Origin of the sequence: Virgibacillus sp. CM-4 (genome assembly GCF_000445495.1) — a bacterium.
Taxonomy (GTDB): Bacteria; Bacillota; Bacilli; order Bacillales; family Amphibacillaceae; genus Virgibacillus; species Virgibacillus salexigens.
In genome coordinates, this window is sequence record NZ_AUQA01000006.1 from 980,181 (window position 1) to 1,037,851 (window position 57,671).

The 57,671-nt window shown below is 36.3% G+C and carries 51 protein-coding genes, 3 pseudogenes and 2 riboswitches (1 of these 56 only partly in view); of the genes and pseudogenes, 19 read left to right on the forward strand and 35 right to left on the reverse strand.

Features of this window, described 5'->3' with window-relative positions:
* Window positions 1-103, forward strand: the final stretch of a protein-coding gene (locus tag M948_RS38225; RefSeq protein ID WP_021291831.1) for an MDR family MFS transporter. Its footprint begins 1,157 nt before the window's first position; 103 of the gene's 1,260 nt are visible here — the last part of the coding sequence; the start codon falls outside the window, past its left edge; it ends in the stop codon at window positions 101-103.
* A 90-nt stretch (window positions 104-193) separates the two neighbouring features.
* Here the strand turns inward: M948_RS38225 and M948_RS44045 are convergent, their stop codons facing one another.
* The 6 genes and pseudogenes from M948_RS44045 to M948_RS38250 all read right to left on the reverse strand — a co-directional run bounded on the left by M948_RS44045 (window position 194) and on the right by M948_RS38250 (window position 6,173).
* A complete protein-coding gene (locus M948_RS44045) occupies window positions 194-457 on the reverse strand; it encodes a hypothetical protein (RefSeq protein ID WP_021291832.1) in 264 nt (87 codons plus the stop codon).
* Between the two features lie 331 nt (window positions 458-788).
* Window positions 789-1,616: pseudogene (locus M948_RS38235) on the reverse strand (recombinase family protein).
* A 462-nt stretch (window positions 1,617-2,078) separates the two neighbouring features.
* Complete coding sequence (locus M948_RS38240) at window positions 2,079-2,687, reverse strand: immunity protein Imm33 domain-containing protein (RefSeq protein WP_021291835.1); 609 nt, start codon at window positions 2,685-2,687, stop codon at window positions 2,079-2,081.
* On the reverse strand, window positions 2,684-3,277 hold the full coding sequence (locus M948_RS0122130) for a hypothetical protein (protein WP_021291836.1): 594 nt from the start codon (window positions 3,275-3,277) through the stop codon (window positions 2,684-2,686). Before M948_RS0122130 ends, M948_RS38240 begins: the two co-directional genes overlap by 4 nt.
* A 763-nt stretch (window positions 3,278-4,040) precedes the next feature.
* Window positions 4,041-5,269, reverse strand: a pseudogene (locus tag M948_RS38245) (IS110 family transposase).
* Window positions 5,270-5,397: 128 nt separating this feature from the next.
* Window positions 5,398-6,173, reverse strand: a pseudogene (locus tag M948_RS38250) (recombinase family protein).
* A 161-nt stretch (window positions 6,174-6,334) separates the two neighbouring features.
* Between M948_RS38250 and M948_RS38255 the strand changes: the two are divergent.
* Window positions 6,335-6,535 carry a helix-turn-helix domain-containing protein gene (locus tag M948_RS38255; RefSeq protein WP_021291839.1) on the forward strand — a complete coding sequence of 67 codons (201 nt, stop codon included), beginning with the start codon at window positions 6,335-6,337 and terminating at the stop codon, window positions 6,533-6,535.
* A gap of 313 nt (window positions 6,536-6,848) precedes the next feature.
* Here M948_RS38255 and M948_RS38260 read toward each other — a convergent pair whose 3' ends face one another.
* The 16 genes from M948_RS38260 to M948_RS38325 form a co-directional block, all read right to left on the reverse strand.
* On the reverse strand, window positions 6,849-7,316 hold the full coding sequence (locus M948_RS38260) for a hypothetical protein (protein WP_021291840.1): 468 nt from the start codon (window positions 7,314-7,316) through the stop codon (window positions 6,849-6,851).
* 9 nt (window positions 7,317-7,325) lie between these two features.
* Window positions 7,326-8,063 carry a DNA/RNA non-specific endonuclease gene (locus M948_RS43750; RefSeq protein ID WP_021291841.1) on the reverse strand — a complete coding sequence of 246 codons (738 nt, stop codon included), beginning with the start codon at window positions 8,061-8,063 and terminating at the stop codon, window positions 7,326-7,328.
* Window positions 8,064-8,120: 57 nt separating this feature from the next.
* Window positions 8,121-8,666 (reverse strand): T6SS immunity protein Tdi1 domain-containing protein, encoded by a 546-nt coding sequence (locus M948_RS38265; RefSeq protein ID WP_021291842.1) that lies wholly within the window; start codon window positions 8,664-8,666, stop codon window positions 8,121-8,123.
* 793 nt (window positions 8,667-9,459) lie between these two features.
* Entirely contained in the window at window positions 9,460-9,945 is a 486-nt protein-coding gene (locus M948_RS38270; RefSeq protein WP_021291843.1) for a DUF6985 domain-containing protein, read from the reverse strand.
* Between the two features lie 5 nt (window positions 9,946-9,950).
* On the reverse strand, window positions 9,951-11,699 hold the full coding sequence (locus M948_RS42600) for an HNH endonuclease (protein WP_021291844.1): 1,749 nt from the start codon (window positions 11,697-11,699) through the stop codon (window positions 9,951-9,953).
* A 3-nt stretch (window positions 11,700-11,702) separates the two neighbouring features.
* Window positions 11,703-12,035, reverse strand: a complete 333-nt coding sequence (locus M948_RS38275) for a hypothetical protein (RefSeq protein WP_021291845.1) — start codon at window positions 12,033-12,035, stop codon at window positions 11,703-11,705.
* Window positions 12,036-12,743, reverse strand: coding sequence for a DUF5081 family protein (locus tag M948_RS38280; protein ID WP_021291846.1), 708 nt, complete (start codon window positions 12,741-12,743; stop codon window positions 12,036-12,038).
* Entirely contained in the window at window positions 12,740-13,039 is a 300-nt protein-coding gene (locus tag M948_RS38285) for a WXG100 family type VII secretion target (protein WP_021291847.1), read from the reverse strand. Before M948_RS38285 ends, M948_RS38280 begins: the two co-directional genes overlap by 4 nt.
* 32 nt (window positions 13,040-13,071) lie before the next feature.
* Complete coding sequence (locus tag M948_RS38290; RefSeq protein WP_155974818.1) at window positions 13,072-13,407, reverse strand: hypothetical protein; 336 nt, start codon at window positions 13,405-13,407, stop codon at window positions 13,072-13,074.
* 16 nt (window positions 13,408-13,423) lie between these two features.
* Window positions 13,424-17,923, reverse strand: coding sequence for a type VII secretion protein EssC (gene essC / locus M948_RS38295; RefSeq protein ID WP_021291849.1), 4,500 nt, complete (start codon window positions 17,921-17,923; stop codon window positions 13,424-13,426).
* A gap of 47 nt (window positions 17,924-17,970) precedes the next feature.
* Window positions 17,971-19,245: a type VII secretion protein EssB gene (gene essB / locus M948_RS38300; protein WP_021291850.1), complete on the reverse strand. Its 1,275-nt coding sequence runs from the start codon at window positions 19,243-19,245 to the stop codon at window positions 17,971-17,973.
* 37 nt (window positions 19,246-19,282) lie between these two features.
* A complete protein-coding gene (locus M948_RS38305; protein WP_021291851.1) occupies window positions 19,283-19,540 on the reverse strand; it encodes an EsaB/YukD family protein in 258 nt (85 codons plus the stop codon).
* Between the two features lie 10 nt (window positions 19,541-19,550).
* Entirely contained in the window at window positions 19,551-20,045 is a 495-nt protein-coding gene (essA, locus tag M948_RS38310) for a type VII secretion protein EssA (RefSeq protein WP_081674787.1), read from the reverse strand.
* The gene (gene esaA, locus M948_RS38315) at window positions 20,017-23,577 is read right to left on the reverse strand and encodes a type VII secretion protein EsaA (protein ID WP_021291853.1); all 3,561 of its coding nucleotides are present in this window, start codon (window positions 23,575-23,577) and stop codon (window positions 20,017-20,019) included. The genes essA and esaA overlap by 29 nt, the downstream gene beginning before the upstream one ends.
* 275 nt (window positions 23,578-23,852) lie before the next feature.
* Window positions 23,853-24,149: a WXG100 family type VII secretion target gene (locus M948_RS38320; protein WP_021291854.1), complete on the reverse strand. Its 297-nt coding sequence runs from the start codon at window positions 24,147-24,149 to the stop codon at window positions 23,853-23,855.
* A gap of 288 nt (window positions 24,150-24,437) precedes the next feature.
* Complete coding sequence (locus M948_RS38325; RefSeq protein WP_021291855.1) at window positions 24,438-24,695, reverse strand: hypothetical protein; 258 nt, start codon at window positions 24,693-24,695, stop codon at window positions 24,438-24,440.
* A 189-nt stretch (window positions 24,696-24,884) separates the two neighbouring features.
* On the opposite strand from M948_RS38325, the gene M948_RS42955 reads away from it, so the two are divergent.
* Window positions 24,885-24,977, forward strand: a complete 93-nt coding sequence (locus M948_RS42955) for a YjcZ family sporulation protein (RefSeq protein ID WP_074436684.1) — start codon at window positions 24,885-24,887, stop codon at window positions 24,975-24,977.
* A gap of 35 nt (window positions 24,978-25,012) precedes the next feature.
* A complete protein-coding gene (locus M948_RS38330) occupies window positions 25,013-25,153 on the forward strand; it encodes a YjcZ family sporulation protein (protein WP_021291856.1) in 141 nt (46 codons plus the stop codon).
* 142 nt (window positions 25,154-25,295) lie between these two features.
* Here M948_RS38330 and M948_RS38335 read toward each other — a convergent pair whose 3' ends face one another.
* Window positions 25,296-28,028 carry a UPF0182 family membrane protein gene (locus M948_RS38335; protein ID WP_021291857.1) on the reverse strand — a complete coding sequence of 911 codons (2,733 nt, stop codon included), beginning with the start codon at window positions 28,026-28,028 and terminating at the stop codon, window positions 25,296-25,298.
* A gap of 333 nt (window positions 28,029-28,361) precedes the next feature.
* Between M948_RS38335 and spoIIP the strand changes: the two genes are divergently transcribed.
* Window positions 28,362-29,492 (forward strand): stage II sporulation protein P, encoded by a 1,131-nt coding sequence (gene spoIIP, locus M948_RS38340; protein ID WP_021291858.1) that lies wholly within the window; start codon window positions 28,362-28,364, stop codon window positions 29,490-29,492.
* A 684-nt stretch (window positions 29,493-30,176) separates the two neighbouring features.
* Here the strand turns inward: spoIIP and M948_RS38345 are convergent.
* Both M948_RS38345 and M948_RS38350 read right to left on the reverse strand, forming a co-directional pair.
* Window positions 30,177-30,944 carry a FixH family protein gene (locus tag M948_RS38345; RefSeq protein WP_021291859.1) on the reverse strand — a complete coding sequence of 256 codons (768 nt, stop codon included), beginning with the start codon at window positions 30,942-30,944 and terminating at the stop codon, window positions 30,177-30,179.
* A gap of 10 nt (window positions 30,945-30,954) precedes the next feature.
* Entirely contained in the window at window positions 30,955-31,536 is a 582-nt protein-coding gene (locus tag M948_RS38350) for a DeoR family transcriptional regulator (RefSeq protein ID WP_369759892.1), read from the reverse strand.
* Window positions 31,537-31,741: 205 nt separating this feature from the next.
* Between M948_RS38350 and M948_RS38355 the strand changes: the two genes are divergently transcribed.
* A complete protein-coding gene (locus M948_RS38355) occupies window positions 31,742-32,548 on the forward strand; it encodes a cytochrome c oxidase assembly protein (protein WP_021291861.1) in 807 nt (268 codons plus the stop codon).
* Between the two features lie 32 nt (window positions 32,549-32,580).
* On the opposite strand, the gene M948_RS38360 is transcribed toward M948_RS38355, so the two are convergent.
* Complete coding sequence (locus M948_RS38360; protein ID WP_021291862.1) at window positions 32,581-34,008, reverse strand: polysaccharide deacetylase family protein; 1,428 nt, start codon at window positions 34,006-34,008, stop codon at window positions 32,581-32,583.
* Between the two features lie 181 nt (window positions 34,009-34,189).
* Here M948_RS38360 and M948_RS38365 point away from each other — a divergent pair, with 181 nt between their 5' ends.
* The 4 genes from M948_RS38365 to M948_RS38380 all read left to right on the forward strand — a co-directional run bounded on the left by M948_RS38365 (window position 34,190) and on the right by M948_RS38380 (window position 38,885).
* Window positions 34,190-35,056, forward strand: coding sequence for an SDR family oxidoreductase (locus M948_RS38365; protein WP_031335648.1), 867 nt, complete (start codon window positions 34,190-34,192; stop codon window positions 35,054-35,056).
* Window positions 35,057-35,209: 153 nt separating this feature from the next.
* Window positions 35,210-36,307: an endospore germination permease gene (locus M948_RS38370; protein WP_021291864.1), complete on the forward strand. Its 1,098-nt coding sequence runs from the start codon at window positions 35,210-35,212 to the stop codon at window positions 36,305-36,307.
* A complete protein-coding gene (locus tag M948_RS38375) occupies window positions 36,294-37,751 on the forward strand; it encodes a spore germination protein (RefSeq protein WP_021291865.1) in 1,458 nt (485 codons plus the stop codon). Before M948_RS38370 ends, M948_RS38375 begins: the two co-directional genes overlap by 14 nt.
* Window positions 37,752-38,885 (forward strand): Ger(x)C family spore germination protein, encoded by a 1,134-nt coding sequence (locus M948_RS38380; RefSeq protein ID WP_021291866.1) that lies wholly within the window; start codon window positions 37,752-37,754, stop codon window positions 38,883-38,885. It abuts the gene before it with no gap.
* Between the two features lie 25 nt (window positions 38,886-38,910).
* On the opposite strand, the gene M948_RS38385 is transcribed toward M948_RS38380, so the two are convergent.
* Window positions 38,911-39,690 carry an aminoglycoside adenylyltransferase domain-containing protein gene (locus tag M948_RS38385; RefSeq protein WP_021291867.1) on the reverse strand — a complete coding sequence of 260 codons (780 nt, stop codon included), beginning with the start codon at window positions 39,688-39,690 and terminating at the stop codon, window positions 38,911-38,913.
* A gap of 102 nt (window positions 39,691-39,792) precedes the next feature.
* On the opposite strand from M948_RS38385, the gene M948_RS38390 reads away from it, so the two are divergent.
* Complete coding sequence (locus tag M948_RS38390; RefSeq protein WP_021291868.1) at window positions 39,793-40,341, forward strand: GNAT family N-acetyltransferase; 549 nt, start codon at window positions 39,793-39,795, stop codon at window positions 40,339-40,341.
* A 159-nt stretch (window positions 40,342-40,500) separates the two neighbouring features.
* Here M948_RS38390 and M948_RS38395 read toward each other — a convergent pair whose 3' ends face one another.
* On the reverse strand, window positions 40,501-41,565 hold the full coding sequence (locus tag M948_RS38395) for a Gfo/Idh/MocA family protein (RefSeq protein WP_021291869.1): 1,065 nt from the start codon (window positions 41,563-41,565) through the stop codon (window positions 40,501-40,503).
* The gene (locus M948_RS38400) at window positions 41,559-42,671 is read right to left on the reverse strand and encodes a DegT/DnrJ/EryC1/StrS family aminotransferase (protein WP_021291870.1); all 1,113 of its coding nucleotides are present in this window, start codon (window positions 42,669-42,671) and stop codon (window positions 41,559-41,561) included. Before M948_RS38400 ends, M948_RS38395 begins: the two co-directional genes overlap by 7 nt.
* Before the next feature lie 207 nt (window positions 42,672-42,878).
* On the opposite strand from M948_RS38400, the gene M948_RS0122150 reads away from it, so the two are divergent.
* The 4 genes from M948_RS0122150 to M948_RS38415 all read left to right on the forward strand — a co-directional run bounded on the left by M948_RS0122150 (window position 42,879) and on the right by M948_RS38415 (window position 47,406).
* Complete coding sequence (locus M948_RS0122150; protein ID WP_021291871.1) at window positions 42,879-44,588, forward strand: nucleotide sugar dehydrogenase; 1,710 nt, start codon at window positions 42,879-42,881, stop codon at window positions 44,586-44,588.
* Between the two features lie 28 nt (window positions 44,589-44,616).
* The gene (locus M948_RS38405; protein ID WP_021291872.1) at window positions 44,617-45,609 is read left to right on the forward strand and encodes a glycosyltransferase family protein; all 993 of its coding nucleotides are present in this window, start codon (window positions 44,617-44,619) and stop codon (window positions 45,607-45,609) included.
* A 107-nt stretch (window positions 45,610-45,716) separates the two neighbouring features.
* Window positions 45,717-46,244 (forward strand): NTTRR-F1 domain, encoded by a 528-nt coding sequence (locus M948_RS38410; protein WP_021291873.1) that lies wholly within the window; start codon window positions 45,717-45,719, stop codon window positions 46,242-46,244.
* Between the two features lie 94 nt (window positions 46,245-46,338).
* A complete protein-coding gene (locus M948_RS38415; RefSeq protein WP_021291874.1) occupies window positions 46,339-47,406 on the forward strand; it encodes a glycosyltransferase family 2 protein in 1,068 nt (355 codons plus the stop codon).
* A gap of 15 nt (window positions 47,407-47,421) precedes the next feature.
* On the opposite strand, the gene M948_RS38420 is transcribed toward M948_RS38415, so the two are convergent.
* The gene (locus M948_RS38420; RefSeq protein ID WP_021291875.1) at window positions 47,422-48,198 is read right to left on the reverse strand and encodes a class I SAM-dependent methyltransferase; all 777 of its coding nucleotides are present in this window, start codon (window positions 48,196-48,198) and stop codon (window positions 47,422-47,424) included.
* A 105-nt stretch (window positions 48,199-48,303) separates the two neighbouring features.
* Window positions 48,304-48,855: an NADPH-dependent FMN reductase gene (gene ssuE, locus M948_RS38425; RefSeq protein ID WP_021291876.1), complete on the reverse strand. Its 552-nt coding sequence runs from the start codon at window positions 48,853-48,855 to the stop codon at window positions 48,304-48,306.
* 81 nt (window positions 48,856-48,936) lie between these two features.
* Window positions 48,937-49,040: riboswitch (SAM riboswitch) on the reverse strand.
* Between the two features lie 158 nt (window positions 49,041-49,198).
* On the opposite strand from ssuE, the gene M948_RS38430 reads away from it, so the two are divergent.
* On the forward strand, window positions 49,199-50,710 hold the full coding sequence (locus M948_RS38430) for a multicopper oxidase family protein (protein ID WP_021291877.1): 1,512 nt from the start codon (window positions 49,199-49,201) through the stop codon (window positions 50,708-50,710).
* Between the two features lie 19 nt (window positions 50,711-50,729).
* Here M948_RS38430 and M948_RS0122155 read toward each other — a convergent pair whose 3' ends face one another.
* From M948_RS0122155 to M948_RS38440, 3 genes are all read right to left on the reverse strand, one after another.
* Complete coding sequence (locus tag M948_RS0122155) at window positions 50,730-51,416, reverse strand: hypothetical protein (RefSeq protein ID WP_021291878.1); 687 nt, start codon at window positions 51,414-51,416, stop codon at window positions 50,730-50,732.
* Between the two features lie 72 nt (window positions 51,417-51,488).
* On the reverse strand, window positions 51,489-52,823 hold the full coding sequence (locus M948_RS38435; protein ID WP_051170075.1) for an alkaline phosphatase: 1,335 nt from the start codon (window positions 52,821-52,823) through the stop codon (window positions 51,489-51,491).
* A gap of 248 nt (window positions 52,824-53,071) precedes the next feature.
* Complete coding sequence (locus M948_RS38440; protein WP_021291880.1) at window positions 53,072-54,325, reverse strand: YeeE/YedE family protein; 1,254 nt, start codon at window positions 54,323-54,325, stop codon at window positions 53,072-53,074.
* Window positions 54,326-54,479: 154 nt separating this feature from the next.
* On the opposite strand from M948_RS38440, the gene M948_RS43495 reads away from it, so the two are divergent.
* The 3 genes from M948_RS43495 to M948_RS38450 all read left to right on the forward strand — a co-directional run bounded on the left by M948_RS43495 (window position 54,480) and on the right by M948_RS38450 (window position 56,504).
* The gene (locus M948_RS43495) at window positions 54,480-54,623 is read left to right on the forward strand and encodes a hypothetical protein (protein WP_021291881.1); all 144 of its coding nucleotides are present in this window, start codon (window positions 54,480-54,482) and stop codon (window positions 54,621-54,623) included.
* 221 nt (window positions 54,624-54,844) lie between these two features.
* A complete protein-coding gene (locus M948_RS38445) occupies window positions 54,845-55,894 on the forward strand; it encodes a C45 family autoproteolytic acyltransferase/hydolase (RefSeq protein ID WP_021291882.1) in 1,050 nt (349 codons plus the stop codon).
* Window positions 55,895-55,976: 82 nt separating this feature from the next.
* Window positions 55,977-56,504, forward strand: a complete 528-nt coding sequence (locus M948_RS38450) for a hypothetical protein (RefSeq protein WP_021291883.1) — start codon at window positions 55,977-55,979, stop codon at window positions 56,502-56,504.
* 200 nt (window positions 56,505-56,704) lie between these two features.
* Here the strand turns inward: M948_RS38450 and M948_RS38455 are convergent, their stop codons facing one another.
* Window positions 56,705-57,415 (reverse strand): copper homeostasis protein CutC, encoded by a 711-nt coding sequence (locus M948_RS38455; protein ID WP_021291884.1) that lies wholly within the window; start codon window positions 57,413-57,415, stop codon window positions 56,705-56,707.
* Between the two features lie 153 nt (window positions 57,416-57,568).
* Window positions 57,569-57,668: riboswitch (SAM riboswitch) on the forward strand.
* The last annotated feature ends 3 nt before the right edge of the window (window positions 57,669-57,671 follow it).

Here is a 57,671-nt window from a genome sequence, read left to right on the forward strand (position 1 = left end):
GTTCGGATTTATACTGTCATGTGCCATCATAAGCGCATCGATCTATGTACAATTATTTAAGATCATTGCTATTGATAAAAAAATACAGTCTTCTAGCACGTAGAACAACGTACTTACTAGCACTTTAACTTTTTTAGTTGGATGTAAAAACAAAATCAGTAAGCACGAAACGCCTTAAACCTACATCTGCCATTCAGGGCGTTTCAAAGTTAGAAATCACCCTATTTACTTCTTCAAACCATACATTAAAAATATCATCAGGTAATAGTTCGTCATCATTTGTATAAATGAAGTCATATCTATAGTTCGCTATTAAACTATTCTGCTTCACATTATAATGTAACTTTATCTCTGTAGGCATTTCTCTTCCATATTCTTTACATTTTTCATGAATTTTTTCTAAGTTTTCAAGTCCAATATCTAAAACAGCTTCTAACCTTTTTTTCAGAGGTATCATAAAGCAATTCTTTCTTACTCGTGCTTATGCTATTTACTGCATCATTTAAGTTATGCTTAAAAACAAACTGACTATTTATTTTTAAAAAAAATACGTCAAAAACATACATTTCTGGCTCATAGGAAACAGTAAATGTAAATATCCTCTGCTTCATTTTCAACGTATTCTAAACAAATACCTACCATATCTGCTTGTAATTCAGAAAAGTAATCTTCAAATACTTTACTCAAGTCAATCACCCCTAATTTTTTAATCTTACTTTCTTAATCACACCGTCTATATTATATTTATTTTATTTCAAAGCTTGTCGGCCTTGCTTGATTGAGATATTCTAAACCTGAGAGCCTCCAAACCTATCACCAGCTAAATGTCCAGTATGGGCTCCAGATTCTTTTCCTGGCGTATTTGATTTATATCTAATATAATTAGCTTGTATTAAGTAACGTAAATTTAAAAATTTTGTAACGCTTTTAGCGAATATCGAGAATTGTACTTTGGTAAATGCTTTTCCTTGCGTTGTTTGATAACCTTCCTCATTTAATGCTTCTACTAACCTAGACAGTGACCATTTCATATGTATCTGTCTAAGCTCAAACAATCGTTTCACTACTTCTGCATGACTGTTATGTATCTTTAGTTCCTTCTCACCCTTTTGTTTCATATAGCCAAATGTTGCCCTTCCTCCTGCATAACCACCCTCCTTCGCCTTTTTATTTCTCCCTTTCGTTAGTTTGAGAGCAATTTCAAGCCGTTGGTATTGGTCCAATAACTCCATTAAGCCATTGCGTTGGGATCTTTTTATGGATACTATAAAATGGCTGTTCAATGCTTTTAATATCACAGCCATATTTCTTTAGCTCTCGTTGTATCAACACCTTACAATATCTGACCGCCATAATCGGCTTGTATTGAGCACCACCACATAATCAATTTGGACAGACGAAAGGTGAGCCAGCATCTCCTGTAAGCCCACCCTGTCTATTTCTAATGCTTCTTCATTTAGTTCTACGCCACTAATTCCTTCATCTCTAAAAATATGTATCAAGTTCAAGTTATTCTCTTCACAATATGCTTTAATTTCATCTTCTTGATATTTCAAGCTATATCCATCTCTTGCCTGCCCTTGAGTGGAGACTCGTATATACCCAACAACGTTCAACTTTTCACCCTCCCGTTACATAAATTTTAATTTTCGTAACGCTTATTAAACGAATAGCGAAGTATTATACGACCGTCTCTTGTAAAAACACAACTATAAGTTAATTTTCTTATACAATAAAACACCACCTATATACGTTACCCATTGGTTATCGCCACGAGCCTTGTCAATCTCGTTAGTTGTTAGACAATCCATGTCATAACTACCCCTACCATATAAAATGTCATCTCGCGCCTAATTATCGTACTTTTCTTACTATCCAACTATTAAAACGATACCCAATGATGGTACTACCTTCATGAGCTATGAATTTCATACAATCTTTTTTTAGTGGTCCAATGCATAAATTTCTCACGAAAAACAAAAAGCACTTATTACCATTAGTAGACAATCAAGTGCTTTATTCAATGTTTTACTTCCTGTATAGTTTAGTTGTGTAACTAAGATTTCTGTAAATAAAATCTATAAAGAGTCTTTAAAAACATCTACATCATTTTCGTTTAATACTGCTTTTATTTCATTACCTTCAAAAACAACCATATAGTCATTTGGTAAAGCAAGAACTTGTATGATCTCTGGTTTAATTTTTAGTAGTTGATAAGCATATAGAGCATAAAGCTCTGTAGTATTATCATCCTCTATAGGACCTATATACCAACCTGAATCTCCTTTTTCAACATCTCCATTTCTTTGTAAATATATTTTCTCGAGTTCTAGTACACCTTTAGAAAGTATGATTTTATCACTAAATTTTATTGATGAACCTTCGACATTTATCTTTCTCAAAAAATGACCTTGTTCCAGTTGTACCCACAATGCTAAAGTTAAATCTTCTGTTATATCTTCAAATGGATTTCTAGAGTAATCAGGAGTAGTCAATATAAAATTCCCGGTTTCTCTCTCTTTTAAATAATAGACGGACCAACCAACTTGTAAAGAGAATCCATGAATTAATTTATTACGGTCTACCTGTTCTAATATAGCAAACAAAATTTCTATTTGAGGTTCTAATTCTTTTTCGGCAGTCACTATAATAGTTTTGCCCATAATAATCTTTTCAAATTTCTTCATTTCTTCAACCTCTCTTCTATAGCTATTTTTAGAGCTTCTCTAGCTTGTTTCTCTTTTTCTAGCATTTCCAGTCTAACATTAACAGGAACCTCTCCCATCTTAGAATGTCCTTTCCAATTAGCCCAACTATGAGCTCCCTTAGATGCATTCGAAGATTTTCCAAGACCAACAAATTTATCTTTTAGATTTAGAATTTCTATTTGTTGTTCTCTAGTTAACCTACTAAATCCATCCATTTCAGTTATTTCTTTCATTGAAACAATATGGTCTGCTTCAAACTTATCAACTTCATACCCGTATACCGGGTCTACTTTAGGACCATCTGGATTAACCATTTTTCTTACATCGTTACTTGGTGTCTTTTTCCTCAAATTTTTATATTCGTCTTTTGTAATACCATTACCCGTACCCTTAGCTGAATCCTTACCATCATCCAAATGTTTTCCTGCACCACTGCTACTTTCAGTTACACTGCTCTTTACAAACCCTGCATCCTTTGACTTCGCACTAAAGTAAGTTACAGCTGCATCATCTGCTTTTTGGGCTGCATTGACCACAGTTCCACTGACGTTTTCCTTTACTAAAGACATTTTGTTATTTACAACTTGTCTGGCACTTGTTAAACGCGCAGTGGCGGTTTCTTTTGCTGTCTCACAAAATTTAAATCTGTAGCTAAGACTTAAACATTATTGAACTAGTGACATAAATTTATTAATAAAAAGAATGTTCCTTCAAATTGATTTTTTCTAGATTTTCACCTTAATATTATAAAAGAAGTCATTTGAAACAAGACCTTCTTCATATGAACAATATATATTTTTTTATTAGCTCTTTCAAAAAAGTACTCTAAACAAATTGAAACCATATCCGTTTGTAATTCTGAAAAATAAATCTTCAAATTCCTTCATTTAACCACCTCTAATTTTCTAAACTTGTAAAACTTATACGTCCATCATTTATTCTCCAACTTCTTTTATTTACTTAAATCAACACTGCTTGATTGAGGAACAAGTTTATCATTCGGAGATCCCCCAACCCTATCACCAGCTAAATGTCCAGCATGGTCTCCAGATTCTTTTCCTGGTGTATTTGATTTATATCTAATATAATTAGCTTGTATAAAGTAACGTAAATTTAAAAATTTTGTAACGCTTTTAGCGATTGTACGGCACTCCCTAAGAATATTACAACCCTATTTTTACAATTGTATTAGTCTCTGGAACATTCCACTTTTTCCGTACGCATCCAACTCTACTTTCCCCAATTGGATCTTTCCATTACCCGTACCCTTAGGAATATCTAAAAATGTACTTAATGAAAGGATGGCAGTTCTTCAACCACCACCCAAATAGTTTAACTCGCTATTGTTTCAGACATTTCAGGCATGGTATAAGCTGTTTTATTTTTCATCATACCATAGATTATTCTGACTAATCTTCTCATAATGCAAAGAAGGGCTTGTGACTTAAACTTCCCTTCACTTAGCTTACGATTATAATAATCGTAAAACACAGGATTACGTGGGATTTTACTCCCTTTACAGACTTGGACTTGTTGAACAGCTAGGTTATAAAAGATGTCATATAACTTTCGGTTGCCTTGTTTCGTTTTCTTCATCGTCTCTCTACCGCCCGAACCCATTTTGATTGGGGCTATTCCTGCATATCTTGCTAGTTTGTCAGAGTTTGCGAACCGATGAATGTCTCCGATTTCAGCAATTAAAGCGGATGAAGTAACTACATCAATTCCTGGCATGGTTTCAAGCTGCATACCTAATGTCTGAATAGTTCCCTTTAATTCTTTATCCACCTTCTTGATTTCCTGTTTATTATAGCGGATATTTCTAACCATGCTTTGAGTGATAAAGTCTCTTGTTCTCTGATGTTTTCGTTTTATCTCACCATCTGTTTGAACAAGAGATAGTATCTGTTCTGCTTTTCTAGTTGAACAAGCATTGTTGCTCGCTTCTAATAGAAACGTTCGTAAGTTCCCTACAGTTCCCCCATCCAAATGAGAAGGAGAAGGATAGCTTTCCCAAAAGACTAAAGCTGTTTTCCATCCACTTCTAAAAGAACTCTTTATAGCTTGGATAATGATAGTTTTTGCATATGCAGTTGGTTTTTCAAAGCAGTTTGTGTTTTTACTAGCGTTTCTTCTTCCAACAAGTTGAGCGATTATCCAATAAATATCCGATGGTATAGCGTCAGGTAAATATGGTAGGTCACGTATTAAAACCCTTGCAACACATTGAGCGTCCCAACTATCATGCTTTTGTGTCATCGCATAGCTGTTACGCACTGCATTGGACAAAGAGGAATTAACGAACTTTACAATATATCCTTTCTCTAATAAGTATAATGCTTAATCTCGTCCGTAACCGCCCACATCTTCTAATCCAAATACAGGGGTCAAACCTTCTTTTAGATATTTATTCACATATTCTAGTAGGCTAGGATATGCAGTTGGTTTGTTTTGAATGGTCTTTTCTCCTAACTTTCAAACCAACAATCCAATTTTACCGCTGTATGTTGGAACTTATGTAAATCTAATCCTATATAAATATGCGTATCTCGTTTCATCAGAAAACTTCACCCCTATATTAGAATGGAACGATTAAAGCAAGACAGAAAATGTCGGCAACCTTAGGTCGTGCTAGTCTTTTGAGACTCGCAAGGGTACGAAAGCCTATCCATTCTCTATCTGTAAACCGTTATAAAATGGCTTGATGTTTGCCATTTGTCGTTATTTCTCCATAGCGGTATAAACCACAATAAAAGGCTTTTCTATCTAAAATCCTCTTAACCTGGACTTTACTAAACTTCTTTCCTTGTTTCGTTCGATGTCCATCTTCATTTAGTTGTTCTGCAAGTTGTGTTAATGTCCATGAAGGATAAGCTTCCTTTAGGTCAAACACTCTTTGTACAGTTTTTGCTTGTCTTTCATCTATGACAAGGCTTTTCTTACCTTTCTCCACTTTGTAGCCTAATGCAACATTTCCTCCTACATAGCCGCCCTGTTGGGCTTTCTTGTTTCGCCCTCTCCCTAGCTTTAAAGAAATTTCTAATCGCTGATATTGGTCTAATAACTCCATTAAGCCATTGATTAAAAAATCACTAGGGTCTTTCTTATGTATACTGTACTGCGGTTGTTCAATACTCCGAATGTCCACTCCATACTTTTTCAACTCTCGATGAACTAACACTTTCACAATGTCTGACCGCCATAATCGGCTTGTGTTCAATGTGACAACATAATCCACCTCATGGTGGGAGAGATACTCCAACATCTCCTGAAAGCCTAATCTGTCCACTTCAAACGTTTCTTCATCCACTTTAGCCCCACTGATACTCTCATCCTTAAACAAGCGTAAAATGTGTATCCTTGAGCCTGACAAAACTCTTTGATTTCATCTTCTTGGTAAGCAAGACTTTAACCATCCCTTGCTTGTCCTTGTGTAGATACTCGTATATATCCAATAACTTTCATGATAATTTCCCCCTCCGTTACGCTAATCCTAATTAACGTAACGCTTAGCCGCTATATTCAACATAAATTTATTGTATTCGGCTTTAGCGATACAATCAATCCCTTTACCGATACAAATTTATTGTTTATCGTAAAAGTATCATGAAAAAGAAGAAGGGAACATGCCAATATCAATCAAACTTAAAGAAATCCTTAAAAAACGTGACCTTTCACAGCGTGAATTAGCTCGTATGACAGGGCTACGTCCTAATACAATAAGCCATCTTTGTTCAGATAATGTGGACAGGGTTTATTTATCGACATTAGAAACGGTATGTAAAGTGTTAGATATCGACATTCAGGAGTTAATCGAGGTGGAGTAGCCCTCACTCTAGTAATCGTACTATTGTACGCCAAAGTTGCGAGATATTTTAAAATCAGGGGGAAAACAAAGGGAACGTATTGAAGGATGTGAATGGTAGTATCTAAGATTTTAGACTATTTTACAACTAATGAAACTCACTAGATAGGTTACCTTTTTAAAAGGTGTTGTACGTACTAAAGAATTTGTTAAAACAACCTATACGGCTTACAAAGAGTATCTATTTTCTATTAATAACTAGCGGTTCATTCGGGCACTAGGTAGCCCCTCAAAAAAGAAACCCTGAAAGGACTTTAGCCAATCAAGGTCTAGTTTTACAAATTATTTTCTTTCACTTCTTCGAACCATAAATCAAAGATATCATCTGGTAATAGTTCGTCATCAATAGAATAAACTAAATCATATCTATATTTTCCTTTTAAGCTATTTTTCTTTACATTATAATGTAATTTCATTTCTGTTGGCATATCTTTATTGAACTCTTCACATTTTTTATGAATATGCTTTAAATTTTGATTACCTATTCTTAGTGCAGCCTTCTGTCTTTCTCTCGAAACATCGTAAACCCGATTTTGTTGACTATCCAATTCTTTTGAAGCCTCGTTTAGTTGATGTTTATGAACAACTTTTCCATTAATTTTATAGAAAAAATCAAAAACATACATTTTTGGTTCATACGAACAATAAATAAAAATTTCATCAGCTTTATTATCAACATACTCTAAACAAATAGCCACCATGTCTGTTTGTAATTCTGAAAAATAGTCCTCAAATAACTTCACATAATCCCCCTAGTTCTCTAAACTTGTGAACCTCATACGACCATCTATTTCATATTCTATATCAAAGCTGCTAGGTCTTAAACTATTTCCTTCGTAATTAACTTTAACATTAACTGAAACGTCTTTTCCTTCTTCTATTGCTTTAGCCCATTGATTTTCTAGCTTTTTGTATTTACTCAAGTTAACACCACTTGATTGAGATACAAGATTATCCAAATCTGGAGAGCCTCCAAATCTATCAGCCGCTAGGTGTCCTGCATGGTCTCCAGGTTCTTTTCCAGGTGTATTGGACTTATGAGACAATCTATTATTACGTTTTGTTAGTTTTAAGTCATCCGCATTAAAATCAGTAAGTCTCCCTAAACCATCTGTCTTATATTGATAATTATATTCACCTGCTTGATATTTAACATTTGGTTTTAATTTACCACCTTTAACCAAATGACTACCATCCTTAATGATATCGTCAGATACCTGTCTAGTACCATTATCTATACCCTTAGCCAAATCCTTACCATCATCCAAATGTTTTCCTGCACCACTGCTGCTTTCAGTTACACTGCTCTTTACAAAACCTGCATCCTTTGCCTTGGCACTAAAGTAAGTTACAGCTGCATCATCCAGCCTTCCTCCACCGGCAATGGCAACATTTGGCTGCATACCAGCTCGTAGATTGGTAGCCACATCATCTGCTTTTTGGGCTGCACTTACTATGGTTCCACTGATGTTTTCTTTTAAATTTCTCACAAAAAAACACCTGTTACCAAAAAGGCAATCAAGTGATAGTTAATTCTGTCTTAAACATTACTGAACTGGTCCCATAAATTCAGTAATAATAAGAATATGTTCCTTCAATTTGACTTTTTTTAGATTCTCTACTTTTTCTACTCCACCTAAACCTAATAGAGGGGTGTATACAAAACACTCATCATAGTTAGGGGCACTGTATTTACTAATCGCTTCAGGATAAGGCTGCCACATTAATTCATCGTTCATAAAGTTATTATCTTTTAAGTCATCAAAAAAGAATTCAAACCCGGATGAAACAACATTAACATATCCTTTCTTAAAATTTAATAAATTTACATACTTACCTTTTTCCCATACTATAATATCACCCATTGCGGTTGTAAAAATAGGAATTGCCTGCTCATATCTTAAATAACTATTCTCTAAAATGTCTAAATAATCGTCTGGATTAATAACTTTTAAAAAGTCATTTGCGAAAGTACCAAACCCATATTTTTTCCATGTTTCTATCAATTCTTCAGGGAGTTTATCCATATATTTTATAATAACATCTTTATCAACTGTTTCATGTTTTATAAAATCGCTAAATATAGTTTCCAATAAAAATACCCTCCTTTGATTATTGCTTGTGCAGCAGCTTTATATTGTTTTGTGGTATATTTCTTTATGTATTTCGTTTCATCCAAATTTGATTTAACCTTACTGTTATTCTTTTTCTTATTTTGTTTTGGTTTACTTTCATTTTCTAATGGAACATACCATTCTACTCCACTATATTTTTTCTAATACTTTTCAATTCTTTGACTTGGATATATTCATCTAGTAAATAAAAATCACAATCCTTATGATGAGTATTGTTCTCTTCGTCGCGCAATTTTCTTAAAAAAAGTAAGACTTAGGGTTTTTGCCTTTTCCTATGTTATGACTTAATTTTGCATTACATTTTTTACCACTACAATAGAATAATTGCCTTTTATCTTCTATTTCTTTAGTTACTTTTGCTGGACTAGCTTCTTATCTCCTGAAGAGTAATAAAATACATCATCGAAAATAGCATTTCCTCTTCCCATTCTAACATTTCTTTAATAAATATCTTTAGTGTTTAATACGAATCAAATGGGAAATAGTTCGAAGATTATAATAATTATTATTATTTTATTCAAAATAATCTAAAGACCTATTAATAAAAACTTACCTTATTCAATTCTCAATATACCTAAGTTTGAATTGGGGAAAGAAGAGTTGGATGCGCTACGGAAAAAGTGGAATGTTCCAGAGACTAAATTTCATACAGCCTTTTTTTATCACCTTTCATCTATTAATTATGAGAAAAAACCTTGAATGAACTCACTTCCATTCAAGGTTAATTTTATCATCCATAATATTATGAAAGTTATAATACAATATCTTGATAACCTACTTCTTCTACCATTTCATCTTCAATTTTTATTCCCATTCCATTGTCAATATCCCAGGAGACATCGCAAAGTAAACCTAATCTTCTTTTTCCATTCTTTCTTACTCTTCTTACGATTAATTCAACCGGCTTCACTATTCTCTTTAAATCTGAGATAGAATCAATCTTTGGTGCAAATTTATCTGCTTCTGATTCATTACCTAACATCTCTCTATACTCTTCATAGTTCTCAATATAGTAATCGTAAACTTTCTTTTCAGCCTCATTTATTATGTTTTTCATATCTTGATTAAAGTTAATAAATGCTTCTCTTTGCACATTTGAAAAGTCAGCATTTTCATGTGCATCGACACTTAAAAGTATTTCTTTTTCCAAATCAAACATTCTAATAGTTGTTTCTCCTCTCCAAAAATTGTTTTTATATTCAAGCTTTCCAAATAAATCATCATTAATCATGGCCATCCTAATCACTCTCCTAACTTAACTTTTATATTATATTCTCCAACTCCACCCAAATGTTTAAAAACACTATTGATTTTACTTGGCACCAATTGTATTGTTTCCAAGTCGTTAAGTTCATGCCAAGTATATTTATTATCTTCTCGCCAATCAGCTATATCTTCTGCTGTCCATTTTTGTTCTGGTGTACTCCACTTTTTAGCCAATTCTTCATCAGCAGTCGAGAAGTTTGATTTTCTATCATTAGTCATATTTGCTAATTTAATTTCACCTTTGGAAAATGGAGAAAAGTCTGGCATTCCGTTTTTATACTCAACTCCATCAACACCAGCTTCATCAAGATATTTTTTTATTTCACCGGTCTTATCGGAGATAAATAACGATTCTGCTCGTTCGTTACTCCATTCACCTTTATTAACAGGGGTAGTTTTTACCCTTTGTTCATAAGAGCTGTATTTAGGGTCTACGTCAAAACCTCTTGTAAAGTCTATCTGCCTATTATTACCCATCGTACCCTTAGCCAAATCCTTACCATCATCTAAATGTTTTCCTGCACCACTGCTGCTTTCAGTTACACTGCTCTTTACAAAACCTGCATCCTTTGCCTTGGCACTAAAGTAAGTTACAGCTGCATCATCCAGCCTTCCTCCACCGGCAATGGCAACATTTGGCTGCATACCAGCTCGTAGATGGGTAGCCACATCATCTGCTTTTTGGGCTGCATTGACCACGGTTCCACTGACGTTTTCCTTTACTAAAGACATTTTGTTATTTACAACTTGTCTGGCACTTGTTAAACGTGCAGTGGCGGTTTCTTTTGCTGTGCTGACGAGATTTCTTACATTAGATGGCTGTTTGGTTATTCTTCCTAGATCCGCTACTTTACCTACAGTTCGCGTGGTTGTGGCAAATTTCTTTACCCCAGCTACTCCAGGGATAATGTCTAGCGGTGCTAATGCACCTCGCATCCATCGCTCCCCCGTATCCAATTCTCTCCCGGAGGACCAATCTTTTCCTGATATCGCAGACCCTAATTCTAAACTACCATAAGCAGCTCCTAACGCCAACCCTGCTGGAGGGCATACAACTGCCACGCCTACAACTACCACCAAAGCTCCTATATTAACCCAAAATTCCTTATTTAATTGCTGATCTTTTATTGATTCATATTCGAACGCATTCATGTTGACGGCAGCCATCTGATATTCTTCTTGTGTGAAATCCTGGTCCGGGTGCTCTGCCTTCCACATCTCATATTCGATCTGCATTTGTTCCCCATAAAAGGTATCTCCACTGAATAAATCATCAAGGCTTACCTCTGTTTTTGGTACCTCACGGGTCGTGTGCATCGCTCCATAGCCATGATAGGTAATTTGTTCTTCCGTTGCCCCAATTCGGTTCTTTGTTGTATAGTTGGAAATCGTTGCTTCCTTCATCGCTGACACAAACGCATCAATATCTTCATAAAACGGTTGATCCATCGTGCGATCGACGATATCGCCAACCTTGCCGGTAAAGTCATGCATTACCTGAAAATCTTCGTAGAGGTTTTGATAGGTTGATTCGCGGTCGATATGCGAAAAAGAGATAACCCCATCACTGTCATATTCGGCAATATCAGAGGCTGCGTCTTCCATGTTCTCCGTGATATCCTTCAGTTCATCAATCATGCCTTTGCCCCAACGACCTAACCCCACGAGATCGCCTAAACCACTTCGTATCTTCTCCCAATCTGAAGGGATGTATTTCACATCCATCTATCAGACCTCCAATTTTGCAATGATCTGTTCGGCAATTGCTTGATCTGTTTCGATCATGGTATTCAGAACATCAATAACTAAGGTAGAAGCTCGAACATAATTATCATAGAGATCCATTAATTTTTCATTAGCTTCTGCATACACTTCCATTGCTGGTTTTGCCTTACCTGCTTGATAATAATCTATCTCTCCCAATTTCTGTATATTAGGGGTAACACTGGATTCTAATTCTGCTATTATTGCCTGTAACTGATTATAGATCGTCGTAATTTCATCTGGATGAACATTGATTTGTGCTCCTCCACCACCACTTCCAGAAGTTGCAATCAGCATTTACTTCGCCTCCTTGTATGGAAATTCCATTTCATCAAAGAGTAATTTTAAAAACCAATATTGGCTTGCATGATAATATTTTCGACGAACGGTATCTACCATAATTAGTTTTTGCTTTTCATCCTTAGTAAAAATTAACCATTGTTGATAATATTTAGCGTTATTTACTTCTTGTCGCCTTTCGTCTAAATGGAAGAATTCCATGTTTATTAATTCATACCCTGGTTCTAATTCCTCCGTTTCTCTTCTTTCCTGATGGGATAATTCTTTCTTTAAAAAGCTTTGTTCGGTTTCATCTGGTTCTCTTGTTAGTAGCTCGAATTTTTCAGTTAACATCTGTAAGACAATCGCTTTCGAAGCAACAACTAACTTATACAAGTTTTTTTCTTCTACTTCTACAAGAATAAGTAATTCATCCTTATACTCATTATGAAAAGCAAACATGAGATTATTAATCCTTACATATTTTTCACTCAAATAATAATGTTCCAATGCTTGGATAATCATTGCCCCTCGATTTGTCACTTTTCCATCTGCAGATAAGATCTCCTTATTTAGTAAGCGCTTTTGAGCATCAGCAAATACTTCTTCTCCTTTTAGCTGGAAAATCTTTTTTTCAGGAAGACCAAAAAGTACGTGACCTCCAAAGGAAGCAGCTAGTAAAAATAGTTCAGATACATGAAACGTATCGGTGGATGAATCATTCATAAATGCCTCACTTCTTTCACCGAACTATCTTTATTGAAATCATCCATATAGCCCTCTAAATTATTCAATGCCTTTGTTTGTAAAGCTACTGCCGATTTTAAATCATGATGATATTGATGAATGATATCAAGGTAGCTTATAAAGCTATCTCTTGATTTCCCACTCCACTTCGCCGATTGAGCAAACGATAATAGCTCTTCACATTGTTCGTAGGTAGAGTTAATTGAATCTTCTAGAGCTTTAGCCGCCGTTTTGGCTTCATTTAACTTATTTCCATCGACTCGAACATCGCCCATGACTATTCCTCCCATCTAATTATAACTATTTTCTACTCCTGTTCTTCTTTGATAGCAAGATTCTTGTAGTATTCGTATCGTTGATAGGCTCTGGATGCTGCTTGGGTAATAGCGCTTCTTTTATTCTTTTCGTAATCAAAATAGCGAAGTAGCTCGCTGTTTAATTCTTCTCGTTTCCAATCAAAATCGTTAGATGGGATCTCAAAGTTCGATAGATTAGGAACAGTGCTGATATAACTTGAATAAGACGCTTCTGCTTCATTTACTAATTTGTCATGTTCCGCCTTTGCATCTTGTAGTCGTTGATATAACTCATAGTAATCATCCCGCTTCTTCTCTGTTTCTGACTTGAACCAGCCAAACATCATCTTTCACTCCCTTCCTTTAATGAGGTACTGCGATTTTGATTTTTTCTGCCTTTCCTTGCTGAATATAATAAGCCTCATATGCCTGTAATGCTTTTTCACGATAAGGTCGATTAGCTACTTCTAAAATGTTTTGATCCATGATTCTAGCCATCAACACCCCATGCTTTTGTTTCTTAACCATCTGGGTAATATCGTCATATAAGCGATCAATGGAACTGTGTACAGCACCAATAATAAAGTGTATCCCCATCCTCGAACCATTCTCTATTAGTTTGGCAAAGGTCGTTTGGGTTGTAATAGACAAGGAGTCTATTACAACAGACACATCGGTGATTAACACCACCATTGGGCGGACGTCTTTAAGGAAATCATTGACTGTTGCATAGCCTTCATGATTATCTTGAACTTCACGGAAGGCATCTTCCCTAGCCTCAAACAGTTTTTGTAATCGTTCCGTAACATCTTCCATAGAAGTAGCGTCGTGCGCATACATATCAGTATTTTCTTTATACATGCCAAACCTTACAGAAGCATTATCTATCAGTGCGACATCAAAATATGTGTTTCGAGAAATGCTCATTATCAAAGTTAAGAACATTTCTTCAACAGACCCCATCACATCTGCTATTACCAATGTATTTTGATCTTTGGCTAGATTAATTTCGACAGGCTCCACGCGTTCAAAATCAACACCAAATGGAATTCTGCCTTCTTCAAGGAATGCTTTGGTCTGTTCATCTTTCACAAAATCACGGAACAATAATTTGTCTGGAACCATCGGTATTTTTTTCGGCCGCTTCCCATTCCATTTTTCATCCATTGTTTTAGCTGTGTTTTGAATGGAATCAATAATTTCTAGTGATTCCTTACCTTTCGCTGGCAGCATCGTTTGAAATAAAGCTGGCTCTTCTAATTTGATTAAACCACGACCCGCGATTTCTTCAATTTCTATATCCGTTTTGCCAATAATCGCTCGAGCTTCGGTGTGTTCGATTAAGTAGAGCGCTATTTGTGTTTTGATATTCGATAATAATGGCATTCTCATGGCACTCTGTCTTCCAGCACTTATGGCTAAATGTACACCTACGCTTGCTCCTTCCCTTGCAATTTGCGTGATTAACTTCTCAAATTCATCGGAAAAGTCAGAATCGCGAACTGAATCATAGTTATCAATAATGATGAATAGCTTTGGTTCATGCTCCCCACTTGCTTGTTCATACATTTCAATATTAGCTACACCATAGCTGCTTAGCTTCTGTTTTCGCTCCTTCAAAATGGCAGACACTAAACGAATTAATTTGCCTACTTTCTCTACCTCATCAATAAGAAACGTATCTGCGACATGCGGAATATTTTTTAATGGCAATAATCCATTGGTACCAAAATCTAATAGATAGACATGTAGTTGATCTGGACGATGTTGTCTAACTAAATCCATAACAAGCGTTTGTAAAAACGTGGATTTTCCATATCCAGGACTAGAAAATACAGCAAGATGACCATGTTTGGTTAAATCTAAGGTTAGCGGGCGTTGTGATTGTAGCTCTGGTTGATCTAAAAGCCCTAATGTTACGATTAATCGTTTGTTAGATTCTTGCCATGCTTCATCAACAGTTATCTCCTTTATATCTTCCACAAAAATCTTTTCTGGCAGTGGTGGCAACCAAGGACGTGCGAGCGGCGCAATTTGATGCTCATCTGTATAAGCTGCTATGCAGTCGATCACCGCATCCAATTCGGTTGGATTCTTTTCAATTTCCTGTTTGTTTTCTAAGCCGCTTAGGTCTTCCGTAAGTATGTCATACTGCCCTAAATCATTAATAGCATAAATGGTTGTATCAACGAATTCATCATTATCCCTATCTGGCACATATTCTGCACCACTCCACGCACTTTGGAATAGTTCATAAATTTCATTATTACCAACTTGTAAATATGCGCGACCGGGCAATGTGATTTCAGCCGCATCCGGCGTTTTTAGAATTTCATTGGAATCACTTGTGTTCTGTACTTTTAAAGCTAGCTTGAACTTCGAATTGGACCAAATTTGATCATCTACCACGCCGCTTGGCTTTTGCGTGGCTAATATTAAATGAATTCCAAGTGAACGACCAATTCTTGCAGTTGAAACTAACTCCTTCATAAAATCAGGTTGTTCTGACTTTAATTCAGCAAATTCATCAGAGATTAAAAATAAATGTGGCATCGGTTCACTTGCGTTACCTTGTTTATATAGTTTCTGATATTGATTAATATGATTGACATTGTGTTCCCCAAACAGTCGCTGCCTTTTTTGTAATTCCGCCTTTATCGAAGCCAGTGCCCGCATCGATTGCGCACGATCGAGATTCGTAATGGTTCCTAACAAATGCGGTAAGTTTCGAAATAAATTAGCCATTCCGCCGCCTTTATAATCAATTAATAAAAATGCCACTTCATGCGGATGGAAATTCACTGCTAACGATAAAATATAAGATTGGATTATTTCCGATTTCCCCGAACCAGTGGTACCTGCAACTAATCCATGAGGGCCGTGAGCTTTCTCATGTAAATTTAGCTGTACGATATCCTCTTTCCCACGCAACCCCAAAGGTACTGCTAGACTTTTATACGTTTCATTCATCCTCCAGCGATCTGCAATCAATAATTCATTAACCTTTTCCACTCCATACATCTCTAAGAAAGTTACACTTTCAGGTATCGAATTTTTCAAATTCTGTAAGTGATTAATAGGTGCTAGTGAGCGAGCAATTTCTTCTTGATTAAAGTCAGATGGGAAATGATCTAATCGAAATTTCTTATTAACTAATTCTCCCTCTTCCAGCAGAATGTTACCATTTTTGGCATCCCTTATATCAATAACTGTCTTGACATGCTCTGGTAGTGCATGTAGAACATCCTGTACGAAAACCAGTGAAACACCCAGCTCACTAGGGTCTTCATTGAAGAATTCCATGACCGTATGGTCGAGTATCATTTTTTCATCCGTAATCAAGACAATATAATGGGGGGAGAAATAAATCTTCTCTTTTTGCTTGCTTTTTTCTTCTACTGCCTGCTTGCGTTCTTTTAATAACTGATAAAGAGAATATAATACTTGATCTCGAGAACGTTCGTGGTAAACAAAGCCTCGTACATTTACATCTCTTAAACTTGCATGAGGAAGCCATCGCATCCAATGCCAATCCTGCTTTTCTTCTTCAGGAAAAATCGTAATAAATTGTAAATCTTCGTAACTATGAAATAAAGAAAGCTGCATAACTAACAGTTGCAATTGTTCAATAACCAACGGTCGATGACCAATATAACCTACCGGTCCTTTCCTAAGTGACGTAACTACAGGAACTTGATTAATCTCATTATATTGGTTCAATAATTCCCTTGCTTCATCAATTAATTCATCTTTTTCTTGTGTAAATTCCTCTTCGTTAAATTCAATATGAAAGCTTGATTTAACCGTACCTATACCAACACGAAAGTTAAGAAAATCATGTTGATAAATGGTTTTTTCGTATATGCGCGGCTCAACTGTTGCAGCCATATCACGTATTTCCTCAACATCTGGATAGTGATAATTTAAAGCATGACGTTGTTCCTCACTAGTCAAAAATAACTCCTTGGTTTTTCGCTGCAAATAGGCTTTATAGCTTTCTTCTCTTTCTTTCATATCTGCTTTATATTTTTTTACGTTTTTAATATAGGAAGTAATGGAAAATACTACTGTTACCATCGTTACGGTTAGCATTACTAATATATAAATTCCTCTTGGCTGTATAAGGGAAATCAATACGAGAGCTACAATCATTACAAGCGGTGGTACAATGGTTCGTGCTAATTGTTCACTCGGTTTCGATGGTTTATTAGACGGTTTTGCTATGGTTCTTTTTTCTTCTGGTTCTCGATGTATGATTCGAGGAGAACGATGGTAATCAGGATACTCTCCATGATAAGGAGATTCCTTATCAACCAAGCTGACTAATTTTGTATCTATCTCATGATGCGATGTGTTTATTTGTAGATAATTTGCACCAACTACTATACATACACCATCTGTGAACAGTTGGTCTCCTGGTTCTACTTGAACAGGATCTTCTATAAGCTGAAAGTTATGATAAATATTCCCCTTCTGACCCTCCAACGTCAATAACTGGTTAGGTGCTTGCCGAATAAGGATAAAATCTACCTCTGTTTGATCAATGGTTACATCATCATAGTAATTAGGACCAAATGTAATTGACTCCTTACCAGCAATATCAAATAGATATTCACTTCCCTCATCCATTACATACACATCGATAGGTAATGCTCGGTTTAATTGAATATCTTCGTTTAGTTGTTGACCATCCAATGTGCAACTCCTTCCATCCCAATCAATTTGTAAGGTCTGTTTTAAATTAGGAAAGGAAACGCTGTGTGACATATCACTGCCAATTGTAATTTGTTTTGGAGTATTTTCAATTAAATGGCATTTATGAAGTTGATTATTACAGGTTACCATCAGTATTTTATTAGCCATCTGTGTTCTCCCTTTCTGGATCTGCAACAGAAGTTTAAACCATCTAATTAGTTGTTATTTTTGTTTTGATTTGGTTCATCATCCGTTGAATTCGTTGTGTCTGTATTTGTTTCTGTACGATCCTCTTGTTTTCCAGCTTCTTGCATTTCTCCTGCTTCATTCGGATCTAAATTATATTCTTCGATGTATTTATCTAATTCATCCTGCAGGCTACTTACTTTTTCGTCACGTTCGGTTCCAGTTAAGTCAGGGTTGTTCTTAGCCTGTTCTATCTGTTTAATCAATCCGTACATAATCAGCTGTGGATCATCTATGTATTTCGCTTTTTCAAGTGAATGACTGAACTCTCCACGCCCATTATATATCCAATAGAGCAAATAATTTTCATCACTTTTTAAACTAACATTTTTCATGATTGTTTCTTTTTCGGTGTCCGATAAGTTCTCAACGTTTATATATGCATGTGCTAATATGTACTTCGTCTGATTGGATAACTTCTCTGGATCTTTATCTTCTAATGTAGCAATCACATTTCCATAATCTGTGGCAAGGTATTCACCATGCGCATCCAGTGCATGTTGTTGGAAAGGCACTTTTATAAACCCATAATAGATCAGTGGCACAGCTAATAATACAACAATCACACTTAATATTATGGTCAGTTGCTTAAATAAACGGAATCGCTTGATAGGAACAACTTCCATTAATTTGTCTGTTTTTTTCTGCTCTTCTCTATAACTTTCGTACAAAAAAGCTTGCAATGCTTCAAGATTCTGCATTTCATTGATTTGTCGTTCAAATTCCGTGTCGTTGGCATTTTGTAATGCCCCATTATAGAGCTGCTCATAATTATATTTCTTTGAAAAAAGTGCGATAATAAAGCATTTATACTGTTTTAAGAATGCCTCTTCTTCCATTTCAAATGGAGGAACCAATTTGCGAATCCCTCTATAAATAACAATTGGCATGAGATTATCATCAAATGCCAAATTATTTGGATGCAGGAAGAATGTGATTCTCGAAGATAAAAACTTGCTTAGTTTACCCATATTACAAAGCAGTCGTAACTTTTCATTTCGCGGCAGCTTCTTAATAAAATCCCATTGTTTCCAATGAGCTTGCAGTTGATAAGAAAAATGAAATACATCCTTTTCTTCACTCAATTCAACTGGCGCGAACAATTCAGAAGGATTTAGTAATAAATCCAATTGTCTACTGCTAGTTACACTTGTTTGTGATTTTGGTAATGTTAATTCCCACTGATTTTTCGTAATCACAAATCGAAGCGAGACATTTTCAATTTCGATTGTTTTTTCCTTCATGTCCATTGACTCCTTCGTATATCACTATTAATCGTTTCTATAACACCACAAAGATATCTCCATCTGTCACTGGATAATCTATTAAATAATCATCATCTGCAATCAATAAATGCTTGGTTATGACTTTAATGGCAAAACGCGAATCGCCATCGTCAGCTAATCCTAATGTGGCAATCACATTGATAAGTAATTGTTTCACTGACAATTGGATAGGAATTCGTAGATCATACCTTTTTCCCTCTTCAAAACGTTTACTAAAATCAAATGTTACATTTATATGCGTGTTTTGAGCCATTTTTTCTCTCCTAACTCAACATTCTTCTCATCATGAAATATAAACCAACACAAAGCAAGCATGCTAATCCCGTAAACACGATCAGCATAATGCTATTCATTGCGTTGGTCGATTCATTATCGTCTGTTTTATCCATCTGGGACTGAACAGATGCAGCGCTATAATCTTCCTCAAATAATCCTTCCCTTACATTACGAATCGTCTTGTTCGTCTCTGTTTCTGTACGAAACAGTGTTTGTTGCAACCTCTCCATAGATGCCTTATTCTGCTTTTCTTCTGTATTTATCGTAGATTGCGTCTGCTCTGAAAATAATGTAGGAAATCGCTTTTCAAGTTCGGTTTTATCTGTTTGTGTTTGTTCTTTCTCACTTTCGATAATACGATCAATTTCTAATTGTAATTGTCCATTATTCGCAGGGCTGGCGTCTACTGATGTTTGAAGCATCAGTAGACTTATAGAAAATAAAAGTATTCGTTTAGCTAGCTTCTTCTGAACTTTCATCATCTATATCCCCTTTATTTCTTAATTGATGAGTGACGAATAAATTTCCTACTGCCCCTAATACAATGAGCCCAATAATCATGACTAATGTTACCGAGTAATTCATGTCACCTTGTACAGTATTTCTTAATACCGATTCTACTAATTTTAACGGCGAGAATTCCCGAATCATTTGGATCGCTTCTGAACCACTTCCTAATGTATTGGTTAGGAATAGATAAATACTAAAAATCGCTAGTAATAGGAACATCCCAATCATTTTTAACTGGCGAAGCAAATAGGTTGCAATTAACAGCATTGCTACTGTTACCGTTGTTACCACTGTTATCCAGAGCAACATATTTACATTACTAATTTCTAAGAAATAACTAGAAAGTACCCCGATAATTATCCCCTCTAAAACTCCAATTCCAGCAGTGATCATCGTGATTGGTGTGTTTGCTGCCATTAACGATTTCTCTTCTGTAAATTGATCTTGCTCCACCCGTTTTTGGTTAATGGTTGAAATTACATAAGCGGTAAACAATACAACTATAAAGCAAATTAACACAAGATAATAAGGGTTAAATGTGTTTCCGGTAGGTGATGTAATCGTTCCATTATTACTGACCTGCACCGGATTAGATAAAAACTCATATAAATTCTCATTCTCCCGTTCACCAATTTGACTATTAGCAAGGACATTTGTGAAGTTATTGGCGAATTCCTGATCCTCCACCAGTTTATTTGTCATATTAACTGACAGCTCTTCTGCTTGATCAACTAGATTTACGCCACTTTCCTGTATCGTTTCTGCATGATTGTCAATCGTATCAAATGTGTCATAAACATTCTCAGCTGCATTCAGGTTACCCTGCGTCTGCTCAGCAAGTGATTGACTAGCTGTTAGAAGGGGTTCAAACTCATTCCCCAAGGACATAATTGCAGTATTTTCCCCATCTTCATTTGCCTGAATTTCTGTTTGCTGTTCAATTAATGTCTGACTTCTCTCACGCCACTTACTAACATCTTCTAAGGTACTGGCAAGATTGGTGTTAAGAACTTTCGCTTTTTTTGACGTTGCTTCTACTTTCTTTACCAGCTGATCAGCATTTTGATACGCTTGTTGCACCCGCTGTTGATGATCATCAATTTGAGACTTTAATGTTTGTAATGGTTTTTGAATTTCCTTAGAGATATCTCCAACGATCTGGTCAACAACATAATCCTTTAGCAGATCTCCTATTTCTTTTTCATTAAATAAATAGTACAAAGAAGTTTTGGTTGCTAAATCTTTTAATGGTTGGTCTTCTAGATCAGCTCTCAGATTCTCATGTCCCATATCTAAACCTAAATAACTTTCATAAGTAGAAAACAACTTTTGGTAAGGAGCAATTGTATTATTCACTGCATTAATTAAATGCTCTGTAGCATTATCCATATCATCCATTGGTGTCATTATTTGATGGGTAATATGATTATCAATGACCTTAAGCTTTTCTACTGGAGGTTCTTCTTCATCTTCGACACCTCCAGGTTGATCATCCCCCTCATCCGGTTTAGGGTCTTCATTTTCTGAACCTGTTTCTCTGTCATTATTATCGTTATATTCGCTACTACCTTCTTCAGGTTTACCATCATTATTTTCAGAATTAGGTTGTTTTTCATTATCAGTCTCTGTTTTTTCTTTTTCAGGGCTCGATGTTTGATTTGAACCTTCTTCTTTTGTTTGCTGCTTACTATCTTCAGTTTCGCTTTTCTGTTTATCCATTTGCCCGTTAGCACTTGTACTAGCAATTAATGGTGTATTGGCCATCTGTATACTTGCTGTTTCTGGATTATCTACATTTTTAATATCTTTTTGATGCAAATTCCATCCCCAAGAAATAGGTTTAAAAATATCAAGTTCCGTATTTACATCTTTTAACTGAAGCGTAACATTAACTTGAAAATTTCCTTCTCTATTTGCTGGAAGTATAATCTTTTTATTTTTTTTATATTCTTCTGTGCGATCAATTTCCCCTTTTCCAGGTAAGGAAAGGACCAACTGAGTTACTGAAAACTTTTCTAATACATCAGTAGGTATATTTAATATGAATTCCTGCGCTGATTTTTCATTTTTAGGAATACCAACTGAATCAGTCATTGTCAATCCATTAGTATGTAAGTGAGTTTTCAGTTCTTTCATTTGATGAGATAATAAAACATCCTCATATCCCTCAGGTGCAGTATATTCAAATTCATCATTATATTTTTTGGTAACTGCTATTACATTTTGTATTTCAGTAACAGTCTGGTTCGGCAATCCTTCATCTCCGAATTGATCTTCATTCAATGTTGGCAAATTGGCAATTTGCTTACTAATGTGCTCTTTAGCATTCCTATCTGGATTTTCAAATAATTTATTTATATTTAATTGATCATCATCATCGAAGGCATTGTCGAGTATAGCTGATAGACGGTCAGAAACTTTCCCTGTAAATCCATCAGGATGATCGGGGTTTAATTTCGTTTCTAAGTCTTTCTGCACGCGTTCTACTTTCGTTAAAGACTCATCCAAATGCTTCTTCAACGCTGCTGTTCCTGAAGCAATATTCGCTACATTATTACTCGATTGACGGAACATGACCGTATTCACAGAAGGGGTTTTAGGTTGTTCTTCTCTGGTTTGGAACTGTTTATTAATTGCTAGATTTGCAGCCTGTAACTCCTGTAGCTGACCTTCAACCTCACTTGCGTTTAGCGTAGTATCGAATTGATTAAAAGCTTCATAGAAATTCTGCCAAGTTGTTGTATTCGTCTCTTGCATTTGGAAAACTTCTTCAAGACTAGATAAATAGTTTTGATTTCGTTCTGCATCTTCGGCTAATTCATTTTCATAGTTTTCCAATTTATCTTCAAATCCACTAAAACTATCCTTGGAAATTTCTGTGTTGTCTTTTATCATGCCAAATTGGTCGGTATAATTGTTAAGCCGACCATAGATTTGATTATTATATGTATTGGTTAATTGTGATTGCTTGTCAATAATGTCACCAATATTCGTTTGTGCACCTTGTAAATTATTAAGGATACTAGCAAAGAATACATCAATAATCCGTTGATTAAATTCATTTAAAATATTGCTTGCTGTTTTTTCAGCTTCTGCTTTGATTTTTTCATTGTCCGTCGCATTTATCTTATAATCTAGAACAACTTGTTCTGGATTTTCTGACTCAATAGACAAAGCTTTTTGAGAAAAATTATTCGGAATGACGATCATCATGTCATATGTATTATTCGTTAAGCCGCTTTCTGCTACTCCACGACTAACGATGTACCAATCATGGTTGTTATTTTTATCCATGCTTTTTACAAACGCATCTCCGAATGCTAAATCTTCTCCATTAAAAACAGCCCCCTCATCTTCATTAACTAAGGCAACTGCCATTTTGGGATCTCTATTTTCTTCTTTCTTAGAGCTTGCTTCTTGGTTCAAAGCAAGAAATGTTAATCCAGAAGCTAAAAGGATGATTAAAGTTAAGAATAATATCCAACGCTTATCTATCGATTTCAAGATCATTCAACTCCTGCCACATCTTATAATTATAGGTACTCACGTCTCCTGTTTTGTAGCTAGACTATCCATTTTTCACACAATGAGGTTAACAAAGTTAGTGTAAGTATATATGGGGCAATAACGTCGTCATGGCATACAACAGCATACAAAATACTTCATATGTAATTACAAACCGTGCATAACATACTTTGAGCTACACAACAATTCGTCGTGTAGCTCATAAGTACTAATGGACACGAAAACTTCTTGTGCTTCAAACGAATGATTTAAATTTATCTAAGTCCAAAATTTTGTGATAAAGCTTCGTCCTGTTGCGCAACTGCTTCAGCAGTTTTCGTTAATTGCATTTCAATTTCTTGCATCAATTGAGAAAAGTCTTGTACTCTTGGCTTTAACTCACGAAATTGATCATCAAAGCGTTCAAACGCACGTCCTTCCCACTCCCCACGAAGCTCTTCTTGTAAGTTAGATAAATCTCTGAGAATTTGGTCAATTTGCTGCGAGCTTTGACCATACCTTTTTGCCTTTGCCTGTAATTGATCTGGTGTCATGCGAATTTGACCTGCCATATTACTTCATCTCCCTTTGATTATATAGTCTCATTAGGAAAACAATTTAAATTGTTTTCCTTCTGACTTAAGCCTAATGAACCATATTTTAAATGTCAACTAATGATGCAAAATTTTCCATTAATTGAATAAAAAGTCCTATTATTATTTTGCACACGGACATTTTTTCAACCTGTATAGTAATAAATGCTTATGTGTTTTTTATGACTTTTTTCTTTGTTGGTTAACAAACATGTGTTAACTAAATCAAAAAGACAGACGATTATAAACGTCTGCCTTTAGCCTCATTTACCAGAAGAAAAATGGCAGTACTGCTAAGGTAGCAATTGCTCCGAAAGCAACACCCCATCCAAATCCTGAACCATAACCATACCAACCTATACCAAATCCACCTAGACCGCCTTGTCGGCCTAATGGACGCATATAAACCCGATTAGAACTTACTCTATCAATGATTCCTCGATGAACTCTCCCATCATGCGTTTTAATCTCTACTGCTTTACCTCTATGTCGCTGGCAAAGGGAATAGTAATGTGACCCTGACATATCTTCACCCCCTAAATGTAGTACAGATAGAATATTATATGTTTAGGTAATGAGGGTGTAAAAGACAGATACATCAGGGTAAGTGCGGAAATTATGTGCCCAAATGAGGGCGATATGGGTGAACACCTAGATCAAAACTTAGAAAGACTCATACATTATTAATGTAAACAGACTGGAGGTGTTAGCAACATGGGTGAAAGTTACGGATACGGCGGTGGCTTCGCTTTAATCGTCGTGTTATTCATTCTTTTGATAATTGTAGGTACTTCTTACGTTTGCTAATCCATTACAAATCAATTTGTTAGGAGGGGTTTCATATGGGTTACGGATATAATTGTGGTTGTGGAGGATATGGATATGGAGCACCAAGCGGCGGATACGGTTATGGTGTAGGAGGATTTGCTTTAATTGTAGTTCTATTCATACTTCTAATCATTGTCGGTGCTGCTTGGCTGTAAGTATTCCTTTCTTTAACTTATAGAAAAACTTAGCTTGTCGCTATACGACGGGAAGCATAAGTTGAACGAAAATGAGATTTTTCGAAAACTAGAAGAAGCAGGTCATTTATTGAAATGGCCTGCTTCTTTCATGATTTTATGCTTATTTAATTTCTTGCAAACGTGTTTCTATATCTGTCATGATCTTTGCTGCTTCTTCCCAATTGCCAGAAGATAATGCAGCCTGATACGCATCAAACATATCCGATATTTCTCGCAACGTTTGTTCTGAATTTGAAATGGATTCTTCTGTTTCTTGATCTTGTTCTGGATTTTCTATTGGTTCCTCTTCTACTTCACGATTCGGATCAAGGTGTTGAAGCATTTTATCTAATGCTTCATCAAAAGTAGCTTCCATTACAATATGATTACCGTATGCCATTACAATTTGCTTGACCTCTGGTAAGGATGTAGCGTTTGAAGATTCAATGTATATTGGTTCGACATACATCATCGTGTCTTCAATTGGAATCGCAAGTAAGTTACCGCGGATGACTTCGGATCCACCTTGTGACCATAAATTCAATTGTTGAGAGATTGTGCTATCTTGGTTTATTCGATTTTCAATCTGTTGTGGCCCATAAACATTTTTCTGTTTCGGGAATCGATATACAATCATTTCCCCATAATTTTCGCCGTCATTTCGAACGCCCATCCAAGCAATCATATTTTGCCGATTCCTTGGGGTGTAAGGCATCATTAGCATAAATTCCTCTTCATCGTATTCTGGTAGCTTCATTGTCATATAATAAGGTTCCATTTCGATATCTTCATTATAGTATTTCTCTGTAGGAAACTGCCAAAAGTCTTCTCGATTATAGAAAACTTCTAAATTAGTCATATGATAGGTTCCATACATTTTAGCCTGGACCTTAAATAACTTCTCAGGATACCTAAAATGGGAACGAATATCTGTTGGTACTTCTTCTGTAAATAACTCTGGAAACATCTTTGCATATGTTTGAAGCAATGGATCGTCCTTATCTACAATGTAGAAATTAACGTCACCAGTATACGCATCAATAACCACCTTGACCGAATTTCGAATATAATTTTCGTCTCCCTGATGTGCTTCTGCATAAGGATAGTTTTCCGCAGTTAAATAAGCATCCATCATCCAGGCAAGGCTTCCATCTTCCCGTACAAAAATATACGGATCTTCATCATATTCGAAAAACGGAGCAATCCGTTGCACTCGATCCATAATATTTCGTGTTTCTAAAAACTGACTCTCTCCTGTAATTTGATCAGATACAAACATTCGGAAAGACCCTTCATTTAAAGCGAATAACAGCCGATTAATTCCATTAAGCTGAATACCGCTATCTGCGTCAAATCTCGTCGAAATATTTTCATCTCCAGAAGGATAATCGAATTCATCCTTCTTACTATTGACGATTACATTGTCATAATTTTGTTCACCAAAATAAATCTGCGGTCTGGTAATATCTAAATCTCCTTCTGGAGGAAGATTTTTCACCATATATTCCGGTTGTCCTTGCTCTGTGACTTGATTTACTTGACTCATGGCCACACCATATCCATGCGTATAGCGGAGTTTTTGATTGACCCATGTTTTGGCCTGGGAAGGCAAATCTACTGTACTCAGTTCTCTCGCACCGATAAACACCTGCTGATACTCCCCATCAATTTCATAGCGATCAATATCGATATTATTAAATTGATAGTATGTTCTAAATGTCTGTAGTTGATTATAAATCTCGAGCAATGGTCTAGAATCATTCATTCGTACATTATCTAATGTCAATGCATTACGTTCAATCATTGCTTCATCTAAGGATTCGTTGGCTGGGTGTTCGCGTTCATCAATTTCTTCTAACTGATAAGCAGCTCTTGTATAATCCAAATTTTCCTGCAAATAAGGTGATTCTTTTGAGAATTCGTTTGGTGATACAATAAATTGCTGAACACCGACAGAAGTCAATTGTGCTACGATTACTAACACAAGATAACCAGCAATTGGAATGATCATTCGGTAATACTTTTGGCGATATAATGCAATAATCATCCATATTGTACCAACTACGGCTGCGCCAGCTAAGACATAAGCGGCAGGAATATTTATCAGCTTATCCGTATAACTCATACCGTGTACTACACTTTTTTGGAACAAATTCACTTGATTTGTTAATAAGGAATGATATGGCTGTAACACATGAAAACTCGCTAGTAAGAGTCCAATAATTCCTAATGTTAAACCCATGTGTAGTTGAGCAGATTGACTCATTCGATATATATGAAAGAAGGAATAAAAACTAATTTCCACAACGAAGTAAAAGATACTAAGCCCTAGTAGGATATATAAAACCATTTTTATAAATGGCAAAACAAACATATAAAACGATACATCTAAATTAAAATAAGGATCATTTATTCCAAATGATGACCGGTTTACTACCTTGAGAAATGGTTCCCAGCCTATTCCTTGTACAATTAAACTACCAATTGCACCTAATAAAATGGAGATAGATATGATTAGCCATCGACTTTGTTTTTTATTAGCTATCCACGTTGGCACTTGATTATTATGAAAATGGCTAAGATACGTATTTCTTATCCATCTTAAGTTAATATAAGTTAAGATGGAAAACAAGATAAACCCAATGATGCCTAGAATAATTTTACTTCCGATAATCGTTGTAAAAACACTTTCAAATTGTAATGATTCCATCCATATGTAATCCGTTATCCATTGAAAGCTCATTAATCCAACCATTAATAATAGAATAATAATACCCAGAATAACGGCAAATCCATTGCCAAGTCGCTTCCATTTCCGTGAATGAACGTTATTCTTCTCTCCGTTTCCCTCCAAACCTCACCCTCCTAAAAACAATTTCTTTCATTGTACCAAACCTTCATCTTCCTCCATATAGAATACGAATGACACATTAAAATAGTTTCATTAATTTTCAGCAAAAAAGAGCACGAGCCAGAATGTCTTCGTGTTACAAATTTAATATTTTGGGTATTAGGATCACCCAAGCATGAAATACTTTCTCGGGCGAAAAGCGCTCTTTGTTCCATCATGTTCATCCATATATTTAACTTACAGGGTAAATATTTTAATTAGTTTGTAATATGAAATAGTTCTATGAAAAAAACATATAAGCATAAACTATAGAAAGACTAGGAAAGGTTGTCTTATATGAACATTAAACAAACTCTATTTTCAGCAATCATTAGTATTGTTGTTATTTTCGCAGCTATTTCATTCATTACCTTACCCAAACTACAAACGGATTTCTTTCATGTACCGCTAATTAGTAAACTGACCGAATCAACTATCTTTTCAGATGCTTTATTATTTATGATGAGTTCAGAAGTCCCTCAACTCGAAGGTACATTAGAAGAAAATGGAATAGAGACACCTAAATTATCAACCGTTTTATTTGAAGCAGCTTCTGGTATAACTCTAAATAATTTTAGCAGCTTACTTGATTTAGAATTGCCAGGACTCAACACGAGTTCGAATCAGATACAGTTTGCTGGCAACAATGCTGATAGTACAAATACACCAATTGAATCTCCTCCTCCAGATTTTGAAGATTTACTGAAAGAAGATACGAATGAAGAAGAAAAAGAACCCCCAAAAAAGGAGAACGAAACCGATCAACAAGAAGCAGATGTATTTGTCTATCATAGTCATAGTTGGGAAGCATTCTTGCCACTCTTAGGAGAAGAGAAGACCAAACCAAGCGATGCTTCAAGTACTGATAATGACAAGAATATTGTTATGGTAGGGTCTTTATTAACCGAGCAGTTAGAAAAGCAAGGAATGACTACATTCCATGATACCACGAATGTTACAGCTGGACTACATGAGCAAGGATGGGATTATTATGATTCCTATAAATTCTCAAGGGAGACCGTTCAAGAGGCGATGGCTACAAACGATAAGGCACAGTACTTTATTGATATTCACCGTGATGCACAACGTAAAGATATTACAACTACAACGATAAACGATAAACCTTACGCAAAGCTTTATTTTATTGTTGGGATTGAGCATGAAAATTACAAGCAAAATCTAGAATTTGTTGAGAAGCTGAATAATAGTCTAGAACAGAAATACCCAGGAGTCAGTCGTGGCATCTTTCTGAAAGACAAATCAGAAGGAAATGGCGTATATAATCAGGATTTATCAGCTAACTCAATTCTTATTGAAATCGGAGGAGTGGATAATAATAAGGAAGAGCTCAATAATACTTCAGAGGCTTTGGCAGAAGTCATCGCTGACTACCATTTTAATGCCGAAAAAGTAGATACGAATCAATAATTTTTGAAGGGAGCCAACATGGCTTCCTTGAACCTTATTAATCGGATATGTAAAGGAGTCCACCATATCAAATGTAGCATTAGAAAAAAATGAATCCTTTCGTTTGCTCTGGATGACAATATGAATAATGAAGAGCAAGTAACCCACCAAATGATGTCCGATTACATAGCAGTTAAAAATCCAAGATAAGTTCGCACCTCTTCGATACTCTAATGAGAAATTTAGATGCAGTCATAATAAACGCTGCTATTTTACAAATTCCACTAAAAAACACAAGTTTTAATCAAACGTTTGTATAATTCGACAAATCCGATCATCAATGACAATAATTCAATTGATAAAAATTTAATTATCCACCACGAGTAAACGTCTCATTGCCCAGGAAATAACATTCGATAAAGAATGTTATTATAGATGAATAGAATACGTTCGTTTATCATTTAATCAAATTTGTGAGCAGAATATCCTATAACATCTTAAAAAAATCGATTTATCCAAATCGATTTTGCTCTTTACCCTGTCTTCGCTTTCTTTTTTAAGCTCTGAAAATTTTGTAAAAGGATGTAAATAAAATACCGAGTTTTCGTGGTTTTCTAGCAAATGATCTATAAATGAATTGCTTATAAGCTTGACATAGCATTCAAAAAAAGATTGTTTCCATGGAAACAATCTTTTTTTACGCGATTATTCGGTCACTTCAACCACATGTTCTTCATGTTCATGTAACCCATCATCGTTTTCAACATGTACAATGACATAATTGGTTCCTTTTTCACTAAACGAATGTTTTCCGGTATATTCACCAGCATTAGTTTCTTCCGTATCTACCCAATGATGCTTTTCTTCCCCTTCTTTCCAAACTTCATAGCGGACAGTAGCTTGTTCTAAAGGCTTATCATTCATCTGCAAATGTACTGTCATTGCTGTTTCTTGGTCAACCATCACATCTTTTGGCTGATTAAAGTGCATGTGAAAACCTTCCGTATGTGCGCCGTGTTCATGCTCTGCTGAATGATGTTCATCTGCTGCTTCCTGCTTGTTAACTTCGCCAATGGTTATCGATTTTTTTGGCATGGTATGAAGATCTTTTGCTGTTGTATGAGCATACATTTCATACACTCCATCTTGGTCAAATGTAGTCTCCACTGTATATGTACCATCTTGGTTGTTTGTAGATTTTAAATCTTTACTACTATCTTCTTTATTCCCTTTCTCCCATACTTCAAAGATAACCTCTTCTGCATCTTTAACTGGTTCGTCCCCATACAACACTGTCGCCTCCAATGTCACACTTTCTCCGACATCAGCAGTTTCGGGAACGTCAAATGCAACATCCAGTGATTTTACCTCTTCGTCCTCAGCAGCTTGGGGCCCATCTTCATTGGTTTCCCCACATGCTGCAAGAACAAGTAACGAGCAGAAAAATAAAAACATCGAGACCTTCTTAACCATTATACCCCTCCTACCCCTTTTCTTTCTTACAATGATGTGCGCCATCCATCTTTCGAAACAATGCATCACTTGCATCTTGAAATGTGTAGACCCGACCGCCAAAACCTTTCACAAACTTATCCGCATGCTCTTTCCACTCAAACGTTAACAATTGAGGTTGACAACATCCCATATGCAGCGAAGTGTCCATAACGTACCATGCAATCTGTGCGCCGATTGTAGTTTGTTTGAAGAAATCATGACAAATCGCTTGCATCACCTGGTCCCCTAATTGACGATGACGTAGTAAGCCGCAATGGGCACAGCAAGTCATTTCAATTGTATTATTCTCTAGGATCAGCCGATATGCTAATCGTTCATTCATTTTACGATTACATAGTACACAATCCTCATTTGTAGAAGGTTGATGATGTATCAAAGAAATTCCACCAAAGGTTTTTGTAATAATTCCTTCTTTTTCAATTGTTTTAACATCCCGATGAATCGTCATTTCCGATACACCGAATGTCTTACTTAAGTCAGCGATCTTAAGATTCTTTTTTTGATAAATAAGTTCTTTTATCCGATTTTGTCGCTCCAATGGCAGCATCATTGTCTCTCCTTCTAACTTATAACAATTCTTAACAATCTATAACGAAATATATCATGTGTAATCGAATTCATCAATATTATTTCTATGAATTATTTGTGAATATTCTTTGTCTACGATTCATATAATCATTTATTAGTGTACATAAATAACCAGAACCTTTTCATTTTATCGCATATTTTACGTTAACTAGCAAAGGGGAGATAAAATGAATGTAGAAACTTTTCTATTTCTTCAAGAGTGGAACATGCAATTACTGCTCATCCTTATTTGTTGCTCCATCGTATATGTCATACTTAGTTGGAAAAAGGGGAATTTCTTTAAATCGGTACTATTCTTTAGTTCCATGCTTATCCTATACATTACCATAGGCAGTCCATTGTCTGCATTGGGACATATTAGTTTTAGTACACATATGATTCAAATGAGCATCGTATACTTTATCATCCCACCTCTTTTGGTCCGAAGCTTCCCTAAACGCTCTTCCTCAACGAAGCAATTCACTGCCAAACCTATAAGAATTATGACAATGCTTGCACTCATTTTATTTGCTGTTATGTTCTTTCTTTATCATCTTCCGATTACCCTCCAATATTTAGCAGTCACTCCTACAGTGAGACGTTCTTATCAATTCCTTTTATTTTTACTTGCAGTCGTAATGTGGTGGCCAATCATCGCTTCAGAAGCGAGAGAATATTTTAACAAACAACAAAAACAGCGTTATACTTTCATTAGTAGTATGATCATCATGCCTGCTTGTTTATTGTTTATTATATATGCACTTTTCGATGGAGCTAGTAATCCACTAGCAAGTCAAGCAGCAACTCAATGGTGTATACCAGCATCAACAACTCAACAGAATAGTTTACTTCCATTTTCAATCAACACAAAGTTAGATCAGTGGCTCGCTGGGCTGTCTATGTTAGGAATACATAAGATGAGTCTTCATGTTAGTTCGAGAATGGATGAGAAAGTAAACAAATCAAAAAGCTCCCCTAGAAGTATCAGTCTGTAGCTGAATTGGGAGCTTTTATCATGCGCTTGTTCTTATGATTTTCCATAGAAAGGTCCGTTACCCTTTGCCTTTTGTAAGGAAAGTAATTCAGAAACGGTGACAAATTCGTACCCTTCCTCTTTTAATGTTGATAATAATTGTGGCAATGCGTCTGCTGTCGTTGGATGGATATCATGCATGAGCACAATCGAGCCAGATGCTACTTGTTCAGAAACCACTTGATTAATTGCGTCAGGGTCACGAGTCTTCCAATCTAATGAATCTACAGACCATAGTACCATAGGTGTATCTAGCTTATTAGTTACTTGTTTTACAGATTCATTATAGGCACCATATGGCGGCCGTATACTTGTTGGATAGTAGCCACTAGCTTGATAGATTTTCTGTTTGGTTTCTTTTATTTCTTGTTCAATCATTGCTTGGTCCAATTGGGTTAAGTCCGTATGTTTTTCCGTATGATTTCCTACCTCATGACCCTGAGCAAACACATCTCTAACAATGGATGGGTAATATTCCACTTGTGACCCAAGCATATAAAAGGTCGCTTTTGCTTGATAGTCATGGAGTGTCTGTAAAACCCGTGGAGTTACTTTTGGATGAGGTCCATCATCAAACGTTAAGGCAATATACTTACCATTCGGATCTAATGCCTTCTCTTTAACAGAGGACTGCCCTTCTATATTAGGTTCTACCACAGTAACTTGTAATTGTTCAGCTACATCATCTTGCAAATAAGCACGTAATTGTGCAATTGGTATGTTTATTTCAATCGTTCCTGCAGCGCCCGCAGCTATCTCGTATTCATCAAAATAGAGATGTAAAGCTTTTTCATTTAATGACCATTTCCAATTCACTGGGTTACGAAGCGCATCTTCCATAGCATCTTGGAAGACATAAGGTTTCAAGTCTTCGTTTTGATCAATTTGTTCCCTTACACTTGTGCGAATGGTATCATAAGCTTCGTCTTTTCCCTTCAAAATATCCTTTAAGTCCAGCATCTTATTCCCTTTCACGTCCACATTAAATGTCTTAATGGTTTCCTGACCATTTGCTCCTCCAGTTATTTGATAAGCTGTAAAAACAAGGCTATAAAGGGAATCTGCTAGCTTTTCTGTTTCCACATGTATATTTAAATGAGCACGACGATCCTTGTCCAGCAGTTGGTTATTCTCCTCCACATTTGTAAGAAACTTTTTCTCTTGCTGATTGATCCATGTTTCGATCGACTTATTGATTGCTTCACTTTCAGCAATCGGTTTGCTAATTGCTAGGGTGTACGTATCCGTTTCTTTTGTTAATGTTTCTAAATGAAGACCAGGATAATTACTTAATGCTTTCTGTTGTACTTCGGTTACTGCTTGTGAATGTTTTGTCCAATATGTAAAAGTAATAATCGACCCGATGACGACAATAAAAAGTATTGCCCACGCCGGCCATTTCAAACGTATAATCTTATGCATTGCTATATGTCCCTTTCTTTGGTGTATTTTTCTTATCTAAAAGGATCACCTTTGCTACAAGTTTACAAAAAAATACAGTGGCTAACAATAACGCTGTGGATTTTATTTTATGAATATGACATAGGGTGTCAAGTTAAACATGCTACATTAATGATAGATCTTATGGAAAGGAATGATGAAATTGCAGCAGGCAGACGGAAAAATCGCACTTGTAGCTGGTGCTACTCGTGGTGCTGGCCGAGCCATTGCGATAAAACTAGGAGAAACAGGGGCTACTGTATATGTAACTGGCAGAACAACCAGAAAGCATACGTCACCGATGAAGCGCAAAGAAACCATTGAAGAAACAGCAGAATTGGTTACAAAAGCAGGAGGAAAAGGGGTCCCTCTACAAATTGATCATACGTACGAAGGACAAGTGCAAGCATTAGTTGAAGAAATACAACAAAATGAAGGCAGATTAGATATTGCCGTTAACGATGTCTGGGGAGGGGATCCATTAACAGATTGGATGGCTGCTGTTGGAGATCACAATCTACGAAATGGATTACAGCTCTTACAACAGGCCGTTACTTCTCATATCATAACAACTCATTATGCAGTACCATTGCTCCGCAAATCTAATCAAGCATTACTTATCGAAATTACCGATGGAACCGATTATTCCTATCGGGGGAATTTTTATTATAGTTTGGCTAAAATTTCTAATATTCATATGGCGAGTGCAGCAGCTCACGACCTGCGAAAAGATAGAATTACTGCCTGTGCCGTTACTCCAGGATTTCTTCGATCAGAAGCGATGCTGGATTTATTCGGTGTTACCGAAGATAATTGGCAAGATGGAGTAAAGCAAGATCCACATTTTATCGCATCGGAAACTCCTTTTTATCTTGGTGAAGCAATTAAACATCTTAGCTTAGATCCTAATTTTCAGCGTTTTTCCGGAAAAGTATTAAGTACCTGGGAGCTATCCGATATCTACAATTTTACTGATGCGGACGGAAGACGACCTCATTGGGGAAATTATTATAACGAACATCTAACATAAGATTGTTTTATCAAAGCTTGTAGAGAACCATTCTCAACAAGCTCTTTTTATAATATTTTGTGTAACTTGGCTATTCACTTCTTTTCGTGCAATGAATAATTTATTCATACTTCCCTCACACTACCATTATCTACATTTCTTGGGGGATCCTGAATGAGTAAGATTTCCATTTCGCAGTTTTTTGCTATTTTATTATTAGCTACAGGATTAAGTAATCATGTCTTGGTTATACCGATTTTAATAAATGCCGCCGGGCGTGATGCGTGGCTTAGTGTAATCATTGGTTACATGGTATTTACTATTTTTTCCCCAGTTGTTCTATATGTCCTCAAAGGGATTAATGCTACATCTGTATTTGACTGGCTAACCACAAATTATTCTCGTTTCCTAAGCAGGGTTATTGGACTCCTATTCTTATTATTTTTCGTAGTTGCTGGCTGGATAACATTGAAAGAAACAACCATGTGGACTGACGAAACCTATCTCTTTGAAACACCGAATCTTGTGATTGCGCTATTTTTATTAGGTACATCCTTTTATATTTCCTATGGTCGATTAAACGTCATTGCTATCTGTGCAGGTGTACTGCTTCCACTGGTAATTATATTTGGCATTTTTGTAGCAATTGGCACAATTCCCGACAAAGATTACATGCTAGTCACCCCTGTTTTGGTTGAAAATACCTGGAAAGACGTATTTAGAGGTGCACTATTTTCACTTGGTTCGGTCATTGAAGTTGCTCTTTTATTACTATTACTACAGCATCAAGTGATCAAGCGAATTCAATTTAAACATATGCTTATTCTAATTTTATTCCTTTGTATTTTGACTGCAGGGCCATTGTTGGGCAGTATTGCCGCATTTGGTGTAGAAGAAGCTGAAAGAATGCGGTTTCCAGCATTTTTCCAATGGCGAATTCTAGGTTTAGGTAATTACTTTAATCACTTGGATTTTTTATCGATTTATCAATGGCTGTCGGGTAACTTCATTCGATTAGCAGCAACTTTATATATCCTTACTCAAATTCTTCAAATACACTCGAGAGCAAAACGGATATTTGTTCAATTATTTATTTGTTTTTTCTATATCTTATTTACAATTGCTCCTATAACGGACGAGGCATTTTTTTCTTTCTTAGCTAATTATTATTATATTGGTGGCGGTATCTTAGGAATATGTATTATCTTTATTCTTACTGTCTTAATCGCAATTGCAAATGGAAGGAGGAACAAAGCTCATGCAAAAAAATAACCAACCAGCAAAACAATCGATTATCAAGGAATTATTTCGCCATACTTCCGATGTCAGTGTAGAAGAACATCACTTATTTAATACAAAAAAGAAAGAGGCAATGCTCGTTGTTTATTGTAATGGACTTATCGATCATCATATATTAATTAATAGCATCTTTCCGGATATTCAGTCTACCTTTTATCATACTGGCTTAAAAGGATTAGAAAATATCAACTGTACAGTAAAAAAGCCATGGACATCCAACATAGATGCACTTGAATCTATTCTTTTGGAAAAAATATTTAATGGATATACTGCAATTATAATTGCAGAAGTGATTTACTTCTTCAATACGATAGATGTACCCAAACGTACTCCTGAAGAATCCAATTCGGAAGTGTCGCTTCGTGGTCCAAGGGATGCGTTTGTTGAAGATATTTCGTTGAATCTTGCGTTGGTAAGAAAACGCGTAAAATCCAATTCACTTGTTGCTGAAGAGTTTACCATCGGAAAACGAAGTAAGACAAAAGTACAGCTCGTATACTTCACAGATATCCAAGATAAACCAATGATTCGTAAAGCGAGAGAGAGATTGAATCAGATAGATATTGATTTTTTATCTAGTGATAATCAATTATTACCGATCATTGGCGGTTCACACTATTCTCTCTTTCCATTAATGGAATCTGTTTCAAGGCCGGATGGTGTAGCAGGAAGCTTGGCAAGAGGAAGATTTGCTATTTTTATTGATAACGTACCGAATGTAGTTGTTGGGCCTGCAAATCTAGGTTATTTCTTTAATTCTTCAGAGGATGCATATACCCCCTATTATTATGCCACATTTGAACTGGCACTGCGCTTTGTAGGGTTTATGCTTGCTATCTTTTTACCCGCATTTTGGGTTGCCTTATCCGCTTATAATATGGATCAAATCCCTTTCCCCTTGCTAGCAACGATAGCCGCTTCACGATTAGGTATACCTTTTAGTCCAACAATCGAATTATTACTAATGCTCGCACTATTTGAGTTATTCAGAGAAGCTGGTGTTCGTTTACCTAAAGCAGTAGGACAAACTGTTGCTGTTGTAGGAGGATTAATTGTTGGAGACGCTGCCATACGTGCAGGCCTTACCTCTCCTACGATGTTGGTTATCTCAGCAATTACTGCTGTCGCTACTTTCACTTTAGGAAATCAGGCGTTATTTGGAACAGTCTCGATTTTTAGAATTGCCTCTATCCTGTTTGCATCTATTTTTGGTATGTTTGGTTTCTTTATCAGTGTATTTTTGACACTCGGCTATTTAGCCAAATTAGAATCGTTCGGGGTTCCCTATTTGAGTCCGATTTCCCCATTCATTAGAAGAGATGTTTTAAAATCTATCCTTAAAAAACCAGTTGTCGACCAAAATGAACGTGCAGCCATTCTACATCCAATCGATAACGATAGGCAAGGTGAAAAGTAAATGAGACTTGTGAAAACATGTATATTGCTTATTGTTCTGCTTATTATCTTAACGGGGTGTTGGGATGAAAGACAAATTAGCGAAGTTAACTATATTACGACATTAGGAATTGATTACCAAGAAGATAACTATATTATTTATGTACAAATGTTAGACTTTTCTAATGTAGCAAAACAAGAGTCAGGGAAAACATCTGAGCGTACCCCTTTGTATATTGGAAAAGCTACGGGTAAAACAATTAATGATGCTGTCAATAATTTATATCGAACCTCACAACAGGTTGTTAATTGGGCACATATAGGTGCCATTATCTACTCTGACGCCATATTAGAAAAAGGAGTGACGGATGCAGAACAATCATTGCGAAAAAATGGTCAATTTCGCTACACTCCTTGGATGTTCGGTACGAAAGAATCAGTTGAAGAAATAATGTCGTTATCTGGATTTTATCAATTACCACCCGTATACACGATTTTATATAAGCCATTAGATATGTTTAACGAATACTCATATATCGCGCCGCTTCGAATGCATAAATTTGTTTCCATTTACAAGGAACCTGGCGGAACAGCGATTCTTCCTTCAATTTCAATTAACGATAAGAGTTGGAAAGAATCAAAAGAAGACATAAAACCTAAGCAAACCTTAGAAATAAATGGTGTATTTCCTGTAAACGACGGTAAAAGTAAAGAATGGTTATCCTTTAAGGAAGTTCCTGGACTGCGATGGACACAAGAAGATACAAATAACACGACAATCGATATTCTAACAGAGGATAATGTCAAGAAAGGGTCGGTACGTATATTAGAACCTACTGCAAAATTTATAATCAAACGGGGTAACAAAAATTTTCAATTTAATATTCAGCTTAAAGCTTCTGGCTCCGTTACCGATTTGGAAGAACAACTGCCGATGAAAGAAATTGAGAACTTAGTACGACAACAAATGAAGAAAGAAATTCGAGAGACGTATGAAATAGGCGTTGAAAAAGGAGTCGACCTCTACAACATAAAAAATAAATTATTTCATGATCGGGTAAAACCTGACCAATTACAAAATTACTCATTAACTAAAGAGAAGTTAAACAGGATAACGGTTGATTTTCATTTAGAGACAGAAGGGGTATATGAGTAAGCTGCTGAATCCAATAAACAGCCGCTTATTTTTTTTCACGTATATTACGATTAATTGCTTCTAACATAGTATTAGCAAATGCGGTTAATTGCTTTTGATCCCATTTGGTTTCCAATTCTATTTCACTAATATATACATCTAGAGCTAATTCAATACAATGGTGAAACCGAGCAGGAAGATGTTTTAATGCCCATTCACCTGCTTCTTTTTTAGATGTTACTTTATTTTCTTTCATAAAATAATCCACTCTGCATAAATTTAAGCAATAATAGACAGGGAAATAAATAATATTATTGTAAGCATCGGCCACATCATTCCTAATCGACGCAAGATACATTTTTCTATCTATATCGGGGAAAACTGAGGTAATCGCTTCGCCATATAGCACCTTACCACGCTCATGTGTTACGACAATATGTGCAGCTAAATCATCATCTTTGCCATTCTCACATAAATAGCTAGCGTCTCTGTGATAACGAGCTCTATGATCTTTGGAATAATGCAATTCAAATGCGATCGGGTATTGCAAAGGAAATAAAGATTCCTGTAGAAGAATACTCATTTCGATACGCACATCTAGATTGTTCTCTATGTTAATTATTTCGCTGATGAATTGCCTTTTATCATGTGATGTCAAGTTATGATGGATGATAACTAATAAGTCAATATCACTATACGTTCGATTATAGCAATCCATTGCTAATGATCCGTGTAAATATACACCAATCAGATTATTCCCGAGCTTGTTTTTACATAAGCACTTGAATTGCTGCAAAGCTTCGATAGCATGATTCAGTTTGGACACCTCATTTATCTTGGCATTGAAACGATTAATCATTCAATTATAATAATATTATAAAGATTGTTATTTTATAAAGTATATCATAGCCAAAAAGGAGGGTATCTATTGTTTTATCACCGACTGAATCCAGATACGGAATTACGAATATTGGAGCACCGTCACGCAGAAGCGTTATTTATATTGACAGATAGATCCAGATATCACCTACGGAAATGGTTACCCTGGATTGATTATACCCAAACAGTACAACATACATTATCTTTTATCGATGCTGCCCTTAAACAATTTAGTGCAAATAATGGATTTCAAGCTGGTATCTGGTACAAAGGGGAATTGGCTGGAATCATCGGCTTACACACCATTAATTGGGAAAATCGCTCCACATCCATCGGTTATTGGTTAGGAGAGCAATATCAGGGAAATGGCTTGATTACCCAATCCTGTCAAGCTATTATTAGCTACTGCTTTCAACATCTACAATTGAATCGTATAGAAATTCGTGTAGCAACAGAGAATAAAAAAAGTGCTGCTATTCCGGAGCGGCTTGGTTTTCAGAAAGAAGGCCGATTACGAAAAGCGGAATGGCTTTATAACCGTTATGTAGACCATGATGTTTTTGGATTAGTAAAAGCAGATTTACAAAGGACGATTTAGTTCATTTCCTCTTACGAGAAACAGGACAAGCATCGATGATTCCTATTCATACGATGCTTGTTGAAGTGGTAGAAATTCTTGTTTGATCAAATTCGTTTCCAATCTATTAATCATACACTAGCAACTCGCTTCTCTACTAATCTATCCATATCACTTATGTTACCAATCATGCATCCATTCTGTGCGAAAATCATTTAAAGGGAAGCGAACTGGTTTACCTTCTTTCGCTGACTGGTACATTCCAAAAATAACTTCCAATGCTTTCTTTCCTTCAGAGGCAGTCATTAAATGATCTTCCTGTTTTTTTATCGCTCGAATAAAGTCTTGATACATATACATATGCTCGTTCCTATCATTCGTTGTATTCCCTAACGCTTGTATAGCTTCTGGATGGGTTTGGCTATAACAGTGAATAATTTCATTGAAATGCTCCCCACCAACAATAATAGATCCTTCTTCTCCAAATAATGACAAATAGTAACCTTGGTTACTTGGTTTAGTAATGGTATTCGCTTCAATTAATCCTTTGGATTGTCCTTCAAAAGATAGAATTCCTGTTGCAATATCTTCTGTTTCTTTATTCTTATTGGTATTCATCATCTCCCCATAAACAGATGTAGCATCGCCTAAAAGCCAAAGTAATAAATCTACCATATGAATTCCTTGATTTAGTAACATTCCACCATCTTTATCCCATGTGCCCTTCCAAGGTGATGACGCATAATATGCTTGGGAACGATGAAGTCGTAATGTAGCTACTCCTAAATAGATATCACCAAAGTACCCCTTCTCGATGAAGGATTTCAACTTACGCATGAAAGGACGATAACGTAGTTGATGACAAACGAAGATTCTTCGGTCTTTTTGTTCAGCTAACCTAATCATTTCCTCTACTTCTTGTAATGACAGTGCTATCGGTTTTTCGATAATTACATGCTTCTTATGCTGCAGTGCTTGTATAGCAATCTGGGCATGCAGGCTTGAAATAGTCGAAACAATAACTACTTCTACCCGTGAATCTTGAAGAAGGTTATGATAATCTTCATAGATTGTTATAGGAGCCACTTCATTCGACTGCTTTTGTCGATAACTTTTAGCAACTTCCTCCATCCGATCGACTTGCAAATCACTTACAGCTGCTAATGTTAACTCTTTGCAGTTTGCAATGGATGCAACATGTTTTTTGGCAATATAACCACAGCCGATGATACCCACACCTACCATGACTGCGCCACCTCAAATTCTTCTAAGGCATGAACTACGCTATCTTGCTCAAGTTCTGTCATGGAAGGAAACAATGGAATTGCTAGCAAGGTGTTTGCTAAAGCCTCAGCGATTGGGTAATCCCCATCTTGATACCCATGCTCTCGGTAAGCTCGTTGTAAGTGAATACAGCATGGATAATAGACCCCGGTCTGGATGCCTTGCTTATCTAGAAAACCTTTCAACTTATCTCGTTGATAAGAAGCTATACAAAATAGATGATAGGTATGTTCCCCTTTCTTATCTGCATATGGAAGTTTCATACAAGTAAGAGGTGCTAATGTTTGATAATACTTCTTCGCCAATTCGATGCGATGGTTATTCCATCCATTAATATATTTCAAACATACTAGAATAACAGCTGCATGAATCTCATCTAGTCTGCTATTAAAACCAATTTCATCATGAAAATATTTCTGGCTACTTCCATGCACTCGTAAGGAACGAATTCGCTTAGCGATCTTGTTATCCGAAGTTGTAATGATGCCTCCGTCCCCTATGGTAGAAAGGTTTTTTGTAGGGAAAAACGAAAAACAGGCAGCATCTCCTAAGCTCCCTACCATTTGACCACCTCTAGTTGCTCCAAATGCTTGACAGGCATCTTCAACAACGATTAAACCATAGTAATTAGCAATTTGATTAATCGTATCCATTGCTGCTGGCTGACCAAATAAGTGAACTGGCATAATTGCTTTCGTTGCAGGAGTTAGTTTATCTTCTATCTTCTGTGGATTAATAGTATAGGTTTTTGGATCAACATCTACAAAAACTGGAGTTGCACCAACTCTAGATATACTTTCTGCCGTGGCGAAGAAGCTAAACGGTGTTGTGATAACTTCGTCACCACTGCCAATTCCGTAAGATTGCAAAGTAAGTACAAGCGCATCGGTACCGTTGGCAACAGCAATTGCCTCTGTAACACCTATCTTCTTTGCGAATTCTTGTTCTAAGCGTTCCACGTGTGGCCCCATAACATAGGATCCACTCTCGATCACTGTTCTTATTGTCTGTTCAATTTCGGTTTGTATTTGCTCTAACTGTCCTCTAGGGTTGCTAATCGGAATCATCTTCATCTTCCTTTTCTTTATTTTGCTCCTAGTAGATTATGCTCCTTCTTTACCACAAACACGGCTTCTACCATAACCAAGATGAAATATGCTTTTGTCGATGAGACAACTTCATGATAGAAGGAAGCCTTTTTTCTATTAACCTAGAACAACCCTTTAGAGCAACGCATATACCATTAATACATTCCAACTGAAAGGATAAGGATTATGTTCGACAAAAAAAACAAACACTATATCATCGGCACTAATAGTCCGATGAAGAGAAAAATCATCTATTTCTTTCGTCAGAAAAACCTTGAATTAATTGAATGTGATACGGAAGTAGAAAGAGCTGTCTCCACACTTCTTCCTACTAATGATCGAAATAGGAAGCAGCAATTAGTGATTATCACTCATCCAGTATCGAACCAGCTATTTATTATTCGTTCTTCTCTGTCCAGCTACGATATTCAACCGAATACAAACTACGCTGATCAGTCAATGATCGACATCTATCTAGCTGATCATTGGTTTGATCTATTAAATAGGAATAAGGAAATCGATGAATCTCAAGCTGAAATTCTTCAAGCTTTAAAACGAATGATCGACCATTATGTCGAGCATCCTCCTAAAGAAGTCTATGTCAAAGAAAACATTACACCTTACTTGCAGTGTTCAGATCAAATAGCTGTCGTAGGTCTTGGGTATGTTGGACTTCCGGTAGCACTCGGTTTTGCAAAGAAATACAACGTTACCGGTATTGATGTAGATCTGGAAAAACTTGCGCTTTTACAGTGTAATCATGATCCCAGTGGACAATTTTCCAGTGATCAATTAGCTGCTGCTCATATCTCTTATACAGATAAAGGAACAGCACTTCAAACATGTCGTTATATCATTGTTGCTGTACCAACACCCATCACATGGAACGATGAACCAGATCTGACTTTTATTGAGAGTGCCTCGAGGTTAATCGGTAAACATTTAGCGAAGGATACAACAATTATCTATGAATCTACCGTCTATCCAGGCACAACTGAAGATATCTGTGTTCCTATACTAGAGAAAGAATCTGGTCTGCGGTCAGGAATAGATTTTTTTGTAGGCTATTCCCCCGAACGAATAAATCCAGGTGATGATAAGCACACGTTTGAAACAAACAATAAAGTAGTCGCTGGTCAGACGAAACACGTGTGTAATCGAATATATGATTTGTATGCCAGTATTTTAGATGCTTCTGTTTATAAAGCTTCTAGTATCAAAGTTGCTGAAGCAGCTAAAATTGTTGAAAACACGCAACGTGATATCAATATTGCCTATATGAATGAATTATCTATTATCTTTGGAAAACTTGGAATTGAAACAAGTGAAGTAATTAAAGCAGCTAAAACAAAATGGAATTTTAATCCTTATACTCCTGGTTTAGTTGGTGGTCACTGTATTGGTATTGATCCATACTATCTTATTTATCAATCAAAGCAACATGGCTATCATCCCACGTTTCTATCAAATGCCCGTACAGTGAATGAGGGAATGCCTGATTATATCGTTCAATCGCTGCTTCAGATAGTAGTGAAACATAAATTTAATTTGAAGGATTTGAACGTCATTCTATTAGGTATCACTTTTAAAGAAAACATTACTGATACGAGAAATTCCAAATCACTAGCTATCCTTGATCAATTACTAGCACTTGAATTTCATATGCAAGTATGTGACCCATTAGCTGATCCAGTTGTATTCAAAAATAATTATGATATGGACCTCCTTCCATTAAACCAATTAACTCCAGCCGATGTAATTATCTTCAGTGTACCCCACGCCTTATTTCACACACTAGACTTTAGCAAACTTACAAATAAGGGAAGTATTATGATGGATATCAAAGGTGTCCTCCCTGCATCGGTTGCTAATCAAGGGATCTATTGGAAGCTTTAATCAAAATAACAGGAAAGGAGTCTTTCAAATGAATCAAAAATTAAAAATACTTGTGTTAATTAAACCGTTTTGGGTTTATGCAAAGCATAAGCCAAAGATCGACACAGTGAAGGCACTGGAACAGTTTGCAGATGTATACTATTGGCATACGGATGGCCATATCAATGATATTATGTCAAAGTTAGACGTTACGCCTGACTTTATTTTTCATTATGATATTGCATGGAACTATGGTTTAGCCCCAAATATTGAAGGTTTAGACCAGACCACGATTCCGAAAGGCTGTTTTGTCATTGACTTACATTGGAAACCTGAGGAACGGATGAAATACTTCGAAGCGGTCGAAATCGATCTCATATTCTCTGCCACGAAGCATCCCTTTCTCAACGTATTCCCACACTACCGAGGTAAATTCAGATGGCTGCCATGGGCGATAAATCCAGAAATTATGAAAGATTGGGGACTAAAAAAGGATATTGACGCATTATTAATGGGATTAGTTTACATGGATGAGTCCAACAAAGGCAACTATACGCTCCCTAAGAAAATCCCTCCAGAAGGACGCTATGCCTTTCGAGATGCTGTATTTCAAAAAATGCGTGATAAACCTAGTTTTGTGCTCCACCCCCATCCAGGGCATCGCGTAAAACAATCTGATCAACTGATTGTCAATGAAAAATACGCCAAAGAACTGAACCGTTCGAAAATCTTTTTCACATGCGGTAGTAGGAACGAGACTGGTGGTGTTGCCGTCCTGAAGTTCTTTGAAGCACCAGCATGTAAAAGTCTATTACTAGCTGAGTCCAACAAAGATATTATTGATTTAGGATTTAAAGATGGTGAAAACTTTGTAGCATGTACCGTTGAAAATATCGAAGAAAAAACAGCGTACTATCTAGAAAATGACCAAGAGAGACAGCGAATTACTGAGAATGGCTATACGTTTATTCATTCACATCACACAAACGAAGAGCGTGCAAAGCAATTTTTAAAAGCGATACAAGAGATTATAACCTATTAAAATTCTATAAAATGTACTTGTTATCTGGCGCTAGTGCCTGAACAAGGTTTAATTATTTGCATAACGTATAGGGAATAAAAATTTAATCTATCAGAGGAGGAACACGATTGACTGTTAATAATTTATTGCTTAATGGGGGATTTGAAACCGGTGATTTTCAGTCCTGGGATATAATGAATAGTACAATTACTCAGTTCTATTCTCACACCGGAAATGCATCTGCTAAATTGGGTGGAGGTACTTCTCCAGCAAGCATTAGCCAAACCGTTCCAGTTGCTCCGGGACAAAACTTCCAACTGCTTGCATCGTTGTCTAGTACCCGTTTTTTAAGTAATCCTCGCGTCACGTTAGTTGTTGATTTTCTAGATGAAAATAATGCTGTTATTACGAATGGATTATTCGTAGAAATCAGCCAAGGCGATTTGCCAAATGCTGTATCTAGTAATTGGACAGAAATTTATCACACAACAGATATCGTACCCGAAACAGCAACACAAGCAATTGTTCAAATAAGCAAACAATCAGGTAACTTTTTATCTTCTAGCATATTAGTTGATGATGTGGCATTATTAGATTTTGATAGCAACCCGGATATCCCAGGTCCAACTGGCCCAGAAGGTACAACCGGATATTAATTCCATCGTTACAATCAAAGAAGATGCTCCCCCTACAGAGTATCTTCTTTTTTATAATAAACTTCTTGCTACACCATATGAAAGGAAGAAGATAATGGTTACCATCAGTCTTTGTATGATTGTAAAGAATGAAGAGCACGTGCTTGAACGCTGTCTTGATTCGATCTCCCATCTTGTTGATGAAATTAATATTGTAGATACAGGATCTAATGATCATACGGTTGCAATTGCGAAAAAATACACGGATCGCGTCTTCCATTTTGAGTGGACCGATAATTTCAGTGAAGCAAGGAATCAATCATTTTCGTATGCTACGAAAGATTATATCTTTTATCTAGATGCAGATGACGTTATAGACAAAATGGAACAAGAAAAATTATTTCATTTAAAGAAGCATTTAAATCCGGAATTTGATGCCGTATCGATGATATATCTAGCTGGAATAGATGAATACGAAAACGTTACGTTACAATATCGAAGAAATCGGTTAGTAAAACGGAGGAAGCAATACCAATGGTTTGGCGATTGCCATAATTATCTTCAAGTACGAGGAAAAATTTTTCATTCGGATATTGCAGTTTCACATAAAAAGAATGCACATGCCTATGGTCGGAACCTCCATATCTATGAAGCAATGATTTGTAAGAGCAGAAGCTTTACGGAACGAGACTACTTTTATTATGGCAATGAATTACGTGAAAATGGTTTTTATCAACAAGCGATAGAAGCGTATACAAATGGAATAAATATGAAATATGGCTGGATTGAAGAAAAAATATTTGCCTGTATTTTTCGTGCGGACTGTTTTTATTATTTAAATGAAGCTGAGCTTGCACTAGAATCTTTATTTCAATCTTTTCGTTTTTCAAAAACAGCTCGATCAGAAGCCTGCAGTCGAATTGGCCTTTTATTTCAGAAGAAACGAGAATTTCTGTTAGCTATCTTTTGGTATGAACTAGCATTACGTGTGGTACAACCTAAAAGTTCTTGGGGTTTTTCTTACCCGGCATATTCCACTTGGTACCCACATCAACAACTGTGTATTTGTTATTATAATCTACAAGCATTCGACCTTGCTGCCCATCATAATAATAAGGCTATGGAATACCGGCCAAACGATGAACTATTACGCTTTCACCAGACTTTGCTAAAGGGAAAATAAAACAAACATAGCCGATTACTTTTGTGCTTTCCAAATGGTCCAATAATCTTTTTCGATTATTGGCCTCATACTTACAATTTTTTTGTCTAAAGACAGAAGCAAGCGATCCATTTCATGATTATTTAAATAATGTAAAATTGAACGACCATTCTTTTGCTGAATGTCTGTTAACAGTTCCTGTTTTGATGAATACATCTTCCGTGTTTCCATCAATTTTGTTTCAGTAATATGGTTAAAGCCTGCATCAAATAATGCCTTTTTCACATCCACGCTAGAAATACGACGTCTCTCTTCCACTTTCTTTAGCTGAGGAAACATCTCAAAAATCCAGCCTCTTATATGCTGATGCGTTCCCTTTTTCAGGCAATCATCTAATGTACGATCTTGTACAAGCAAGACGCCATCATCCATTAAGATACGAGAAGCTTCTGTAAAGCAAGCAAATAGATCATCTAAATGATGGATAAGTGCCCGTTCGAGTACGAAATCGACACTTTTATCTGGTAAATGCGTTTGATATGCATGCCCTTTTCTTAAATGAATCATCGGATACTGCTTGCAATTCTCTTTAGCACCTGCCAGCATCGCTTCTGAATAATCAATCCCAATAACGTTGTTAATTCCTAATTCATATAAAGCCTTCGTATAAATACCACCACCACATCCAATATCTGCAGCATAAATGACACTTGTTGGAGTTATAATGTCCTTCACAATTTGAAGCCAAGACGGATCTGCTTCTCTGCTGGCGTATGTCATTTTCATGTTATCATCATGAAAATTCATCGACATTTCGACTACCTCCCTTTTCCATAAAGTATAGCTTATTAATTAAAATAAATATAATAGCGATTAATAATGGAAAGGGATAAATAAATCAAATCATCATTTCACCACTTATGAAGATGAATGAACTACACCTTGATGGTTTTGAATAAGTTCTATAAAATAGTGCACTTGTTTTGAAGCTCTTTCCAATGAAGCTTCTTCGATAATAGGAACGTCCGCAAATTTATCGATTTGGCTATCTAAAAAATATAGCCCTTTTAAATTATGACCTTTTAATGTCGCTAATACTGGTTTTAAAGCATATTCAATAGCTAGCAAATGCGACATACTTCCTCCAGTCATGACAGGTAAAACAGGCGTATGTTTAAGAACATCTTGCGGAAGAACATCCAGTAAAGCTTTCAACACTCCTGAATATGCTCCTTTATAAACCGGAGAACCTACAATGACTCCTTTTGCGGATTCAAGGGTTTGAGCTATGGAGGTAATGGCTTGACTATTAAAATTCCCAGTAAATAAATCTTCATAAGGAACATCTTTTACAGAGATAGAAGTAATCGAAAAACCATTCTGATTCAATATACTCCCAAGATAATTTAATACTTGATCTGAACGAGAAGGACTGGAAGGACTTCCCGACAAGATAGCAATTTCATTCATGTTGATCTCTCCTTTATGATAATGAAATAGCCCTCTCATTCTGATAGGAAAAAGAGGGCTCTTACAATTATATTCGTTCCGCTCTTATCTACCAAGATACACTCGCTGGATTTAGCACCTTTCTGAGTAAACAGAGGTTGCTGAAGCTTCTTCGGGCCAGTTCCCTCAGCTTCTCTTGATAAGATGATTCATTTGTTACTATATTGTATTCCAATTAATCTGATAAATCAAGAGGGAAATGTAACTTCTTCTCGCCCTTTCATTATTTTAGGATAATCGCCCAACCCTTATAGAGATAAGTTTCATCTACTGTATTACTACCTAGTTTTGTGGAGGTAATGAAATGAAATTGAAAAAATTTGTAGATGAGCTACCAATAATGCAAACGATAAAAAAACAAGGTTCCTATTTAGAAATGCGTATGGAGGAGTTTAGACAAAAGCTACACAGGGACTTAAAACCAACACGGCTTTGGGGATACAATAACCAATTTCCTGGTCCTACTATTGAAGTAAATGAAGGAGAAGAACTCCATATAAAATGGGAAAACCATTTGCCCGATAATCATTTACTTCCAGTGGACAAATCAATTCACCATATCGCTAACCATCCTGAAGTTCGAACAGTTACGCATGTACATGGGAGTGTGACAAAACCGGAGAATGATGGATATCCAGAAGCTTGGTTTTCCAGAAATTTCAAGGAGGTTGGTCCAGAATTTCTCCATCAAGTATATTCCTATCCCAACAAACAACGTGCTGCCACTCTTTGGTATCATGACCACGCCATGGGGATAACGAGGCTGAATGTCTATGCTGGTCTTGCCGGCATGTATATTATCCGAGGCAAGCAAGAAAAAAGATTAAATATCCCTAAAGATGAATATGAAATCCCGCTTATTTTAATGGATAAGACCATTAATAATGATGGATCGCTATTTTATCCGGTGGGACCGGAAAATCCACCTGCTAACTTACCGATTCCTTCCATCTTACCAGCATTTACTGGTGACAAGATTCTAGTGAATGGAAAAATTTGGCCATATCTGAATGTAGAACCAAGAAAATATCGGTTCCGAATCCTTAATGCCTCCAACACACGCACCTATACGTTATCTCTTGAATCTGGAGACCCAATGTATCAAATTGGTTCAGATGGCGGGCTCCTCTCAAAAACCGTTGTAGCAAGAAGCATCACAATGGAACCAGCAGAACGAATTGACGTAATTATTGATTTTAGGAAATACCAAGGAAAATCATTAATTTTAAGAAATGACCTCGGTTCTATCAACACTCCCGAAGATGAGACAGGGGATATTATGCAGTTTAATGTTCGCTTGCCTCTAAAGGGAAAAGATTCGACAATCATTCCAAAGCACTTATCATCTATCCCCTCCCTTAAAGATAAGCCTATATCAGCCATACGAAATTTAAAACTGGTAGGTGCGAGTGATGATTTTGGTAGGCCTTTATTATTATTGGACAATAAATACTGGGATGATCCGATCTCAGAAACACCGAAACTTGGCTCTACTGAAATTTGGTCTATCATTAATGTGACAGGCTTTACACACCCGATTCACTTACATCTTGTTCAATTCCAGGTTCTAGATCGTACCCCCTTTAACCTGGAGAAATTCAATCAAGATGGAAGCATCGTGTATACCGGATCAGCCGTCAAACCAAAACCTAATGAAAGAGGTTGGAAAGACACAATAGCTGCCCCTTCGGCACAGATTACAAGACTAATCGCAACTTTTTCCCCCTATGCTGGAAAGTTCGTTTGGCATTGTCATATCTTGGAACATGAAGATTACGATATGATGCGTCCTTTTTTAATACAAAAGCGAGACTAACTAGTAGGTGACCGCGTTACTAAAATTCAATTGTAATTTCTTTTCCTTGTTCAATGGATTGATTTTCCTTATCAAAGACATCGCTGGTGATTAAGGATATAGTTCCAATTTGTTCTATATTTGTCTCTTCTAAAATAAAAGCGAGTTCTCCTGTTTTTTTCTGACCAGCGGAGAGATCTCCATAAAGATTTTGTAAGTAAAAATCATCTTCAAAATCTTTTTTCTCTCCTGCTTCTGTTTCCAATATCGATACAGGTGCAAAATTAACCATTTGATCAGACGTATTTTCAATTGTTACGTACATTTTAATATAGTTAAAATTTTCCTCGTTATGTGTAAAACCATGAAAGTAATCAACTAAATGCATTGCTGGAGAAAAATTCACGACCTTTACATCACGAATACTCATTTGAATAGGCCCTATGCTATGCATCTTTTGATAATCTGTGATTGCTTCAAGCGTAATATTCCCATCTTCGTCTTCAAATTGGTCACCAATCTCATTGAGTGAGCGTGTATCAGGAGCTTGTGGATTATCAACATAATCACGATCATCATTGACCTCTTGAATTGTTCTTTCTTCCTCTTCCATGTCGATTGATTCCGTTTGATTTTGCTTATTTTCAGCCTCTGCATTTTCCTCCTGCTTGGCACATCCGGATAGGATCAAAATAAATGCAAGAACAGCATATAACCCTTTTAACATAGATAGTTAAACCTCCTCATCCGTTAGATAGAAAAGACCCCATATTGTGCATAATGGGGTCTAGAACTACCTTTATTTATGCGGTTTTACGCTCCGAACGTTTTTCAGTATATCAATAACTTTTAAACCGACCTGGTGGTTATCATGTAAACCGATAAATTGATCTGATTGAGGGCCATAAGCATAAACATTGACGTCTACACCATCATGTCCACCAGTAGTCCAACCTGTACCAGAGCGAAGATCAAAAATGCGTTCAATTGCATTGTCAATTTCTGTTGTATCCTCCTCTTCAGCCGCATCTTCTACTGAATCAATTTCTTCTTCGGTTAAATCTAAATCAATATATTCTTCTAAGACATCTTCAACATCTTCACCTTCACTAATTTCAGCTGCCATGTAATCCGGAGTACGCTTCGCTGCTTTCAATGGCGTTGGATCCCATTTATATTCCCCATCGATTCCCATAGTCAATCCACCTGTAGAATGATCTGCAGTTGTAATAACTAATGTATGCTTGTCCTTTTTAGCAAATTCAATTGCCCGTTGATAAGCTTTCTCAAAGTCTTCCATTTCACTCATTGCACCAACAATATCATTATCATGTCCTGCCCAGTCAATTTGGCTTCCCTCTACCATCAGAAAAAAGCCATCTTTATTTTCACTCAATTTGCTTAATGCCGTATCCGTCATTTCTTCCAATGTTGGCTGTTCTTCTGGACGATCGATCGCTTTATCAAGGCCAACAGGGGCGAAAAGTCCAAGAATTTGCTCATTATCATCTTCTAGCATCTCTTCTTTGGTATGAACATAACTAAATCCAGCATCTTCAAATTCCTCTGCTAGATTTCGATCTTCCCTTTCAAAGTAAGATGTTCCACCGCCTAAAATAACATCAACTTTATGCTGGCCATCAATTTTCTCATCGAAATAATCATCTGCGATATCATTATAATTATTACGTGATTCATCATGTGCACCAAAAGATGCAGGGGTTGCGTGATTTACCTGAGATGTAGACACAAGACCAGTACTTTTTCCTCGATCTTTAGCTTCTTCTAATACGGTTTTCACTTCATTCTTTTCCATATCAACAGCAACTGCACCATTATAGGTTTTGATTCCAGAAGATAGGGAAGTGGCTGCTGCTGAAGAATCAGTAATACTTTCTTCTGGATCCCAAGAATACGTTTGCTGCATCCCTACTAAATGTTTATCAAATGCTGTCTCTTCAACATATGGGTCTTTATTGTCTTTGAACGATCGATATGCTGTCGTGTAGGCAGGACCCATTCCATCACCGATCAAAAAAATAACATTTTTCACCTTGCCTTGATTCGACTTATACGACTTAGCTTCAACTTCTAAACTACTTGTAGCAAAGCTTCCGAATACTAAAGTTGTCATAACAGCAACAGATAGTATTTTTTTTCTAGACCCTTTACTAATCAAGATACTTCCTCCTTTACTAATTTTGTCCACCCATATCTTACTGAGAATCTATTAATCTATGATTAAAAGTATATAAAAATAACGTAAAAATTAAAGGGAATTTCTTCCTGGATCAAATTATCCATCTCGAAGAAAGCGCTAACATAGTGGTATGAAAGAAAAAAACTACCGCAAAATAATTTTGCGATAGTTCAATTCTACTTTTAACAAAAGGAGTCCTTAGATTTTGGAACGGATAGTCCAAATAATGGTCGAAGATATAGCGCAATAAATGTCCCAGCTAAGGCGAGTATTCCCCATATATACCCATGTAAGCTAAAGGATGCTATGCCACCAAAATATGCACCAATATTACATCCAAATGCTAATCTTGCACCATATCCCATTAAAAGACCACCAATAATCGATGCAGCTATATTTTTTAGATTTAATTTCGTAAATTTAAATAATCCACCCGCTGCAGAAGCTAGAAAAGCACCGAGGATAACACCTAAATTAAGCACTGTTGTCGAATCTGCAAAGATAGATGATTCTAGTACTTGAGCATTGGCACCTTGCCAATACCCCCAACTGGTAACGTCAACTCCAAAGAATTGAGCTACTTTTGAACCCCAAAGTGCAAATGCTGAGGTAATCCCCCACGGGGCACCACGAGTCATTAATGTTAATGCATTTAAAACTGCTAATACAATTGCCGCAGCAAAGAGTGGCCAAGATCCGCGGAAGATGCGTTTCCACCCTTTCGTTGAAGGTACTGGTGCCATTTTAGGGGCTTTTCGTTTTCGTTCTACAACTAATGTAATCCACGCGATTAAACCAAATAATGCAATGGATACAATCCATGCTCCCCCATATCCAAGTCCAGTTGAGGTTGCTAGAGAAATTGGTTCGAATGATGGTAAGTCTTCTGTCCAAAATGTTAAATGCTTTGCCCCAATTGTCGAGCCAACAATAAAGAACAATAAGGTTACAAACATAACGGAACGTCCACCACCTACAGCATACAGCGTACCTGAGGCACAGCCTCCTCCAAGCTGCATACCAATTCCAAACATAAATGCTCCTACTAAGAGACTTACACCAACTGGTGATACGTATCCAGCTACTTCTCCTCCGAAGAAGGAATATCCAAACGCTAATATAGGCGCAAATAATGTTACCGCTACTGCCAACATAAGCATATGGGAACGAAGTGCTTGCCCATTTCCTACCGACATAAATCTCCTAAAAGCAGAAGTAAAACCAAAACGCGCATGGAACAGTGTATATCCAAGCAAGAGCCCAATTACTAAGAGCAAAGGTTGAGCAACTTGCTGTGTAACTAGTAAATAGATTAACAGAAGTGCTGCTACAACTAATCCGCCAATAATTAATGGCGTCTGTGATTTATTTAACCCCGTATTGTCTTTAGGGATTGGATCTTTTACTTCATTGATCGGTTGAACCTTTGTTGTCATCCAAAACATCCTTTTCTGATAAAATTAGTCAGATTTATTTTTCTATCATAACTGGTGTTACGTTTTGTGTCAACAAAAGAATTCAAGCCGTATTTGCATAGCTTTTTTTTATTCGGACATGCTATACCTATTCTTAACTTTAGGAGGTTTTGGTATGTCTGAGGAAAATAAGAATCGAAACAAAGATAAAGGTAAACAAAATAATCGAAATAAGCATAATAAACAACGTGGTGATGTTGAATTTGCAAGTGAGAATGAATTTAATAATAAGACGAATGAACAAAAGCGTAAAGATTAATATTTATCACCTGTTTTCTATGTAAGTTGAACAAGTTGTCGAGTACAGTTTAATAGGCTCGGCAACTTTTTTGTATTCTATTGACAAACAAGCAACTCCATGATAAGCAAAGCTCACCTTTTGTCATTCAATAAGCATATTCATATCCTTATTCTTTATAATAAAGTAAACTCAAGGTGTTTCATTCAATTAACCATACTATCTTTTTAAAGGAGACTGTAATGAAACAAGTATATAGTGATGTTATTCAATTTCGCGGATCACACTATGATTACGGTGTTTACCAAGGGAAATTGCTTAAGCAATCTCCCATTTTGCACAATCGTAAAATCCAATGGGAATCCCAAAAATTTCGGCATTTTATTGTTGATATAAATACGGTTAAACAAATGTTACATCATTTCGCCCCTGGTATTTGGGAGGAATTAAAAGGTCTAGCAGATGCTTTATCAATGAAAATGGAAGATGCGATCCAAGATTTTGGAGGCTATTATTTAGAATACGGCAGGAGTGGCTGCTCCATATACACGGGTTCTCATTATCTGGTTCGAAATTATGATAACGACCCTTCTTCTTATGAAGGACGATACGCTATCTACCAGCCTACAGATCATGGCTTTGCTACAATTGGGCCGACAATGCAAATTACAGGAAGAACAGATGGAATGAATGAGAAAGGACTTGCAATGGGGTATAACTTTATAAACCGTAAAAAATCACAAGATGGTTTCCTATGTAATATGATTGGTAGAATCGTATTAGAAAATTGCGCAACGATCGGAGATGCGATCTCGTTACTAAAAGAAATTCCCCATCGCCATTCATTTAGTTATTGTGTCATTGACCGCAACAGGCAATCAATTATTATTGAAGCATCACCTCGGTCAATCGCTCTGCAAAAATCCAATATATGTACCAACCATTTTGAACAACTAACGGATGAAAACCGATATCGTATGGATGATTCTTCCCAAAGGTATCAAGCAATACAAACGCTTCAAGCTGATGCAATAAAACCTTATCATGCTTTCCGAATGTTAAACGATACCGATAAAGGAGTTTTTTCCAAAAAGTATGGTGCTTGGGCGGGAACATTGCATACCGCTATGTACTTTCCAGAGGTAAGAAAAGCATGGTTTGCTTTAGGTGGAGATCGCAAACCACTCATTTTTAATTTAGAAAATTGGGTGCAAGGAGCTGATATACATGCGAAGCAATTGAAAGGTCAATTAGAAACTACACACGCATTTGTCAATATGGATTACTTATAAATCCTCCTATCAAGGTCGAATATATTGTTCTAAACAACATAATGTATAAAGATACCTATCTAATAAGGAGAGGTGATTCTATATGAATCAGTTACCCGTAATCGACCTTGGATTAATGACTGAACACTTGACTGCTCATAAAGGTGCGTTACATAAGTTACAAGACTATAATAACTTGGCAACAGATCAAATATTAAAAGATATACTTGTAATGCAATCCTCTGTGTTATACAATCATGTGCTAGTTATGTTAGCTTTAATTAACCCTTACCAAACGCAACTAGTGGAACTGCCCCCTTTACCAAGTGAAGCCGATGTTATTTCTCAAAAATTACATGCTATGTCGCCCACAGCTTTGAATGAAACGAATCAATGGATCGCTATGGAATCACATACTTCTGCTAAAAACATGTCAAATACAAATTATTTGTCTGCATTAATGATGAAAAATGATAATGTACGACATATACATGTCCAGATGGCGCTACAGCAACTTACCATTCAGGATAACTATGAAGAATACATGAGACAGATGGGGTGGTCGTTCTTCCCAGTAGCTTCGTTTGAAGAACAGCTCAAATCCTATAACTACTTCCTACAATTATTTTAGAAGTAAACGGGAGAGAAAAAGCATCTAGCTAAAAAATCGACTGTACCTTGTTCGTAAAATCAAAGCAAATAAAATAGGCATGACTCCTATGAACACCAAGAACCCGAGGATCCTTCACCTTAGCAGCAGATGTTCCACGAAGTACATGGCCTATTTCCGATATATAGAATAGAATGTTTATTCCGCTTTAATAATTAATTTTAGTTCCTCTCTTGTTTATATGAACTATTTAATACATTAACAACTTTTTTAAAGTTTAACGGATCAAATGAATGCTTGAAATCTCCCTTTATTCTTAAAGACCTGCCAAAATGATATTGACCTGCTTGTACTTGCTTATGAATAGGTTCCAGATTAGAAGGTGTCAAGCCTCCCCCTGGCATGATTTCAGGACCTTGTAATTGGTTTGCAAGGTTAACTAATGATTCCAAATTATTTTGACCGGCTTGGCAATTTTCCTTTCCACCAGATGTTAAAATTCTTTTTACATGTTGTTTATATTGGGTTAATGTGTAATAGGCGTTCACTTGATCTTCGACTTCATCAAATGCACGATGAAAGGTAATATCTATATTCGGTGCTGCTTGTATTATTTGATCTAGAATTGCAGTATTGATTTTATAATCAGCTGTTACAGCCCCAAACACGATTCTTAATCCCCCTAGTTTAGCAAGCTGTCTTATATCTTCGATGATAATCTCTAAATCAGAAGAGGTATAATTAAAATGATAGCTATGCGGGCGGATCATAATTTGAACTGGAATAGATACGTTCTTTAGTACGTGTTTGATTGTACCATAACTGGGTGTCAAACCACCTTCACTTATAGCTGTTACGAGTTCTAATCGATTAGCACCAAAATTTTCAGCATGTATTGCTTCCTCACCGTTTTGAACAATCACTTCTAACATCAATCTCTCCAACCTTTTCTAAGTATATTTGAAAAATAGCAATCCCTTTTCCTCTGTTATCTTATCATGATTCTTATTCCTAATAAATGCTACAAGCAACCTTGACAATTGCATTAAACCCATGTAATCTATTTTCAACAATTATATACTGTATTCTTATCCAGAGAGGTGGAGGGACTGGCCCTTTGAAGCCTCGGCAGCAGACTTTTAGTACTGTGCCAATTCCAGATGCAGCATAGCATAAAGATAAGAAGAG

Coding starts and splice junctions, on each gene's coding strand:
- M948_RS44045 (WP_021291832.1), bottom strand. CDS start 457: ATGATACCTCTGAAAAAAAGGTTAGAAGCTGTTTTAGATATTGGACTT.
- M948_RS38240 (WP_021291835.1), bottom strand. CDS start 2,687: ATGAAGAAATTTGAAAAGATTATTATGGGCAAAACTATTATAGTGACT.
- M948_RS0122130 (WP_021291836.1), bottom strand. CDS start 3,277: ATGTCTTTAGTAAAGGAAAACGTCAGTGGAACTGTGGTCAATGCAGCC.
- M948_RS38255 (WP_021291839.1), top strand. CDS start 6,335: ATGCCAATATCAATCAAACTTAAAGAAATCCTTAAAAAACGTGACCTT.
- M948_RS38270 (WP_021291843.1), bottom strand. CDS start 9,945: ATGGCCATGATTAATGATGATTTATTTGGAAAGCTTGAATATAAAAAC.
- M948_RS42600 (WP_021291844.1), bottom strand. CDS start 11,699: ATGGATGTGAAATACATCCCTTCAGATTGGGAGAAGATACGAAGTGGT.
- M948_RS38275 (WP_021291845.1), bottom strand. CDS start 12,035: ATGCTGATTGCAACTTCTGGAAGTGGTGGTGGAGGAGCACAAATCAAT.
- M948_RS38280 (WP_021291846.1), bottom strand. CDS start 12,743: ATGAATGATTCATCCACCGATACGTTTCATGTATCTGAACTATTTTTA.
- M948_RS38285 (WP_021291847.1), bottom strand. CDS start 13,039: ATGGGCGATGTTCGAGTCGATGGAAATAAGTTAAATGAAGCCAAAACG.
- M948_RS38290 (WP_155974818.1), bottom strand. CDS start 13,407: ATGATGTTTGGCTGGTTCAAGTCAGAAACAGAGAAGAAGCGGGATGAT.
- essC (WP_021291849.1), bottom strand. CDS start 17,923: ATGGCTAATAAAATACTGATGGTAACCTGTAATAATCAACTTCATAAA.
- essB (WP_021291850.1), bottom strand. CDS start 19,245: ATGAAGGAAAAAACAATCGAAATTGAAAATGTCTCGCTTCGATTTGTG.
- M948_RS38305 (WP_021291851.1), bottom strand. CDS start 19,540: ATGGCTCAAAACACGCATATAAATGTAACATTTGATTTTAGTAAACGT.
- essA (WP_081674787.1), bottom strand. CDS start 20,045: ATGATGAAAGTTCAGAAGAAGCTAGCTAAACGAATACTTTTATTTTCT.
- M948_RS38320 (WP_021291854.1), bottom strand. CDS start 24,149: ATGGCAGGTCAAATTCGCATGACACCAGATCAATTACAGGCAAAGGCA.
- M948_RS38325 (WP_021291855.1), bottom strand. CDS start 24,695: ATGTCAGGGTCACATTACTATTCCCTTTGCCAGCGACATAGAGGTAAA.
- M948_RS42955 (WP_074436684.1), top strand. CDS start 24,885: ATGGGTGAAAGTTACGGATACGGCGGTGGCTTCGCTTTAATCGTCGTG.
- M948_RS38330 (WP_021291856.1), top strand. CDS start 25,013: ATGGGTTACGGATATAATTGTGGTTGTGGAGGATATGGATATGGAGCA.
- spoIIP (WP_021291858.1), top strand. CDS start 28,362: ATGAACATTAAACAAACTCTATTTTCAGCAATCATTAGTATTGTTGTT.
- M948_RS38345 (WP_021291859.1), bottom strand. CDS start 30,944: ATGGTTAAGAAGGTCTCGATGTTTTTATTTTTCTGCTCGTTACTTGTT.
- M948_RS38350 (WP_369759892.1), bottom strand. CDS start 31,536: ATGATGCTGCCATTGGAGCGACAAAATCGGATAAAAGAACTTATTTAT.
- M948_RS38355 (WP_021291861.1), top strand. CDS start 31,742: ATGAATGTAGAAACTTTTCTATTTCTTCAAGAGTGGAACATGCAATTA.
- M948_RS38360 (WP_021291862.1), bottom strand. CDS start 34,008: ATGCATAAGATTATACGTTTGAAATGGCCGGCGTGGGCAATACTTTTT.
- M948_RS38370 (WP_021291864.1), top strand. CDS start 35,210: ATGAGTAAGATTTCCATTTCGCAGTTTTTTGCTATTTTATTATTAGCT.
- M948_RS38375 (WP_021291865.1), top strand. CDS start 36,294: ATGCAAAAAAATAACCAACCAGCAAAACAATCGATTATCAAGGAATTA.
- M948_RS38380 (WP_021291866.1), top strand. CDS start 37,752: ATGAGACTTGTGAAAACATGTATATTGCTTATTGTTCTGCTTATTATC.
- M948_RS38395 (WP_021291869.1), bottom strand. CDS start 41,565: ATGGTAGGTGTGGGTATCATCGGCTGTGGTTATATTGCCAAAAAACAT.
- M948_RS38400 (WP_021291870.1), bottom strand. CDS start 42,671: ATGATTCCGATTAGCAACCCTAGAGGACAGTTAGAGCAAATACAAACC.
- M948_RS0122150 (WP_021291871.1), top strand. CDS start 42,879: ATGTTCGACAAAAAAAACAAACACTATATCATCGGCACTAATAGTCCG.
- M948_RS38405 (WP_021291872.1), top strand. CDS start 44,617: ATGAATCAAAAATTAAAAATACTTGTGTTAATTAAACCGTTTTGGGTT.
- M948_RS38415 (WP_021291874.1), top strand. CDS start 46,339: ATGGTTACCATCAGTCTTTGTATGATTGTAAAGAATGAAGAGCACGTG.
- M948_RS38420 (WP_021291875.1), bottom strand. CDS start 48,198: ATGTCGATGAATTTTCATGATGATAACATGAAAATGACATACGCCAGC.
- ssuE (WP_021291876.1), bottom strand. CDS start 48,855: ATGAATGAAATTGCTATCTTGTCGGGAAGTCCTTCCAGTCCTTCTCGT.
- M948_RS38430 (WP_021291877.1), top strand. CDS start 49,199: ATGAAATTGAAAAAATTTGTAGATGAGCTACCAATAATGCAAACGATA.
- M948_RS0122155 (WP_021291878.1), bottom strand. CDS start 51,416: ATGTTAAAAGGGTTATATGCTGTTCTTGCATTTATTTTGATCCTATCC.
- M948_RS38435 (WP_051170075.1), bottom strand. CDS start 52,823: ATGACAACTTTAGTATTCGGAAGCTTTGCTACAAGTAGTTTAGAAGTT.
- M948_RS38440 (WP_021291880.1), bottom strand. CDS start 54,325: ATGACAACAAAGGTTCAACCGATCAATGAAGTAAAAGATCCAATCCCT.
- M948_RS43495 (WP_021291881.1), top strand. CDS start 54,480: ATGTCTGAGGAAAATAAGAATCGAAACAAAGATAAAGGTAAACAAAAT.
- M948_RS38445 (WP_021291882.1), top strand. CDS start 54,845: ATGAAACAAGTATATAGTGATGTTATTCAATTTCGCGGATCACACTAT.
- M948_RS38450 (WP_021291883.1), top strand. CDS start 55,977: ATGAATCAGTTACCCGTAATCGACCTTGGATTAATGACTGAACACTTG.
- M948_RS38455 (WP_021291884.1), bottom strand. CDS start 57,415: ATGTTAGAAGTGATTGTTCAAAACGGTGAGGAAGCAATACATGCTGAA.